The organism is Microbacterium sp. ZW T5_45 (genome assembly GCF_044987415.1).
Taxonomy (GTDB): Bacteria; Actinomycetota; Actinomycetes; order Actinomycetales; family Microbacteriaceae; genus Microbacterium.
In genome coordinates, this window is record NZ_JBJDRJ010000007.1 from 54,813 (window position 1) to 107,958 (window position 53,146).

General features: G+C 67.9%; 66 protein-coding genes and 1 other RNA gene (2 of these 67 only partly in view). 11 read left to right on the top strand and 56 right to left on the bottom strand.

The genetic code is table 11. The features are described from left to right. From ACI3KS_RS05145 to ACI3KS_RS05250, 22 genes are all read right to left on the bottom strand, one after another. Nucleotides 1–472 carry the 5' portion of a hypothetical protein gene (locus ACI3KS_RS05145; RefSeq protein WP_404915894.1) on the bottom strand. Its footprint begins 455 nt before the window's first position, so the window shows 472 of its 927 coding nt (coding positions 1–472); its start codon is at nucleotides 470–472; its stop codon lies off the left edge, out of view. 13 nt (nucleotides 473–485) lie between these two features. Continuing rightward, nucleotides 486–845, bottom strand: coding sequence for a DUF2190 family protein (locus tag ACI3KS_RS05150; protein ID WP_404915896.1), 360 nt, complete (start codon nucleotides 843–845; stop codon nucleotides 486–488). A 2-nt stretch (nucleotides 846–847) separates the two neighbouring features. Continuing rightward, nucleotides 848–2,116, bottom strand: a complete 1,269-nt coding sequence (locus ACI3KS_RS05155) for a head maturation protease, ClpP-related (protein WP_404915898.1) — start codon at nucleotides 2,114–2,116, stop codon at nucleotides 848–850. Then, entirely contained in the window at nucleotides 2,113–3,558 is a 1,446-nt protein-coding gene (locus ACI3KS_RS05160; protein ID WP_404915900.1) for a hypothetical protein, read from the bottom strand. Before ACI3KS_RS05160 ends, ACI3KS_RS05155 begins: the two co-directional genes overlap by 4 nt. Before the next feature lie 14 nt (nucleotides 3,559–3,572). Beyond that, complete coding sequence (locus ACI3KS_RS05165; RefSeq protein WP_404915902.1) at nucleotides 3,573–5,228, bottom strand: hypothetical protein; 1,656 nt, start codon at nucleotides 5,226–5,228, stop codon at nucleotides 3,573–3,575. Further along, entirely contained in the window at nucleotides 5,185–5,814 is a 630-nt protein-coding gene (locus tag ACI3KS_RS05170; RefSeq protein ID WP_404915904.1) for a hypothetical protein, read from the bottom strand. Before ACI3KS_RS05170 ends, ACI3KS_RS05165 begins: the two co-directional genes overlap by 44 nt. Further along, a complete protein-coding gene (locus tag ACI3KS_RS05175) occupies nucleotides 5,807–7,108 on the bottom strand; it encodes a DNA methyltransferase (protein WP_404915906.1) in 1,302 nt (433 codons plus the stop codon). The genes ACI3KS_RS05170 and ACI3KS_RS05175 overlap by 8 nt, the downstream gene beginning before the upstream one ends. 138 nt (nucleotides 7,109–7,246) lie before the next feature. Then, a complete protein-coding gene (locus ACI3KS_RS05180) occupies nucleotides 7,247–7,594 on the bottom strand; it encodes a hypothetical protein (RefSeq protein ID WP_404915908.1) in 348 nt (115 codons plus the stop codon). A 14-nt stretch (nucleotides 7,595–7,608) separates the two neighbouring features. Beyond that, nucleotides 7,609–7,914 carry a hypothetical protein gene (locus ACI3KS_RS05185; RefSeq protein WP_404915910.1) on the bottom strand — a complete coding sequence of 102 codons (306 nt, stop codon included), beginning with the start codon at nucleotides 7,912–7,914 and terminating at the stop codon, nucleotides 7,609–7,611. A 249-nt stretch (nucleotides 7,915–8,163) separates the two neighbouring features. Further along, nucleotides 8,164–8,487, bottom strand: coding sequence for a hypothetical protein (locus ACI3KS_RS05190; protein WP_404915912.1), 324 nt, complete (start codon nucleotides 8,485–8,487; stop codon nucleotides 8,164–8,166). Nucleotides 8,488–8,775: 288 nt separating this feature from the next. After that, nucleotides 8,776–9,024 carry a hypothetical protein gene (locus ACI3KS_RS05195; protein WP_404915914.1) on the bottom strand — a complete coding sequence of 83 codons (249 nt, stop codon included), beginning with the start codon at nucleotides 9,022–9,024 and terminating at the stop codon, nucleotides 8,776–8,778. A 12-nt stretch (nucleotides 9,025–9,036) separates the two neighbouring features. Next, nucleotides 9,037–9,306: a hypothetical protein gene (locus ACI3KS_RS05200; protein WP_404915916.1), complete on the bottom strand. Its 270-nt coding sequence runs from the start codon at nucleotides 9,304–9,306 to the stop codon at nucleotides 9,037–9,039. Nucleotides 9,307–9,451: 145 nt separating this feature from the next. Beyond that, complete coding sequence (locus ACI3KS_RS05205; RefSeq protein ID WP_404915918.1) at nucleotides 9,452–9,826, bottom strand: hypothetical protein; 375 nt, start codon at nucleotides 9,824–9,826, stop codon at nucleotides 9,452–9,454. After that, nucleotides 9,823–10,407 carry a hypothetical protein gene (locus tag ACI3KS_RS05210; RefSeq protein WP_404915920.1) on the bottom strand — a complete coding sequence of 195 codons (585 nt, stop codon included), beginning with the start codon at nucleotides 10,405–10,407 and terminating at the stop codon, nucleotides 9,823–9,825. The genes ACI3KS_RS05205 and ACI3KS_RS05210 overlap by 4 nt, the downstream gene beginning before the upstream one ends. Beyond that, on the bottom strand, nucleotides 10,404–10,691 hold the full coding sequence (locus ACI3KS_RS05215; RefSeq protein WP_404915922.1) for a hypothetical protein: 288 nt from the start codon (nucleotides 10,689–10,691) through the stop codon (nucleotides 10,404–10,406). Before ACI3KS_RS05215 ends, ACI3KS_RS05210 begins: the two co-directional genes overlap by 4 nt. Before the next feature lie 53 nt (nucleotides 10,692–10,744). Continuing rightward, on the bottom strand, nucleotides 10,745–10,918 hold the full coding sequence (locus ACI3KS_RS05220) for a hypothetical protein (protein ID WP_404915924.1): 174 nt from the start codon (nucleotides 10,916–10,918) through the stop codon (nucleotides 10,745–10,747). A 223-nt stretch (nucleotides 10,919–11,141) separates the two neighbouring features. Then, a complete protein-coding gene (locus ACI3KS_RS05225) occupies nucleotides 11,142–11,975 on the bottom strand; it encodes a hypothetical protein (RefSeq protein ID WP_404915926.1) in 834 nt (277 codons plus the stop codon). Next, complete coding sequence (locus ACI3KS_RS05230) at nucleotides 11,972–12,631, bottom strand: hypothetical protein (RefSeq protein ID WP_404915928.1); 660 nt, start codon at nucleotides 12,629–12,631, stop codon at nucleotides 11,972–11,974. The genes ACI3KS_RS05225 and ACI3KS_RS05230 overlap by 4 nt, the downstream gene beginning before the upstream one ends. Next, nucleotides 12,628–12,957 carry a hypothetical protein gene (locus tag ACI3KS_RS05235; RefSeq protein ID WP_404915930.1) on the bottom strand — a complete coding sequence of 110 codons (330 nt, stop codon included), beginning with the start codon at nucleotides 12,955–12,957 and terminating at the stop codon, nucleotides 12,628–12,630. The genes ACI3KS_RS05230 and ACI3KS_RS05235 overlap by 4 nt, the downstream gene beginning before the upstream one ends. Further along, nucleotides 12,954–14,828, bottom strand: coding sequence for a DNA cytosine methyltransferase (locus tag ACI3KS_RS05240; RefSeq protein ID WP_404915932.1), 1,875 nt, complete (start codon nucleotides 14,826–14,828; stop codon nucleotides 12,954–12,956). The genes ACI3KS_RS05235 and ACI3KS_RS05240 overlap by 4 nt, the downstream gene beginning before the upstream one ends. Continuing rightward, nucleotides 14,828–17,512, bottom strand: a complete 2,685-nt coding sequence (locus ACI3KS_RS05245) for a DNA methyltransferase (RefSeq protein ID WP_404915934.1) — start codon at nucleotides 17,510–17,512, stop codon at nucleotides 14,828–14,830. Before ACI3KS_RS05245 ends, ACI3KS_RS05240 begins: the two co-directional genes overlap by 1 nt. 142 nt (nucleotides 17,513–17,654) lie before the next feature. Continuing rightward, nucleotides 17,655–17,960 (bottom strand): hypothetical protein, encoded by a 306-nt coding sequence (locus ACI3KS_RS05250; RefSeq protein WP_404915936.1) that lies wholly within the window; start codon nucleotides 17,958–17,960, stop codon nucleotides 17,655–17,657. Between ACI3KS_RS05250 and ACI3KS_RS05255 the strand changes: the two genes are divergently transcribed. After that, entirely contained in the window at nucleotides 17,949–18,140 is a 192-nt protein-coding gene (locus ACI3KS_RS05255) for a hypothetical protein (RefSeq protein ID WP_404915938.1), read from the top strand. The genes ACI3KS_RS05250 and ACI3KS_RS05255 overlap by 12 nt on opposite strands. A gap of 5 nt (nucleotides 18,141–18,145) precedes the next feature. Here ACI3KS_RS05255 and ACI3KS_RS05260 read toward each other — a convergent pair whose 3' ends face one another. From ACI3KS_RS05260 to ACI3KS_RS05340, 17 genes are all read right to left on the bottom strand, one after another. Continuing rightward, nucleotides 18,146–18,808, bottom strand: coding sequence for a hypothetical protein (locus tag ACI3KS_RS05260; RefSeq protein ID WP_404915940.1), 663 nt, complete (start codon nucleotides 18,806–18,808; stop codon nucleotides 18,146–18,148). Next, the gene (locus ACI3KS_RS05265) at nucleotides 18,805–19,167 is read right to left on the bottom strand and encodes a hypothetical protein (protein WP_404915942.1); all 363 of its coding nucleotides are present in this window, start codon (nucleotides 19,165–19,167) and stop codon (nucleotides 18,805–18,807) included. Before ACI3KS_RS05265 ends, ACI3KS_RS05260 begins: the two co-directional genes overlap by 4 nt. A gap of 16 nt (nucleotides 19,168–19,183) precedes the next feature. Next, nucleotides 19,184–20,437: a DnaB-like helicase N-terminal domain-containing protein gene (locus tag ACI3KS_RS05270; protein ID WP_404915944.1), complete on the bottom strand. Its 1,254-nt coding sequence runs from the start codon at nucleotides 20,435–20,437 to the stop codon at nucleotides 19,184–19,186. Next, nucleotides 20,434–20,754 (bottom strand): hypothetical protein, encoded by a 321-nt coding sequence (locus ACI3KS_RS05275; RefSeq protein ID WP_404915946.1) that lies wholly within the window; start codon nucleotides 20,752–20,754, stop codon nucleotides 20,434–20,436. The genes ACI3KS_RS05270 and ACI3KS_RS05275 overlap by 4 nt, the downstream gene beginning before the upstream one ends. Beyond that, nucleotides 20,751–21,578: a helix-turn-helix domain-containing protein gene (locus ACI3KS_RS05280; RefSeq protein WP_404915948.1), complete on the bottom strand. Its 828-nt coding sequence runs from the start codon at nucleotides 21,576–21,578 to the stop codon at nucleotides 20,751–20,753. The genes ACI3KS_RS05275 and ACI3KS_RS05280 overlap by 4 nt, the downstream gene beginning before the upstream one ends. Continuing rightward, nucleotides 21,575–21,997 (bottom strand): HNH endonuclease, encoded by a 423-nt coding sequence (locus ACI3KS_RS05285; protein WP_404915950.1) that lies wholly within the window; start codon nucleotides 21,995–21,997, stop codon nucleotides 21,575–21,577. The genes ACI3KS_RS05280 and ACI3KS_RS05285 overlap by 4 nt, the downstream gene beginning before the upstream one ends. Before the next feature lie 220 nt (nucleotides 21,998–22,217). Beyond that, nucleotides 22,218–22,697 carry a hypothetical protein gene (locus tag ACI3KS_RS05290; RefSeq protein WP_404915952.1) on the bottom strand — a complete coding sequence of 160 codons (480 nt, stop codon included), beginning with the start codon at nucleotides 22,695–22,697 and terminating at the stop codon, nucleotides 22,218–22,220. Further along, on the bottom strand, nucleotides 22,694–22,984 hold the full coding sequence (locus ACI3KS_RS05295; protein ID WP_404915954.1) for a hypothetical protein: 291 nt from the start codon (nucleotides 22,982–22,984) through the stop codon (nucleotides 22,694–22,696). The genes ACI3KS_RS05290 and ACI3KS_RS05295 overlap by 4 nt, the downstream gene beginning before the upstream one ends. Beyond that, on the bottom strand, nucleotides 22,981–23,889 hold the full coding sequence (bet, locus tag ACI3KS_RS05300) for a phage recombination protein Bet (protein ID WP_404915956.1): 909 nt from the start codon (nucleotides 23,887–23,889) through the stop codon (nucleotides 22,981–22,983). The genes ACI3KS_RS05295 and bet overlap by 4 nt, the downstream gene beginning before the upstream one ends. Beyond that, entirely contained in the window at nucleotides 23,886–24,761 is an 876-nt protein-coding gene (locus ACI3KS_RS05305) for a PD-(D/E)XK nuclease-like domain-containing protein (RefSeq protein ID WP_404915958.1), read from the bottom strand. The genes bet and ACI3KS_RS05305 overlap by 4 nt, the downstream gene beginning before the upstream one ends. Beyond that, entirely contained in the window at nucleotides 24,758–25,066 is a 309-nt protein-coding gene (locus tag ACI3KS_RS05310; protein ID WP_404915960.1) for a hypothetical protein, read from the bottom strand. Before ACI3KS_RS05310 ends, ACI3KS_RS05305 begins: the two co-directional genes overlap by 4 nt. Nucleotides 25,067–25,090: 24 nt before the next feature. Next, entirely contained in the window at nucleotides 25,091–25,675 is a 585-nt protein-coding gene (locus ACI3KS_RS05315) for a hypothetical protein (RefSeq protein WP_404915962.1), read from the bottom strand. Further along, on the bottom strand, nucleotides 25,672–25,839 hold the full coding sequence (locus ACI3KS_RS05320) for a hypothetical protein (RefSeq protein WP_404915965.1): 168 nt from the start codon (nucleotides 25,837–25,839) through the stop codon (nucleotides 25,672–25,674). Before ACI3KS_RS05320 ends, ACI3KS_RS05315 begins: the two co-directional genes overlap by 4 nt. Next, nucleotides 25,836–26,321, bottom strand: a complete 486-nt coding sequence (locus ACI3KS_RS05325) for a hypothetical protein (RefSeq protein ID WP_404915967.1) — start codon at nucleotides 26,319–26,321, stop codon at nucleotides 25,836–25,838. Before ACI3KS_RS05325 ends, ACI3KS_RS05320 begins: the two co-directional genes overlap by 4 nt. A 97-nt stretch (nucleotides 26,322–26,418) precedes the next feature. Further along, nucleotides 26,419–26,568, bottom strand: coding sequence for a hypothetical protein (locus tag ACI3KS_RS05330; RefSeq protein WP_404915969.1), 150 nt, complete (start codon nucleotides 26,566–26,568; stop codon nucleotides 26,419–26,421). A 116-nt stretch (nucleotides 26,569–26,684) separates the two neighbouring features. Next, nucleotides 26,685–26,924, bottom strand: coding sequence for a helix-turn-helix transcriptional regulator (locus ACI3KS_RS05335; RefSeq protein ID WP_404915971.1), 240 nt, complete (start codon nucleotides 26,922–26,924; stop codon nucleotides 26,685–26,687). Further along, entirely contained in the window at nucleotides 26,921–27,172 is a 252-nt protein-coding gene (locus ACI3KS_RS05340) for a helix-turn-helix domain-containing protein (protein ID WP_404915973.1), read from the bottom strand. Before ACI3KS_RS05340 ends, ACI3KS_RS05335 begins: the two co-directional genes overlap by 4 nt. Before the next feature lie 88 nt (nucleotides 27,173–27,260). Here ACI3KS_RS05340 and ACI3KS_RS05345 point away from each other — a divergent pair, with 88 nt between their 5' ends. Genes ACI3KS_RS05345 through ACI3KS_RS05355 form a run of 3 tightly spaced genes read left to right on the top strand, consistent with a single transcriptional unit; the run spans nucleotide 27,261 to nucleotide 29,349 of the window. Beyond that, a complete protein-coding gene (locus tag ACI3KS_RS05345; RefSeq protein ID WP_404915975.1) occupies nucleotides 27,261–27,713 on the top strand; it encodes a hypothetical protein in 453 nt (150 codons plus the stop codon). Beyond that, the gene (locus tag ACI3KS_RS05350; RefSeq protein WP_404915977.1) at nucleotides 27,713–28,174 is read left to right on the top strand and encodes an ImmA/IrrE family metallo-endopeptidase; all 462 of its coding nucleotides are present in this window, start codon (nucleotides 27,713–27,715) and stop codon (nucleotides 28,172–28,174) included. The genes ACI3KS_RS05345 and ACI3KS_RS05350 overlap by 1 nt, the downstream gene beginning before the upstream one ends. Continuing rightward, complete coding sequence (locus tag ACI3KS_RS05355) at nucleotides 28,174–29,349, top strand: tyrosine-type recombinase/integrase (protein ID WP_404915979.1); 1,176 nt, start codon at nucleotides 28,174–28,176, stop codon at nucleotides 29,347–29,349. Before ACI3KS_RS05350 ends, ACI3KS_RS05355 begins: the two co-directional genes overlap by 1 nt. Nucleotides 29,350–29,470: 121 nt before the next feature. On the opposite strand, the gene ssrA is transcribed toward ACI3KS_RS05355, so the two are convergent. Next, nucleotides 29,471–29,840: a transfer-messenger RNA gene (gene ssrA / locus ACI3KS_RS05360) on the bottom strand. Nucleotides 29,841–29,971: 131 nt separating this feature from the next. On the opposite strand from ssrA, the gene ACI3KS_RS05365 reads away from it, so the two are divergent. Next, entirely contained in the window at nucleotides 29,972–30,637 is a 666-nt protein-coding gene (locus tag ACI3KS_RS05365) for an SIMPL domain-containing protein (protein ID WP_404915981.1), read from the top strand. A gap of 54 nt (nucleotides 30,638–30,691) precedes the next feature. On the opposite strand, the gene hflX is transcribed toward ACI3KS_RS05365, so the two are convergent. Continuing rightward, nucleotides 30,692–32,026, bottom strand: a complete 1,335-nt coding sequence (gene hflX / locus ACI3KS_RS05370) for a GTPase HflX (protein ID WP_404916097.1) — start codon at nucleotides 32,024–32,026, stop codon at nucleotides 30,692–30,694. A 244-nt stretch (nucleotides 32,027–32,270) separates the two neighbouring features. On the opposite strand from hflX, the gene ACI3KS_RS05375 reads away from it, so the two are divergent. Then, on the top strand, nucleotides 32,271–32,912 hold the full coding sequence (locus ACI3KS_RS05375; protein WP_404915983.1) for a class I SAM-dependent methyltransferase: 642 nt from the start codon (nucleotides 32,271–32,273) through the stop codon (nucleotides 32,910–32,912). Between the two features lie 6 nt (nucleotides 32,913–32,918). On the opposite strand, the gene ACI3KS_RS05380 is transcribed toward ACI3KS_RS05375, so the two are convergent. Genes ACI3KS_RS05380 through miaB form a run of 6 tightly spaced genes read right to left on the bottom strand, consistent with a single transcriptional unit; the run spans nucleotide 32,919 to nucleotide 37,981 of the window. After that, a complete protein-coding gene (locus ACI3KS_RS05380; RefSeq protein ID WP_404915985.1) occupies nucleotides 32,919–33,578 on the bottom strand; it encodes an HAD family hydrolase in 660 nt (219 codons plus the stop codon). Next, nucleotides 33,578–34,450, bottom strand: coding sequence for a diaminopimelate epimerase (gene dapF, locus ACI3KS_RS05385; protein ID WP_404915987.1), 873 nt, complete (start codon nucleotides 34,448–34,450; stop codon nucleotides 33,578–33,580). Before dapF ends, ACI3KS_RS05380 begins: the two co-directional genes overlap by 1 nt. A 24-nt stretch (nucleotides 34,451–34,474) precedes the next feature. After that, on the bottom strand, nucleotides 34,475–34,939 hold the full coding sequence (locus tag ACI3KS_RS05390; RefSeq protein ID WP_404915989.1) for a GNAT family acetyltransferase: 465 nt from the start codon (nucleotides 34,937–34,939) through the stop codon (nucleotides 34,475–34,477). After that, nucleotides 34,936–35,493, bottom strand: coding sequence for a dihydrofolate reductase family protein (locus ACI3KS_RS05395; protein WP_404915991.1), 558 nt, complete (start codon nucleotides 35,491–35,493; stop codon nucleotides 34,936–34,938). The genes ACI3KS_RS05390 and ACI3KS_RS05395 overlap by 4 nt, the downstream gene beginning before the upstream one ends. 32 nt (nucleotides 35,494–35,525) lie before the next feature. Next, nucleotides 35,526–36,437: a tRNA (adenosine(37)-N6)-dimethylallyltransferase MiaA gene (miaA, locus tag ACI3KS_RS05400; protein WP_404915993.1), complete on the bottom strand. Its 912-nt coding sequence runs from the start codon at nucleotides 36,435–36,437 to the stop codon at nucleotides 35,526–35,528. Continuing rightward, nucleotides 36,434–37,981, bottom strand: a complete 1,548-nt coding sequence (miaB, locus tag ACI3KS_RS05405) for a tRNA (N6-isopentenyl adenosine(37)-C2)-methylthiotransferase MiaB (protein ID WP_404915995.1) — start codon at nucleotides 37,979–37,981, stop codon at nucleotides 36,434–36,436. The genes miaA and miaB overlap by 4 nt, the downstream gene beginning before the upstream one ends. A gap of 180 nt (nucleotides 37,982–38,161) precedes the next feature. Here miaB and ACI3KS_RS05410 point away from each other — a divergent pair, with 180 nt between their 5' ends. The 5 genes from ACI3KS_RS05410 to ACI3KS_RS05430 are packed head-to-tail and all read left to right on the top strand — an operon-like array spanning nucleotide 38,162 to nucleotide 44,399. Further along, nucleotides 38,162–39,427: an efflux RND transporter periplasmic adaptor subunit gene (locus ACI3KS_RS05410; RefSeq protein ID WP_404915997.1), complete on the top strand. Its 1,266-nt coding sequence runs from the start codon at nucleotides 38,162–38,164 to the stop codon at nucleotides 39,425–39,427. Continuing rightward, nucleotides 39,424–40,161 carry an ABC transporter ATP-binding protein gene (locus tag ACI3KS_RS05415; RefSeq protein ID WP_404915999.1) on the top strand — a complete coding sequence of 246 codons (738 nt, stop codon included), beginning with the start codon at nucleotides 39,424–39,426 and terminating at the stop codon, nucleotides 40,159–40,161. Before ACI3KS_RS05410 ends, ACI3KS_RS05415 begins: the two co-directional genes overlap by 4 nt. Then, nucleotides 40,158–41,390 (top strand): ABC transporter permease, encoded by a 1,233-nt coding sequence (locus ACI3KS_RS05420; protein ID WP_404916001.1) that lies wholly within the window; start codon nucleotides 40,158–40,160, stop codon nucleotides 41,388–41,390. The genes ACI3KS_RS05415 and ACI3KS_RS05420 overlap by 4 nt, the downstream gene beginning before the upstream one ends. A gap of 25 nt (nucleotides 41,391–41,415) precedes the next feature. After that, nucleotides 41,416–42,294 (top strand): hypothetical protein, encoded by an 879-nt coding sequence (locus ACI3KS_RS05425; protein WP_404916003.1) that lies wholly within the window; start codon nucleotides 41,416–41,418, stop codon nucleotides 42,292–42,294. Beyond that, complete coding sequence (locus ACI3KS_RS05430) at nucleotides 42,291–44,399, top strand: HlyD family efflux transporter periplasmic adaptor subunit (RefSeq protein ID WP_404916005.1); 2,109 nt, start codon at nucleotides 42,291–42,293, stop codon at nucleotides 44,397–44,399. Before ACI3KS_RS05425 ends, ACI3KS_RS05430 begins: the two co-directional genes overlap by 4 nt. 78 nt (nucleotides 44,400–44,477) lie before the next feature. On the opposite strand, the gene ACI3KS_RS05435 is transcribed toward ACI3KS_RS05430, so the two are convergent. The 9 genes from ACI3KS_RS05435 to ACI3KS_RS05475 form a co-directional block, all read right to left on the bottom strand. Further along, nucleotides 44,478–45,377 (bottom strand): regulatory protein RecX, encoded by a 900-nt coding sequence (locus ACI3KS_RS05435; protein ID WP_404916007.1) that lies wholly within the window; start codon nucleotides 45,375–45,377, stop codon nucleotides 44,478–44,480. A 77-nt stretch (nucleotides 45,378–45,454) separates the two neighbouring features. Continuing rightward, on the bottom strand, nucleotides 45,455–46,498 hold the full coding sequence (gene recA / locus ACI3KS_RS05440) for a recombinase RecA (RefSeq protein ID WP_404916009.1): 1,044 nt from the start codon (nucleotides 46,496–46,498) through the stop codon (nucleotides 45,455–45,457). A gap of 262 nt (nucleotides 46,499–46,760) precedes the next feature. Further along, nucleotides 46,761–46,985: a DUF3046 domain-containing protein gene (locus ACI3KS_RS05445; protein ID WP_404916011.1), complete on the bottom strand. Its 225-nt coding sequence runs from the start codon at nucleotides 46,983–46,985 to the stop codon at nucleotides 46,761–46,763. A gap of 18 nt (nucleotides 46,986–47,003) precedes the next feature. After that, nucleotides 47,004–47,312, bottom strand: coding sequence for a helix-turn-helix domain-containing protein (locus ACI3KS_RS05450; protein WP_404916013.1), 309 nt, complete (start codon nucleotides 47,310–47,312; stop codon nucleotides 47,004–47,006). 141 nt (nucleotides 47,313–47,453) lie between these two features. Beyond that, nucleotides 47,454–47,936, bottom strand: a complete 483-nt coding sequence (locus ACI3KS_RS05455) for a CinA family protein (protein ID WP_404916015.1) — start codon at nucleotides 47,934–47,936, stop codon at nucleotides 47,454–47,456. Then, a complete protein-coding gene (gene pgsA, locus ACI3KS_RS05460; protein ID WP_404916017.1) occupies nucleotides 47,933–48,508 on the bottom strand; it encodes a CDP-diacylglycerol--glycerol-3-phosphate 3-phosphatidyltransferase in 576 nt (191 codons plus the stop codon). Before pgsA ends, ACI3KS_RS05455 begins: the two co-directional genes overlap by 4 nt. Continuing rightward, complete coding sequence (locus tag ACI3KS_RS05465) at nucleotides 48,508–51,240, bottom strand: DNA translocase FtsK (RefSeq protein ID WP_404916019.1); 2,733 nt, start codon at nucleotides 51,238–51,240, stop codon at nucleotides 48,508–48,510. The genes pgsA and ACI3KS_RS05465 overlap by 1 nt, the downstream gene beginning before the upstream one ends. Before the next feature lie 66 nt (nucleotides 51,241–51,306). Beyond that, nucleotides 51,307–51,801, bottom strand: a complete 495-nt coding sequence (locus tag ACI3KS_RS05470) for a GNAT family N-acetyltransferase (protein WP_404916021.1) — start codon at nucleotides 51,799–51,801, stop codon at nucleotides 51,307–51,309. 58 nt (nucleotides 51,802–51,859) lie between these two features. After that, nucleotides 51,860–53,146: the 3' portion of a ribonuclease J gene (locus ACI3KS_RS05475; protein ID WP_404916023.1), read on the bottom strand. It continues 390 nt past the right edge of the window; only the last 1,287 of its 1,677 coding nucleotides appear in the window; its start codon lies off the right edge, out of view; it ends in the stop codon at nucleotides 51,860–51,862.

Consider the following 53,146-nt stretch of genomic DNA (forward strand, 5'->3'; position numbering starts at 1 on the left):
TGGTCCAGCTCGCCGAGGCGGCGTGGGTGCTGGTGACGCGGGACGCGATGACGCCCCACGCCGAGCGGTCCGTGTGGCGCACGATCGTGTTGCCGATCCGACGCAGGCCCTTCTCGACGTACTGACGACCCTCGCGGGTGATCTTCTCGTCGGTGAATACGATGCCCTGACCCCACTTGACGGTGCGGGCCGCGGACGGCACTCCCTCGTCGAGCGTGATCAGCGGGTACTCGCCGCCGGGCTCGATCGCCTCGGGATCCTCGTCGGTGTAGAGGTCCTCGGTCTCGGTCTCGTAGAAGACACCGCCGCCGGTCGCGTCGTAGCGGCCAGACAGGAGGTAGTCCGCGAGGAACTTCTCCTTCGTCAGGTCGGCGAGACGACGTCCGATGAGCGTCTTCGACTTGAGAAGGAGCTGGAGCTCCTCCTTGGTCAGCGCGCCTTCCTTGTGGCGCTGCGGGTAGGTGTAGCCCATGTCCGCCTCCTTCTCAGCTCAGGACCTCGATCACGTCGTTGGCCGCAGCCGCCGACGTGAGTGCGAGGCCCACCGTGTTCGCGGTGGCGGTCGCCACCTTGCCGTCGGCCGCGGTCGCGACCCGATCTCCGGCCGCAATCGCACCGGACGCGATCAGCCGGTGCACCTGACCGTTGAGGTGGTGCACGAGCACCTGCTCGCCAGCCTTCGCGTCGCGTGCGGCGACACCTGCTGCCTTCGTCGAGGCGGCACTGGCGTGCGACACCTGCCGGTCGCCGGTGACCTCGACCACACGACCGGCGGTGACGTCGGCCTCAGCGGTGTAGGTCACGGCCGCGCCGGGGGTGAACTTGGGAACGTAGTCCGCGGACATGCTCAGGCCTCCTCGGTCTCGCCGGTGTACTTCGCGTACAGGGCGTCCTCTGCCGACACTTCGCCGGCAGCGTGCCCGATCTCAGCGACCGGGACGGTGTTGGCCGCGAGCGACGCGAGCACCGCGGTCGCGGAGTCCTCGTCGGCGTCGAGCATGGCCCGGAACTGCGGTGCGGATGCCGCGGTGATGCGGCCCTCCGACAGGGCGTTCTGGATCATCGCGTCGCGGCGATCGTTGATCTGCTGCTCTCGGGCCTCGCGGCCAGCAGCAGCGTCGGCGCGCAGGGTGTCCAGGACCGTGTCCTCGATCAGCTGCGTGCCAGCGGGGATGACAGCGGATGCTGCCGGGGTGTCGGTCTGCTCGCCGAGGGCCTCGTCGACGGCGGCCAGAAGGTCGTCGTCAGAGATCGCGGCATCGGTCACTCCGAGCCGTGCGGACAGGCCAGCCTTCAGGGCGTCGCTCATCGCGAGTGCCTCCTTCTGGGTGGGGTTACCCGGCTCGGACGAGCTCGGGGGCTTGGTGGGCGCCGCAGCGCCGACAGGTCGCAGCGCGAGCCGGGCGCGCGCGGCCGCGTAGCGGTCCTCGACACCGTCGCCCTCGAGAGGGTCGATGTCGGGCTCTTCCGGTGCGCCGGGCGTGAGAGTCTCGCCGGCGTCCTGGATGACTGCGACGCGGTCGGCGAGACCGGCGGTCACGGCCTGCGCGGCGGTGTACCAGGTCTCTGCGGCGAGCAGCTCACCCCACGCGGACTCCCCCGCCTTGTCGCGGTAGATCGAGATGATCGATTCTTCGATGCTGTCCAGCACCTCGGCTGTCTTCCGCAGGTCCGCGGCGTTGCCGTAGTCCCACGTCAGCGGCGAGTGGATCATCATCTGCGTGCCGGGCGACATGACCGTCTCGTCACAGCCGACAGCGAGGAAGGATCCTGCGGATGCCGCGATCCCGTCGACGACTGCGGTGACCGTCGCGGAGTGTGCGCGGAACATGTTCAGGATCGACATCGCCTCGAACACCTCGCCGCCGGGCGAGTTGATGCGGAGCACGATCTGCGAGACGGTGTCGGGCAGCGCGTCGAGCACGTCGCTGACGTCGCTCGCGCTGATCCCCCACCATCCGCCGTACGAGTCGATCGGCCCGTACATTCGGATGGTGGCGACCGTCCCGTCGCCAGCAGGCGCCGGGGTCGTGATCGCGTCGAAGAACTCCGTCTTCGATGTCGGGGGCGTCAGGTTCCCCCAGTACCGGTTGCGACCGGCGTTCTTCGTGGTCATGCGGCCTCCTCGGCTGTGGTGTCGGCGGTGGCGACAGGGCCGTCGCTACCCAGTTGCGCTCCGGCTCTGCGGATGAGCTCTCGCGCTTCAGAGACTGTGAGCGGCTTCTGATCGGTCGCGAGGTAGACCTTCTGCGCGACTTCCGCGGCAGCACGGGCTTCGTCGGCAGTTGGTCCGGAGCCGTCTGTCGTCTCCGTCGAACTCTTCGCTGGCATCCCGTAGCGCGCTCGAAGGTGGTTCTCGAGCTCGGGATCGGGAGTGAACGCGCCACAGTCGATGAGGGCGCGGATGCCCTCCGCGGTGAGCGGCTGGTCCTTCCCGAGCGCCGCCGGCACGATGCGCGGAGCGGGCTCGTCCGGCCCCCAGTTCTGATCGACGAGGTCCTCGACGACGTGCTGCTGGGTGACGTCGGCGAGGTGGTTCATGACCGCGTTGAGCGACCCGGTGAAGAAGTCCGCGAACGTGTCGCCGAGCGCGTACGATCCGGTGGATCGGTCGCCGCCGAGAGTGAGGAAGTTCGCGAGCATGGCGCTCGCGATTCGCTCGTCGTGATACCGGATCGGTCCGTCGAGGTCAGGGAGCTTCCCCGAGACGCCGATGAGCGCGAGGTCGCCACCATGCGGGACGAATACGCCGGATGCCTCACCCGCGCGGAAGTCCTTCGCGACCTTCAGGCCCTCATCCTTCTGAGCCTTCAGCCACTCCTCCGCCTTCGCGGCGTCCTTCGCGATCGCGTCCGGCAGCGGTGCCCCCTTCGACACCGGGATGCCGAGACCGTTCCGTTCGCCGACGAGAGCCTGCATCCGCAGGAAGCGGTCTTTGAGAAGCCAGTTCTTGTACGCCTGCCGCAGCAGCGACTGGCCGAGCCAGTTCGCGCCCTCGCGCTCGTTGACGAACACGACCAGACGGTCGACAGGGATGCGGACGGTCGTGGATCCGAAGACGCCGTGCTGCTCGATCGCGACGAGCCCGCCATCCTTCGCGACGTCGAACTTCGAGATCGTGCGCGGGGGTCGCCAGGCGAGCTTCGCAAGCCGTGCCCGGCCACCCTCGATGCGGTAGACCTGCTCGAACACCGAATGTCCGAACACCAGCTCGAGCAGCGCGAGCCGAAGGAACTCGTCCCACGAGAATCGGCCGCGTTCCCGGTTCGGCCGAGGCGGCGCCTCCTGCCCCTTCACCGGCAGGTTGAGGTCCTGGGCGACGAGCTGTACGACCTCGTCGCGTGCGCCAGCAGGGTCGATTTCCCAACGGGTGGAACGGATCGGAAGTGTTACAGCGCGGAGTACCGACGCGACCTGTGAGTCCTCGCGGCGCATCTGGTCGTAGACCTCGATCGACATCGGCCACATCAGGTCGAGGTTCTTCTCGTGCGCCTCGTCCGCGAGCGACGACCAGGACGACAGAATCCCGCCCTTCACATACCCGATCTCGTCTGCCATGGGCGGGGCTCCTCTCAGAATGCGACCGTCGCGAGGTTCACCTCGTCTGGTGCGGCGTCGCTTCGAGCGACGGTTGCGGCGGCCGGGGGCCTGATCGGATCAGGGACCAGCTCGGGAGTGAGCACCTCGAGCGCGTACAGCGCCTCGGTGAGCGCGACGAGACCGGCGATGTCCACGGGTTCGGACTTCGTGCGGGACCACGCCTTGTTCTCGGCGTAGTCGGTGACGACGCCGCCTTCGACGGCGAGGTCGATGTCGGGCTGCTCGACGATGATCAGGTCGCCGTCGCGGACCCGGTCGCGCATGCGGCCGGTGGCGAGGGCGAAGGATCCGCCGTCGAGCTTGTGGACGGTGAAGCCGCGCTTCTCCAGCTCGTCGATGAACTCGACGGCGGGGCATCCGCGGGCCTGCACGGCGACCTCCCAGCAGCCGGACTCTGTAGCCAGCTCTTCGAGGTAGTCGGGCGCCCACATCATGCCGGTGCGCTTGCGCTGCAGGTAGGCGAACGGCTTCCCGCTCTCGGTGAGCACAGCAGATCCGACCCACGTCGTCGAACGGTTCGCCGACGTGTCGACGGCCCACACGGTGCGAGCACCGCGCGCGATCCTCACGTCAGGGATCGGCGTGTGCCGGTCCCGCCAGTCCTTCGGGCTGATGAACGACTTCACGGCCGACGTCACCCACTGGCACAGCACCTCGGTGCGGTAGGACGCTTCGAGCATGTCGCGGGCGTCCTGGAGACACTGCTCGATCGTGATCTCGCCGTGGCCGATGGACGGGTTCGCCTGGAGGATGCCGTCGATGTCATCGAGCGCGCACCCGTCCGGCGCCGACCACTCGAACAGTGCGGAGGTCGGCGCGGAGAGCTCGCCGTTCGCGTACGCTTCGAGGTCGTCGATGCCGCGAGACAGCCATGCCTCGATGTCGGCGATGAGGTTGTCGCGCTGCTTGCGGAGCACGACCGAGCGCACGTCGCCGGCGTTCGAGATGCCCCAGAGCTGAGAGTTGAAGATCGCCTTCGTCGTCTGGGCGACGGAGTCCCACGCGTCCCACGTCTGCTGCTCGCGCATCTCGTCCATCAGGACGCGTGCGGCGGCCTTCCCACGGCCGCCCTTGCGGGACGCCGCGCGGACCTCGTAATGCGCTCCGTTCGCGAGGTAGATGCCGGGCTGGCCGTTCTTCCGCTGGAGCTTCTGCACCTTCGATGCGAGGGCCGGTACGTGCCCCTCGTTCTCGTCGTCGCACCAGCGCCCGGTGAGGTTCCAGACGTCCTGCGCGGTGTCGAGGTTCTGTGCGGTGCCGAGGACCTTGAACCGGAACGGCGGCAGTCGCTCTTCGAATCGGTCGGAGTCCACGAACAGCCACCATGCAGCGAGCACCGCGGCGAGCATGCTCTTCCCGTTCTGACGGGCGACGAGCACGATCACGCGGCGAAAGCGGAACGTCCCATCGGGATTCAGCTCGAGCGCGTGGATGAGCAGCCACTTCTGCCAGGGGTACAGCGCGACGCCGAGGAACAGCAGCGCGAAGTCGATGACCTCGAACCCCAGGGACGTCTCCGGCGTCAGCGGCCGCAGCGGGCGCGTCCAGAGGCGCGGGACCTCCGAGCCGACCATGGTCGAGAAGTCACGCGCCTCCGCGTCGGCGGTTCTTGAAGTCGTCGAGGTCAACCGGCGCCTCCTTCGATGCGGTGTCCGCATCCGGCTGAGGGGTCGGTGCGGGGACGGACGCGCTCAGCGCGGCGCGGGCGGCGGGCGTCGCGCCGAGCTCGCGGAGCCCGTTCCACAGGTGCGGCAGCAGGTACATCGCCTTCGTCGCTTCGAGCGAGGTGCCGTGCGCGACGGCGTGATCGATCTGCCTGGCCACCTGTCGGCAGGACGCGATGAGCGTCTCGTCGGCGGGCGTCGTGGTGATCTCCTTGAGCGTCGTCTCGAACGCCTCGGTGATCGCGTCCTTCACTCGCGACGGCTCGCCGAGCAGCCGCTGACGCTGCTCCTGGATGCGGAGCACACGGTCAGTCGCCGCGACGTCCCCCTTGATCGCCTTCGCCCACAGCACGCGGTGCAGCGCGTCGAGGCGTTCGAGCTCGAGGATGCGGGCGGCCGTCTGGTCGAGCGCCACGGTCGATGCGGAGATCGCCGCCTGCACGGCCTCGCGGGCCGTGTCGACGTCGCATCCCATCTCGTTCGCGATGTGCTCGTAGTTCAGTCCTGCACGGAACAGGGTGAACGCCCGCGAGCGGTCGATGTCAGCCACGGGCAGCCTCGGCGAAGTCGTGCGGCACGCCGTCGCGGATCGGGGTGATGCCGGTGTGCTCGTGCCAGCGACGGCAGATCACGTCGGCGTAACGCGGGTCGAGCTCGACGAGGAACGCCTTCCGCGCCAGGCGGTGCGCGGCGATGAGCGTCGATCCGGATCCGGCGAAGCCGTCGGCGACCCACGCGCCCGGAGCGCACGAGTTCGTGAGCATCGCTTCGATCAGCTCCACCGGCTTCATCGTCGGGTGCTCGGTCGAGCGCGACGGGCGCTTCACGTCGAACACGGTCGATGACCGGTTGTCGCCGTGCCAACGGCGGCCACCGCGACCGAGACGACCCTCACCGCCGGACAGGAATCCGTACGCGATCGGGTCGTACTCGCGGTCCGGCGCGTCGACCTCACCGAGCGCGATCGGCTCCGACTGGTAGTGGTAGTCCGCGCGGGACAGCACGAACCGGTCCTTCACCCACATCAGGGTCTGACGCCAGCGGATGCCGAGACGTTCCATCGCCAGCTGCAACGGGATACGGAGCACGTCGGCGTGCGCGAGGTAGACCGGTGCTCCAGGCCGGCACATCTCGGCGGCGACCTCCAGGAACGCGACCGACACAGCGATCGCCGCGTCCACGCCATCGTTCTGGATGGTGAGTCCGGTGCCGCCGACGTACTCGACGCCGTACGGCGGATCCGTCCACACGCAGTCCCAGGCCACGCCGTCGGGCATCGCCGCGCGCACCGCGTCCACGTCGCCAGACGAACCGACGAGCAGTCGGTGAGGGCCGAGCATCCACACGTCGCCCGGGCGAGACACCACGGCATCCGTCGACGGCAGCGGCGGCACATCGTCGGGGTCGGTGAGCGACACCGGCTCGGAGAGCTCGGCGAGCAGCGCGTCCAAGTCGCCCCGCTCATAGCCCGTGCCCTCGAGGTCCCCGGCAGCTTCGAGGGCGGCCACGAGGTCGGCGTCATCGTACGCGCCGAGGTCCGCGAGCCGGTTGTCGGCAAGCACGATGCGGTGCGCGGTCTCGTCGTCGACGTCGACCGTCGTCGCCTGCACCTCAGCCCACCCGAGCGACACTGCCGCGAGGTAGGTGTGATTGCCCGCCAGGATCTCGAACGGGCGGCCCGTCACCGACCCAACGTTCACCACGAGAGGCCGGTACTGGCCGTGCACCCGCAGCGAATCGGCGATCGCACGCACGTCACCACGCCGCGGGTTCCGATGGAACAGCGACAGCTCCCCCACCGGGAACACGCGCACCTGAAGCCGCTCCACATCCGTCTCGAACACGATCACGCCCCTTCCGAGGGTCCGACGCAACGCGAGCGCGCGCGATGGGGGTCCGATCCGACCCGGGGAGAGAGGACAGCTCCCCCGGGCTGTCGTCCGCCCCCGTTGGGTTGTTCGGATTTTTCGTGGGGTGGGGGGTCAGGCTCGGATGATGCTGCCGCCTGTGGTGCGGAGGTGGTCGGTGAGGTTGGCCCGGTGGGTGTGGGTGAGGCGTTCGTCGGTGTGTTCGTCGAGGAAGACGGAGTGGTAGTGGGCGGGGCGGTGGTGTCCTTGGGCTGGGTGGAAGTGGATGCTTCCTCCCCCGGGGAAGTCGATGCGGGTGTCGCCGTTGGCGCGGCGGATGCGGGCGTCGTCGATGAGGTGGGGTGGGAGTGCGGTGAACTCGTCGAGGGCGTGCGGGATGGCGGCGGCTGTCGGGGTGACGATGAGGATGCGCTGGCCGTCGAGGGCGTCGAGGGTGATGCCGAGCGCGGCGTACCGGTTCACGGTGTCTCCTGTCGTCAGTGCTTCCACCAGGCGGGCATGGGTTCGCCGAGGCCCTGGTCGTTCGGGGCGCGCTTGCCTCGGCTGCTGTTGCAGGAGAAGTGCGCGTGGCGGAAGTTGTCGGGGTCCTCTTGCAGCTCTGGGTACGTGTCGACGTCCTTCGCGTGGTCGAGGGTGTGGGAGTCGGGGGTCGTGGCTGGTGGGACCGTGTAGTCGATGCCGCCGCGGCAGAGCCAGCAGTCGGACTCGGCGCGCTCGTCGGGGTCGGGGCTGAGCGACTGCGCCTTGCCCTCGTCGAAGAAGTCGTCGCGCAGCTTGTGCATGCGCCGTGTCTCCTTGCGCTTCCCGCCCACCGTGCACCGCCCGTCAGGAAGGAGTGGAGGGGCGCCCATTCGCGAGGCGCCCCTCGATGGTGCAGGTGCTCCTCGGCCCTCGGAGTCAGCGGGCCGTGATGGGAGTCCTTCGCTGCATGGCTGCGGCAGCGTTGACACCAGTCGGGGAACTCGAACGGAGGGGAGGCACACCGGGCTGGGCATCCGGTGGTGATGAGCCTGCGACCCTCCGTCCGAGGATCAACGTGTGATGGTCACCTCGTGTCCAAGGTTCGTGGTGACGTGGTCGCCGTCGATGGTGAGGACGACGCCTTGCAGCTCGTGCCCGGCGTGCAGGTAGGTGAGCACGTCACCGACGCGGATGCGGTCGGCGGCGTCAGCCGACACGGTCGCGGGTGAGGTCGAGTCGATCCAGGCGACCGCGTCGAGGGCGTACCGCTCGAGGCTGGGCCCGTCAGGGTGAGCGACGTCGCGGTAGATGTCCGCGAGCTGGAGGATGCCGGCGCGGTCGCGGTTCTCTCGGAGCCTGTCGACGGCGGCGCGGTTCGTGGCCGTGTAGCTCACGGCGCCGGCCTACCCGTGTCCTCCTCGACGCGGATGTCTGGGCTTGCACGTAGCGTTCATGGCAGCCCTCCGATCGAGTCAGCTTCGTGGAGAGGGTCAGGCCCCGGGTGAGCGTTGGCGCGCTCCCTGGGGCCGTTCATCGCGCGGGCAGCCGATGCTGGGGAACCGGCCGCCCGCGGGGATGGGAATGACAGGAAACGACGGAAGCCCCGACCGGAGTGGTGCGGGGCTTCCTCAGAAACTTGTCTACCTTCAACATAGGTGCGGCAAGTACTTTGTCGTCAATATCTAATTTTCGTCGGCGTGTCGCATGATCTCCGCGGCGAGTTTCTTCCTCAGCCTCCACTTGTGTGTGGGCCAGTTCATGAGCCGTTCCCGGAACCACGCCTGCAGCACTTTCCGTTCAACGACGCGGACCATCTGCCCGTCTCGTTCGACCAGTGACGTGGCCATGCCTTGGGCTTTCCAGTAGCGGATCGTGCGGGGTGAGCGGTGCACGAGCGCTGCTGCTTCCCGGTACGTGAGAAGGTCAGCCATCCGGCGCCCTGCTCATGTGTTCTCCTCTCGGATACCGACATCAGCCGGGGCATCCGGGATGAACGCCCCGTGACTGTCGCCCAGCGCCCGCGCAACGGCCTCACATAGACGTGCCACGGTCTCGGTGACGTTGCTTCCCGAGAAGGCGTTCCCGCGCTCGGCCTGGTAGCGAATATTCCTCGCCGCTTCGAGGTAGTACCTCCGGTCCATCTCCGCCGGATCAACACCCTCGGGGCCGTAGGGCATCGAAGGTACGCCGACGACGACGACGTGCTTAGCCATTGCTCTGTCTCCGAATCTCGTGTGTTGCGAAGCACGCACCCATGTGGGTGCGCGTGCTCTCCTCGTCGGCAAGCGGGCATCCGCAGACGCCGCACGATGCCGGATACTCAGCGCCCATCGCGACCACCAACCTCGACATCTCTGGTCATGGCTGCTCCTTCTCGTGGTTGGTGGACTCGGCCAGGTCGAGGATCTGCTGCTTCGTCACGGCGACCGTGATCGGTGGATCGATGCGCCTGTCTTGGGTCGAGTAATGGTCGACTTCGACCCGGTCCAAGGTGCGGGCGCGGACCGGGTTGTGGATCGTCTCAAGGCGGAACACCTCAACCTCACGCGCGGCGTCACAGATCGCAGGGACGAGGTAGGTGACGACGAGCGCATGCAGCATGTCGTGGTCGTTGAACGGCGGCTCCTCGTCGAAGTTGTCCCACCACCAGTCGTCGAGTGCGTCGCCATCCCCGAATCCCCACTTGCTGAGAAGGCCCTCGGCGTCGAGCGTGAACGTCGGTTGGGTGCTCATGATGTCGCCACCAGACGACCGACCGGCTCGAGGTGGCACCCGGGCTCGCATCCCATCGGCGTGCAGGTCTGCCCTTTCGGGTGTCCCCACGGTGCGGCGAGGTAGTCGCCGATCACGTCGAACTCCGTCTTCCGAAGGCCGAGCGCCCCGCGGTACGGGATCGGCTGGTCGAGTGCACGCGGGTCCGCGAGCACCATGTGGTGAGCACCGGCTTCACCCCACGGTGAGCACAGGTCGTACGTCGGCGTGACCGGGAGCGGGCTGTTGAGCTTGTGGCAACCTCCGCCGTGCTCAGGCCCGTGGTGCACGTCCACGAGGTCGACGACGCCGATGATCTCACCGCGGTGCGAATGCCAGGGCCCGCTCTTGAGGACGTCGGTGTTCGACGCGTTGAACGCAGTAGCGGCCGCGGTGAGCGGTGCGGACTGTCCGGAGAACGCTGCGAGGTCGACCTGCTGAGCTGCGTGGATGAGCACGGGCCCGCGGTAGTCGCCCGCGATGTTCCGGACGCGGTTCTCGACGTCCTTGCCGCCGTGGATGATCGCCCACGCCCACGGCTGGCGTACGGTCAGGATCCTCATCGCCGTTCTCCTTCCTGCTCTACAGGCAGCGCGTCACCCGCTGGGCGGCGACGAATCGCGCGCACTGTGCGGCTGTAGTAGCCGCCCTGACGGCGGATGTACTTCACCCGCCGCTGGATCGTGGCCAGGTCTTGCCCCTCGAATTCCTCGTTGCCCTGCGCGTACGAGATCCCGTACTCCCAGTCCGGCTCCTCGGATACGACGGACCCGATAACCACGAGCGTCTCCAACGTCGTTGCAGCATCGTCGAGAGTCGCAGCGACGTTCGGACTATCGAAGTCCATCCGCTGACTCTCAGCGATCTGCCGAAGTCGCTCCACCAAGTTCTCTACATCGGTCATCGCTTCTCTCCTTCCGTGACACCCCGAGCAGCCAGCGCTGCGACGTTCCGATCCCGCACCGCGGCCATGAAGCGGTCGTGCGCGGCCTGTGCCCGGGCATCAGCGATGGTCCCGGCCACGATCAGGGCAGGCACACCGATCGCGAGCACCCAACCGATCACGATGCTCATTGCTCTCCCCCTGTACCCCGAGCAGCACGCACGAGCTCGCCTACCTCGCAGTCGGGGCACCACTTCCCACGCCGGGTGCGGATGCCGCGATACCCACAGATGTTGCATGTCGCGTTCGCCTTGCGGCGGAAGCGGTGCGCCCACAGGATCAACCGACGCATCGGCGTCGGCTCCCAGTCGTACGGGTCACCGATTCGGAAGCCGAGCTTGATGAGCAGGCGCTTCATCGCACGCCACCGATCACTCGGAGGGCGATTCGGGCGATGCCGCTGTACAGGGCATCCCACCAGGGATCACCGAACGACGAGTAGCGGCGCATCAGCTGCATGCCGGCGAGCCGCGAGACTCCGTCCTTCACGGCGATCACCTCCGCGTCGGACGGTTCGCCCAGCGGCTCAGGAATCGGCACACGCTCCGACGAACCAACGTCGCTCGAACCGTAGTGCGGCGGAAGGTGACCGGCGGTGAGCACACACGCCTCGCCGTCTGTGGCCTGCCCGCACTTCGGCCGGAAGCGGTCCCGGACTACACCGAGCACGTTCGACCAAGTGTCCGCCCATCCGTTGCGCTCGTAGTAGGCGTCGAAATCCGACGTTGGGGCGCCGAGCGCCTGCCATAGATCGGCGGCGAGGTACACGGGTGGTCGGCTCGGCTCCGGTGCCTCGGTGCGCCGGAAGCCAGCCGTGAGGACCGCGTCGGCGCGGTGCATGTACAGGGCTTCCCACGTCGGCTCTGGGATGTTCTCACCGCACGAGCAGCGCATCGGCTCCCCCGTCTTCGCTGTGGACCAGTCCGGCTCGTGCTCCATCTGCGCCGCGAGTGCTTCCCGCTCTACGGCGGTGCTCCAGGTCGTCGGCTGTCCGCCGCGGTGTTCGGCGTCCGCTGCGAGGATCTTCTTCGCGAGGATGACCCAGTCGTCCCAGGAGCCTTCGACGAGCGCGCCGTAGCCGTTGCGAGGCGATACCCCAACCCACCAGTTGTCGAGTGACTGGCTCGCTTCGACAGCCAGTCGTCGCCCGCCTGCGATGTACGCGCGGGGATCCGTTTCAGTGGTCATCGGTTCTCTCCTTCGTTCTGGCGGTACTCCTGACCGCACGTCTTGCACTTCCCGACCTGGACGGGCTTCGGAGACCCGTTCGGGCCGTCTACCCACGTGACCCACACCGACCGTGGTTCCCCGCAGGTGGTGCAGTCGCGGGCGTGCTGCGGCATCCCCTTGTGCGACGGGAGCAGCCACCGCTGCTGGCGGCGGATCTCAGCGAACATGTCCTGCTCGAAGGAGTCGAGAACCCGGTGCTCCCACACCTCGCCGGCGGCGTGCAGCAGCGTCCCGACGATCACGTTCGCGGCGTCGTACGCACCCCGTGGTGTCGACGGGCACTTCGACGGGATGGTGGTGTCGGCGCCGAGCCATTCGGACACCGCGGTCGCGTAGTCGGCGAGCAGCGACCACAGGTACGTGGCATCCCCCGCCGCCCGCGGGTTGCTGCCGATCATCACCGGGGCGGAGTCGTAGTAGCCGCCGCCGGTGATCTGGGGGCGGTCGAACTGCGACCCGCCACGCGACACCGGGATGTGCGGTGTCGCGGCGGCGATGTCGAGGCTCAACGCGGTCGACAGCAGCCCTGGGACCAGGCCGAGGTGCGCCTCGAGCTGGTGGGTCCACTGGACGCGTGCAGTCTCCGGGTCGAGCACGAAGGTGATGTCGGTCATGAGTCCTCCCCGTGGCATCGGCAGTGGTAGCGCTTCGCGCAGATGAACGGCGTCTTGCAGCACGACGCACGGCAGTCGGACTTCTGCGGTTCCCGGGCGGCCGGCACGTTCGCGAAGACGAGCTCGCGCGGCATCTGCACGATCCGTGGCCCCGAGTCGAGGGACGTGCGGATCTCCGGTGGGCGGGTGGCCTTGTAGCAGGTCAGACAGCGTCCCTTCCCGCCGCGGGTGAGCGTGCCTGGGTAGTCCGCGAGCTTCGCCGACGTGGGGCGTGTGGGGCGGCCGCAATCGACGCAGTCGATGATCTCGTGCACGTGCGCGGTCATGCGGCGGCCAGCCATTCGAATCCGGCGTCCTCGAGCGTGATATCGCCGAGCGCGACGCGGGACATGTAGCCGAGGTAGCAGGCGACGTTCGCGGCGACCGCGTTCCCGGCGTGCAGCGTGTTCACGGAGCTGTTGCCCTTGAAGACGTAGTCGCGGGGGAACCGCTGCGCGTTCGCGTGCTCACGCCACTGCAGCATCCGGAACCAGTAGTCGCTGACGTCGACGGCGTCGATCTGCTCAGGGGTCGCATCGATCCGCGGCCGCTTCGTCGGGGTGACGAGAGCGTGGTTCCCTCCTGACGCGGTGATCGTGTGCAGCGGAGCATCGAGCGGGGTGTTCAGGTGTCCCTGGTCGCCCTTCTGCGTGTACTGCCGTGAGATGAATCCGTGGTGGCCGCCAGCTGCTGCCATGGTCGCTGTCGGCTGCTCGTCGGTCGCATAGGGGCGCGCGTTCTTCCGCAGCGTGATCCCGACCGGAGGCGTGACGAGATTGTGGTGCCCGCCGCCCGCGGTGATCGTGCCGAGCGGCGCCGTAGCGGGGTCGCTGTTGCGGTGCTCGGAGCCCTTCACCGCGCCGTACTGATGCGAGATGAACGGCTCCGGTGCGACGAGACCGTGGATGCCTCGATCGCTGGCGGTGCGCGTCGGCATCGGCGCATCCACACCGGTCACCCGAGACGCGTCCGGGCCGTTGTAGTCGCGGCGCTGCACCATGTACGGTGTGACGACCGCTTCGCCGAGCTTCGTCGACCGCGTCGGCATCGCCGAGGCTGCCGGGTCGAAGGCGCGGCCGTCGTCGCCGCCGTGGTTCACCGTGGTGAGGTACGGGTGCACGATCGCGTCGCCGGGCCCGGAGGTCCTCGCCATGAGCGGATCCGCCGCCGGCCAGACCCGGTGGTAGGCGTTCGGGTCGCCGGAGCGGGGATGCCGCGGCGACGTCGCGTCATAGGTGTGGCCGGTGTGGGAGACGACCTCCGGCTCGCCGCCGAACATGAGCGCGCCGACGCGGATGCGCCGCATGGTGGCCGCTGCGAGGGGGCGCTTCCGGTCACCGATGCGCGTGCCGAGGTCCGACAGATCGAGAGCGTCGAGCGCGGGCATCACGTACGGCTCGATGACCGGATGCCCCGGCACCGGGCACGCATAGACGTACTGGGCGCGGTACTTCCCGATCTTCCGGCCGGGCTTCTTCCACGACTGGATGAGGCGGACGTCGCCGCCGCAGTCCGAGCAGTGCCCGAAGGGTCGCGGTGAGATGTCCGGGAACGGGATGCCGTGCAAGTAGAAGACGAAGTAGATTCGGTCCCGCCACTGCGGCGCCGGCGCGTTCTTCTCGGACCAGATGTGCGCGGCCGACACCGACAGGATCTGGTGGTCGTAGCCGAGGGCAGTGAAGCCCGCGAGCCACACCTCGAACATCTCCCAGTCGGCGACCTCGACGACGTTCTCGACGATCACGATCGGGTACCGCTTCGCCTCGGCCATGCCGAGCACGGTCATCATCGTGGCGCGCGACCGCTCCCCCGCCGCATCCGGAACGTAGTCGTCGAACATGTCGAGCATCTCGCGGTGGCGGTGCTTCTTCCGGCCGCCGGCGGGCGAATGCCAGGTGCACTCCGGTGATGCCTGGTAGATGTGCGCGCGTGGTCGGCGGCGCGGATCCTGCACGAGCAGGTCGGTGAGCAGGTGGTCGGTGTCGCGGTGGTTCGCGGAGTGCGTGTCGATCGCCTTCTCGTCGTGGTTCGCGGCTTGCACGACGCGGATGCCCGCCTCCACGAGACCTTGCGATTCGCCGCCGGCGCCGCAGTAGTCCACCACGGCGGTGATCTCGGACGCATCGCCGAGACGGCCCATCATCGGTACTGCGAGCATCAGGCAGCGCTCCCTTCGAGGTCGAGCAGGTCGAACAGCGTCGGCGTCGCCTTCGCGATGTCGTGGCGGGTGAGGTAGACGACGGAGTCCGCGACCGAAGTCGGGTTGAGCTCGGAACCGAACCCGCGGCGGTCCAGCTTCACGGCTTCGAGGACCGTGGAGCCGAGACCAGAGAACGGGTCGCCGACGAGCTCGCCCGGGTTCGAGAACATCGTGATCAGGCGGCGCGGGATGTCGAGCGGGAACGGGCAGATGTGCGCTTCGACCTCGCGGCGGCGCTGCTCGCTGTTGAGCGTGTCGATGCGGAGGACGTCGGTCCACACGTCCGGCCGCCAGGATCCAGGCACGAGCGACGCGAACGTACCCGGTAGGGCGTTCTTCGCGGCGAAACGGTCAGCGAGCTCGACGTGCGCGTCGTAGTCGTAGACCGTGTGCTCGGACTGGGCGGTGAACAGCTTCGCGCGGACGCCGACCTCGAGCGCGGCGAGCTCGTCGCCAGTGAGCAGCCTGTCGCCGCCGGTCCGCCACTCCGCGGCGGCGTCGATCTGCCAGCGTCCGACGGAGTACTCGGGGCATGGCTGCTCGCTGGAGCACGGGCCCCACTGCGACCGCGGAACCTTGCGCTTCAGCAGCGGCTGGTGGGTGGCGCAGACCTTCGCGATCGGCTCGTCGGCGTAGCCCTTCTTCCTGTCCGTCTGCGGCTTGTGGAACAGCAGGACGTACTCCGGGGCGCCGACGCCCATCTTCGAGTGGTCGAGCAGCATCTCGGAGAACGAGAGCCGGTAGGTCTGGTTGTTCTCGCGGACGACGTCGGTGGTGACGGTGATCATGCCGGAGTAGTCGAAGCCGTGGCTCCGGTAGTGGGCGATCGCTTCCGCGTGCATGGTGTCAGAGGTGTAGACGCCGGCGCCGGTCTGGGAGCCGGGGACCGGGAAGTCCTTCACATGCACGGCGAGGATCCGGCCCGGCATGAGTGCGCGGTAGAGCGACGGGGTGAGGTAGTCCATCTGCCACCAGAACTGGGCGTTGTCGTCGACGTGGCCGAAGTCGGCGTAGTTCGGCGAGTACTCGTACTTCCCGCCGAACGGGATCGACGTGACGATCAGGCCGAACGAGTCGCGGTCGACGTGGTCACGCCACTCGACGACCGAGTCGTTCAGTGCGATCGTCCAGCCGTTGCCGCTGTGCGTCTCACGCTCGACGCCCATCGCCCGGGTGAGGGCCGCGCTGATCGCGGTCGCCGACAGGCCGAACTCGCGGAGGACCTCGGACATGGTGTCGGTGAGCTTGTCGTCCTCGCTCCACTTCGCCTCGAGGTCGTCGCGCACTGCGCTCTCCGTCTCGGCGTAGATCAGGTGCACCGTGCAGGGTCGCGTCTGACCGAACCGGTGCGTGCGGTGCACAGCCTGGATCGTCTCCTCGTACTTGTGCGTGATCCCCACGAACACGGCCGTCGACGCCTGCTGAAGGTTGAGGCCGCGGCCGAGCATGATCGGCTTCCCGACGAGCGCGTACGTGCGGCCTTCGAGCCACTCCCGCAGCTGGTGCTCGACCTCGTCGTCGGACTGCGCGCCGCGCACTGTGGAGAAGCTGATGCCCTGCTCGCGGAGTTCTCGCTCGAGCTCGTCCTGCTCGTCGTTGAGGTGGCACCAGAGGATGATCTGCTCCCCCACCTCGCGGGCGGCCAGGTGCTCTTCGACACGCTGCATGGCGCGGCTGACGCGCGGGCCGAGGGTGCGACGCTTCTCCCGCGCGGCGTCAACAGTTGACATACCGCCGGCCCGGACGAGGACGCCCTGCCCGTCCTTCTCGACATGGTCGGACAGGATGTCGACCTCGACCTGGTCCCAGATCACCTCGAGCGGCGGGAGCGCGTAGCCGTCGTCGGAGTGCCCGAGGTCGGAGGGCCGCTGCAGGAAGCATGCCCACGTGTTGAGCCACAGCCAGAACTCGCGCCGCTTGTGCGGGTAGAGGTGCAGCTGGTTCGCCTTCGAGCTGTCGCGCTTGAAGAACCGGGTGAGCGCCTGGCCGGTGTCCATGATGCCGAGGAACCCGGCGTAGTGGATGAGCTCCTTGTGCCTGTTCGGGGATGGCGTCGCGGTGGCGACGAACCGGTACCGGATGTCGGCGAACAGGGGCAGGAACGTCTGGTAGGTGTCGGAGCCGTACGAGCGGAGGATCGCGGCTTCGTCGAGGGACACGGCGTCGAAGAGGTTCACGTCGAGCTTCCCGTCGCGCACGCTCTCGTAGTTCGTGACGTAGATCCCCGACCAGGTGAGGTCGACCTCGGAGGTGCGGCGCACGAACCGGACCTCGATGCCGAGCAGCTCGCGGGCGTCGCGGATGATGTCGAAGCGGACGCCGAGCGGGGCGACGAGCAGTCCCCGGCCGTTAACGGATCCCGAGAGGCGGTGCGTGGTGCACAGGCGCAGGACCTCCAGCTGCATGACGGACTTCCCGAGCCCGTAGCGGGCGAAGATCGCGCGCCGGCCACCGCTCACGGCCCACTTCACGATGTCGCGCTGGTGCGGCTTGAAGTCGGGGTGCTCGGGCTGGAAGATCGACGACAGGTCGGCGTCGTCGACGTCGAATCCGAAGGACCGGTCGAACGCGACCTTCTCCTTCAGGAAGTCGTCGTACGGGCGGCCGTCGTTGCCGGTGTTCAGGGTGAGCAGTGCGCTCATGATCGGTTCTCCTGGTCTGCTCGGTGCGCTGCCTGGCAGTCGCTGCAGGTGACGCGTTTCCACGCGTCGGTGGTCTTCTTCGTTCGGTGGCCGCAGTATGCGCGGCCGGTCTCGGCGCTCGTGGCGTGGACGTCTTCTGCGCTCATGCGGCGGCCGTCGATTCGCGGTCCTTGAATCCGGCCTTCATGCGGGAAGCATCCGCGCGCCACGAGCCGTCGCCGTGGGTGCCGTCGAAGATGAGCGGCAGCCCCTCGGCGGTCAGCGACCTCGGGTCGGCGCAGACACCACCTCGACGGTGCTGGTCGAACAGGGTCACGCCCTCGAAGGTCTGGTGGCATCCGGAGCAATGCCCCGTGCGGTTGCCGCGCTGCTTCCACGACTTCCCGCACGCGGCGTGCACGGTGAGCGCCGGGCCTGCGCCGGTAGAGTTCGGTCCATGACCGAGCACCACTGGATCGTCCGCGTTCACGGCCGCGACCACCACGTCTCCGACGCCGAGTACCGAGACATCCGCGCTGGCATCGACAGGCTGCGCGCTCCCATGCAGCTCGTCTGGGAGCTCTCCGGCGAGGACGTGCGCTTCCCCGTCGGTGGGCAGGGCATCGAGTTCCTCCGCGTTGACGCCTGACGCGCTCACAGCAGACCCGCCTCTCGGAGCTTCGCCTCAGCGAGCGTGACGCGCTGGAACGTAGCTGCGTCACCCCCGTGGTCTGGGTGCGTGCGCCGCTGAGCACCACGCAATACTCGTGCGACGGAGGAACTGCGCTCACGCGGGATGTGCCCGCCCCTCCACTGGTCACCGACCAGCGTTTCCAGGAAGTCCAGCGCGGCATCCGCCGTCGCGAACCCCGCCGGCGCCGCGGTCGCTTCGATCGCGAGGAACCCGCGGTACTGCTCGCCCCGCTTCGTCACCCCGTACCGGTCGACCTTGCGGAGCGCCTCGAGGGCGAGGGCGATCGCACGGAGGTTGTCCTGCCACGTCGTGAACGTGTCGCACGGGTAGGACAGGTGCCCATGCTTCGACTCGAGCGAGAAGATCACGCCCGGATGCTCAGCGACCGCATGCGCCCGTGGCTTCCCGTCGAGCCTCCACAGGTCACCGGCGGGGATCGCGATCAGCAGCTCGGCCGACATCCTCTGTGAGCGGGTGTCGCACAGGTGCCAGATCTCTCGGTCGAGAAGGTCGAGCGTGTCCGACAGTCCGGCCTTGAACAGCGACCGACTGCGGTTGCGGGTGAGCTCGCCGGGCCACTGCCGGATCGGCGCGACCGTCATCGTGTCAGGCCAGGCGCTCATGCTGCACGCCCCTCAGCCGTCGATGCGGCGTGGCACGGGCACTCGCACGGCACCTCAGTGTCGAGCTCGTCGCTCCACGCCATGTCCTGCCACGAAACCGGGTGCTTCCCTGCGGCGCAGTCCGGCGACATGCGCCCGATCAGGTCGACCGCGACCGGCTCGACGTCGCGCACGGCCTGCGCAGCCGCGAGCAGCGCCTCCCCGGCCGCTTCGACGAGCTCCGCGGCGAGCAGGATCGCCTGCTCCGGCGACATCTCGGTGCGCTTCTTCTTCCGCATGCGGAGCACGACCGTGGACTCGTCCGTCCAGTCCGCCGCCGCGACGAAGCGCGTGATGCTGATGTTCTCTTCGATAGCCATATCCCCAGTCCTTCTCTCAGTAGCTCGGTTCCCACGGCCACTGCTGCCCGTGGATCAGTCGTCTCGGCCATTCGCGTCGGTCGCGGTCGCCGCGCCAGCGGACCATGCTGAAAGTCCCGACCCGGCCCTCCTGGACCTTGTCGCGGCGCAGCCCTAGGCCGAACTCCGGCCAGCCCAGGAGCGTCGAGGATCCGCGGGGGCGGAGGCCGCGTTCCCCCGCGCTGTCGCGCTCGAGGCCCGCGTGGACCTCGATGAGCATCGCGAGGTCCCGCTCCCGGATGGAGTCGAGGGCGTTCAGCACCGGCTTCGCGTCCTCCTCCTTGTTCAGCGACCCGGACGTCATCCGGTACAGCGGGCCGAGAAGCAGCACGTCCGGGCGGGCCTCGTCGATCCACCGGTGAATCTGCGCGAGGTCATGCGGCTTCGTGATGTCCATCACCGGCACGCAGTGCACGGCGAGGAAGCTCCGCGGATCCCGGGCCCCGAACATCTGCGAGCGCTCCGTCAGCGACCGTGCGGCACGCCGCCACTGCCGTTCGCTGTTCTCCGCATCGATGACGAGCACGTTCACCGGCTCGATCGGGGTGAACTGGAACGGGTGGATGCCGGCGGCAGACAGGATCGCGATCTGCCGGAGGAACGTCGACTTCCCGACGCCCTCCGCGGCGGACAGCATGAGCCGGTCCTGCCGCTCGAGCAGACCAGGGATGACCCAGTCGTAGGCGTCCTCGTCCTCGGGGACGTCGAGCACCTCGCGCAGCCACCGGACGGACTTCGCACCGGTCGCGGCCTGGTCCTGGAGCTTGCGGAGGTCCTCGACGGCGCGAGCGATCGCGACGCCCGGTTCGACGGCATCCTGCTGCAGCCGCTTCCCGACGTCGATGACACCACGGCCGATCGCCGCGTCGGCGACGATCCCCGCGTAGTAGCCCGCGTTCGCCGCCGTCGGGACGATCGAGGTCAGCGCGTGGAGGTAGTCCACGCCGCCGGCCTGGTGCAACAGCCCGGTGCGCAGCAGCTCGTCCGTGACCGAGACGACGTCGACGGGAGCGTCGGTGCCCGAGAGCGTCCGGATCGCGGCGAAGATGACCTCGTGCTTCGGGAGGTTGAAGCTCGCGGCGTCCACGAGCTCCAGGCACTCCTTCAGCGCCTTCGCGGACAGCATCATCCCGCCGAGCACCGACTGCTCCGCGAACACGGCCTGGTCGATCACGGGCACGGACTCGCCGTACGGATCCTCGGGAGGCTGCTCGTCGATGTAGTCGCTCATGCGGACAGCTCCTTCCGGGATGCGCTGATGCGCTGGAACGCGGCGAGCGCCGGACCGTCGGTCTCGATGTCGTTGCCGAACTCGTCCTGGCGTGAGCCGAGACCGGCGAGCAGGATCCGCTCGACGCCGGCGCGGACGTGCGCGGGCTTCAGGTACTCGGTGGAGTCGCGGAAGTGAAGCCGGGCGGCTTCGAGCGACATCGTGAAGTCGAGGTCACCGACGAGCACGTGCCAGGCGATGATCGTCTCTTCCTCGACACGGCGGTTGTCGATGAGCTGGATGTTGGCGAGCAATGTCGCTGTCTCGTCGATGGTCATCGCGTCACCCCTGCCTCAGCGAGACGGCGCCCCATCTCCATGACGGAGTTCGCGCGTGCCGTCGGCGACTGCGCCTGGTGGCGGGACGCGTCACGTTTCGCCTGGAGCACGAGCGTGGAGAACTTCTCCCGCAGCGTCGGCATCGATCGGATGTTCGCCGCCCAGAACTCGTGCGAAGTTGACCATCGGATCATCCACTCGATCTGCTCAACCGAGTACCCGTCGAGGCGAATCAGCCGCTCGCACGCGGCCCGCCAGGTTTGACCGACCTTCCCGACCTTGTGCCCGTTCGCCACAACGAGCTCGGCGAGCAGAGCGCACAGCTCGTCGACCTTCGACTCGGCGCGCGCCGGGAGGGCGTCGCGTGCGACGTCCGATGTCTCTTCTTCTACGGGTTCTTCTTCTATAGAGAGGAGTGATTGCACGCCTGTGCCGGTTGGTCGGTCGTCAGGTGCCGGTTGGTCACCGGACCTACCGGCACCGGATGCCGGTTCGTCAGCCTCCGCGAACTCCGTGTCCGCGAGCGGCCCGTGCGGGAGCAGACGGTACCCATCCGTCAGAGCACCATGTCGCCCGGCGCCGGATCCTCGTCGCCTGCGGCGAATCACCTCGATCACGCCGCGGTCGATCAGCTTCTGCAGCGTGTCGCGGACCTTCCGCTCCGAGCACCGCGCCTCACGTGCAAGCGTCGCCTGCGAGGGGCGGATGCCGCCCGGGCCCGTGTGCGAGGCGAGAGCCGTGTAGACGGCGATCTCGTACCCGTCGATCGACTCGTCCCGAATCATCCAGTTCGGCACGGCCGCGAATCCCTCTGGCCTGCTCAATGTCCTGCTCCGTTCTTCACTCGTACGGCCAGTCCGCTGCTCGTCATGAGCCAGCAGCTGCCGTCCTGTCTTGTCACTCGCACGTCGGCGGGGATCGCGATCCCGATCGCCGAGACGAGGTACCCCTGTTCGCGGGCCTTCGCCCTGTTGCTCTCCACCCAGCCGTGGCATCCGGTCGTCCCGGTGCCGCAGAGGATGAGGCAGTTGCTGATGTCGCCGACCGCCGGGTCCGACGTGCCACCGTTGGCGCGGGGCTTCCTGTGATGCGCAGACCACCCGATGCCGCGGTCCTCGAACCGGAGCGGGCGCCGGCAGCGGAAGCACCGTCCCCGCTCCCGATCGAAGAACGCGACCCGGACCACCACCGCGGTGAAGTCCCCGACGCCCATCAGAGACGCGCCGTCCGGTACCAGTCCCACGACAGATTCCCGACGTGCTTGCACCCGGGGCACTCGACGATGCGGCCGAGCCGCTGAGCGACGATGGTTTCCCAGCGTGCGAAGCACTCGAGACACTTCGTGGTGCTCATCCCGCAGCAGATCGCCGTCAGCCCCCATGCAGCGGGGCCGCCGCACTCGGCACACGGGACGTCGAAGTCCAGCGCTTCAAGAACGACCCGGTCCTCGTCGACTTGCGGTCTCACTGCCCACTCCCGTTCCGGTAGGTGAGCTCGACTTGCTTACCGATCGACTGCAGGCGAGTGGTGAAGTCCGACAGGAGGTTGCCCACACGGCGGGCCTTCTCGAACACCACGACCGCACGGTCGTACGCCTCACGCTCAGCGACCGTCGCGAGCCGCACCCGAGACGGCTGCTCCCGCACTGGATACCCCGCCATGGCGAGCACCGCGGTGGCTTTCGCGTCCCCGAACTCGCCCGACGCCTTCCGTTTGATCTCCTCCGCCGTCGCGATGATCGCGACCATCCGCGCCGCCCACCGGGACGCATCATCAAGGTCACGGATCACCGAGTCCGGCGTCCGGATCATCGAACCGTCGAGCGGGTGCGCGATCAGCCGCGCTTCCTCGGTGAACGCTTCGAGCGTCTCGACGTCGATGAGCGTCCCGTCATCCCAGACGAGGACGTCGCCCTGACGGACGATCTGCCGCTGCCCGCTCATCCGAACACCCCGACCTCGACGACGTCGATCTGCTCACCGATCACGGCCTCGTGGACGATCTCCGCGCCACCGTCCGTCCGGGTGATGACGTGCAGCGCCTTCGCGGACCGGCTGCCGACGACCTTCAGCACGACGACGAGCTGCCCGCCGAGACGGACCCGGTCACCGGGCATGACGTCGCGGACGTCGATCCGCCCGGGGACGGGGCCGAGCGCAGCGCCCGGCACCCGCCGCCAGTCGATCCCGAGGATCGCGCCGTACTGATTCCGCACGAGAGGGACGCTCATGCCTGCTCACCAGCCTCTGCCGCGATATCGGCCTCGCAGTTGGTGCAGATGCCGCCGTCCTCGGCGACGCACTCGACGCCGCAGTTTGAGCACGTAAAGCCCAGATCCTGACTCGCCTGGACCTCCGGCTCGGCGGCGACGGCATCCGTCGGCTCATCCTCGACGACCTCCGCCTCTTCGACGACCTCGGCCGCGTGATGCACGGCGGCCCGCGCCCGGTCGGCGAGCGTCGGGATGCCGCGGCGGCGACGAGGTGCCGCATCGTCCTGCGCATCGCCGTCGGCGGACTCCAGCACCTGCGTGTCCATCTCGTCATCCGTGTAGATGCCAGAGAGGTCCTGCGGGAATGCCTTGCGGAGCGCCAGCGCCTCAGCGCACTTCGCGAGCTGCCCCGGCCCCCGGTCCTTCCACATGGCCGTGAGCTCACCGTTGCGCTTCGTCTGCGCGTACTCGTCCCACGTCGCGATGCCGACCATCGGGCGGTCCCAGTCGTGGCGGTACACCTTCACGCGCGCAGCGAGCGGGTGCTCCCCATGCAGGGCCTTCACGAACGCTGGCACCCACTCACCCGCCGGGGTCAGCCACTCGGCCTCGTCCTGGCCGGCGTACTGCTTCGACCGTTCCGCGATCACACGGAAACCGTCGATCGCCGTCTGCACCGACCACTCAAGGCCGTCCGACCCGAACCGGCCGATGCAGTAGATCTGGCGTGCAAGCGGGTCCAGGCCCGTCCGCTCGCAGATGTGCATGAACTTCGCGATCACGGGCCGCGGCGCGAGAACCTTCGCGCCCTTGTGCTCCCCGTACTGGTGGATGAACACCAGCCCGGCCGCCTCGACGACCGCCTTCTCTTCGTCGGTCCAGTCGCTCGCCGCCGTCGACGTCGGCATCAGTGCTGTGCTCACAGCAGGTCCTCCTCGAGCGCGTTCATCTGCCGCTCGTACCAAGCCGGCACGGGCAGGTCACGGATCTCTCCGCCGTCTTCGTCATCGCCGGGCCAGACGCCCTGCTCGGTGCACCACGCGAACAGATCGATCGCGGCGCGCATCTTCGCTTCCCCGCCGAGCTGCCACACGGGATTCGCGAGCTTCACGACGCGCACCTCGTACGGGGCGTCCTTCTCGACGAAGATCAGGTGCATCGGCGATGCCTTCTCACCGGTCACGAGCTCGACGAGCCGCCGATACACGACTGCCGACAGGTCGTAGCCGAAGTCGACGACGCTCGTCGTGATCCTCCGGGTGCGCACGTCGGCCGCCGACTTCAGGTCGATGAGTGTCGTTCCCGCGAGCCGGTCGATCCGCCCACGCAGGGGCACGCCGCTCTCAGGGTCCTCGGCGAACAGCGAGACCTCTGTGAAGCCCGGCTGCTCCAGCAGCGTGCGCGCCTTCGCGTTCGTCAAGACGGCGTCCGACGCGCGAACCACCTCGGCGAACGTCGCGGGCTTCAGCGGCACCTTGCCCTCCGAACGGGCGTTCGCGACGAACTCCTTCGCGCCCTTCGTCGAGACGGCACCGTTGGAAGAGAGAAGCGAGAACGGGATCTCCACGATCGGGAGACCGACGCCGAGGACCCGGGCGTGCACCGCATGCCCCACATCGAACTCCGTGCGCGGCCGGTTCTCCGTCCTCGACAGACGGAAGTACTTCGGCGACCGCAGAAGCGCCTTCATCCCGGACGCCGAGAGCGCAGGATGCGCGTGATACTCGTCCTCCGGCATGGCCGTCTCGAACCGCCCCGAGATCACCTCGGGGCGGTCCAGCGAGATCGCGCTCACGCATCCACCTCGGGCAGATCGAGCTGGTCCACGCCCGTGCGCTCCTTGAGGGCCGCGTCCCGGAGCTTCACCGCGGCCGCGATCGACTTCTCGTCGTGCAGCGGCTCGATGCTGAACGCCTTCACGACGGGGTACGTCTCCCCCGCCAGCGCCTTCGACACGACCTCGTCGAGCGTGTACGTCACGATCGCGACGATCGGCTGCGCGTCCTGCGCGTGATCGATGAGCTGCTGCTCCAGGCCGTAGAACCCGTTCCGCTCCTCCGGAGGCACACCCCGCGCGAAACTCGTCGGCTTGATTTCCATCGTTCCCATTCCCGTCTCGGCCGCTCAGGCGACCGACTCCACAGGCCACGCGACGTTCGCGTGCGCCTTCTCCTGCTTCACCGAATAGGGCATCCGCAGCCCCACCCGGTGCGCGCCGGCAGCCGCGAGCGCGACCGCATCAGCGACGTTGTGATCGGGCACGTGCACGCCCGGGAGCATCTGGACCACGGCAGCCGTGACCATCCGCTTCCTCTGCGGACCCTTCGTGCCCCGAGGGATCGTCCCGACGCCCGACAGCGCTTGCCGCGAGATCGGCGACACGAGCGCCACCGGCCCCCGCGCCATGAGCTGATCGATGAGCATCCACCGCAGCCCCGCCCGTTCATCCGCCAGCGGCGTGTACTTCGCGCTCATCGCCGGGCCCTCGACGACCGACAGCGTCAGCCGCGGCGGGACGATAGCGAGGATCTCGCGGAGCATCACCCGGATCCGGCGGCGCAGCGTCTCGACCGTCTCGACCTCGGCGGCGACCGTCCGGCCGCGCCACGTCTCCCACACCGGGTCTGCGGCATCCGGGCCATCACCGAAGCGGACGAGCGCGCAGCCGGAGATCGTCAGCGACGAGTCCACGCCGAGCACGACGCTCACCAGGTCACCGCCACTCCGACGACGGCCACACCGACCGCGAGCACCATCAGCACCCCGACCACCGTCGCGACCGGGAACCGGGACGGCACCAACGGGGGAAGCTTCACCGGCGCCGTGACCGCCGGGATCGACTCCGCGGGCGCCGGAGCATCCGACACGCTCACGACGCGTCCTCGGGCCAGATGCGCCGTGCAGCCTGAATCCCAGCATCATCCTTGGAGATGTTCGTGAGCGTCTTCACCGACTGGAAGTAGTCGCCGTTGACGAACCATGGCTGAGCCGAGTTCGGGAACTTCAGCAGCCACACCTCGCCTTCCTTCGCGTCATGCCAGGGCTTCACCTCCGGGTGCGCATCGAAGTACGCCCACGCCGCTTTGAACAGGCCTCTCAGGTAACCCTGCGGCTCGAAACCATGGGCGTCTTCCCGCGATGCCGTGAGGTGGATCCCGCTCCGCTCATCGATGACACGCACCCGACCGTCAGCCGAGGGGTAGACCACGAAGTCGGGGCTATGCGGGTCACGCCACCGCCCCCGGCGTGCGTCCTCCCGAGCCTGGAAGTACTCCTCGGCATCCATCACCTCGACCGGGCCGAGGTATCCGTTCGTGTGGTTGAAGTGCAACGCACCCGCCGTGTCAACCTTCACCAGCCGGCCGCTCCGTGCACGCCATTCGGGCGCGCCAAATACTGCTGTCATTTCACCCATCCCTAGGTTTCGTGTGAGTCGAAAAGTTCAGGCCGCGTCAACGACGCCAGAAGGCCCGAGTGAAGGCGCCGATCGCCCAGAAGTAGGTGCCGGCGAAGATCGTCACGAGCAGCAACAGACCGTCACGCTCGCGGGTCGTCACCAACCACAGGACCAGCGACAGAAGAGTGAGGATCAGAGACGCCATGCCGATCACGACACGCGCCGACCCGATCCGGTCAGGTCGAGGCTGCTCCCCAGCAGAGCCCCGACCCGCCGATGCCCCATCCCCAGAGGGCGCCCCGGGGTTCCCATCCCCGGAAGTCATGACTGCTCCCGCGTCGTGTGCACGGATGCCTCGACCCAGGCACGAACGTCGGACTCTGCGTAGACGACGACCTTGCCGTTCTCGCCGGTCGGCTTGCGGTACTTCGGTCCGAGGCCGCGCTTGCGCAGCTCCTGAAGGTTCGCCACGGTGATCCCCGGCACGAGCTCGCAGACCTGGGCCGGCGAGAGGTACCGATGCTCGACAGCGGGACGCCGCAGCGCGGTGACGTTGCTCACGCCGGCACCGCCACAGCCTCCGTGCGCTCCACGACGACGACTTCCCCGAAGGCCAGATCGAACGCCTGAGCGATGCCGACGACGGTGCGGAGATTCGGCTCGTCACCAGCCTTGAGACGGGTGAGCGTCTGCCGAGAAACCCCGATGGTGCGTGCAAAAGCCTCGTCACTCCGGATGCCGGAGTTGTCCTTGAGCCGGTCGAGGAGCCCGGGACGGATCTTCACCGTCGTACCAGTTGTTTCGGTCATGCACCGATCGTTACATGGGTGCACCAACGTGTCAACATCGTGAAACGATTGGCTTGCAAGTGGAACAAATGTGGTGCACACTTGCACCATGACGACCCCCTATGAGTGGCTCAAGATGATCGGCGCCACGGAATCCCTGCGCGACATCGCGAGCAAGACCGGAGTCAGCCACGCCACGCTGAGCAGGCAGATCAACGACGGCGGTTTCCTGATCGACACGACCATCCGACTCGCGCGCGCGTACGGGGTCTCCCCCGTAGGTGCGCTCGTCGCCAACGGCCACCTCACCGCCGAAGAAGCAGGTGTCGATCACGTCGAGTCCGCGCTCGAGGCCGCGACCGATGCACAGCTCGTCGATCAGATCGCGAAGCGTCTCGGCGTGACGGACTTCGGCACGGTGTTCGATCTGCCTGTCACCGAGGCGGTGGCGAACGTCAGACCGCTGCGGAAGCGCAATGTCCCTGCCCCCGAGCAGACTCCACTCCGCGGGGTCGCGAAGAAGAAGTCTCGCGACCGTGGAGGGGACGACGGGCAGGGCTGATGAACGACACCAGGCTGAAGCGCATCTACGACATGATCGACGCGCTGGGGGTGAGGATCGAGTACTGCGAGCTGCCCGAGGACATCGACGGCGAGTACATCCACGATGAGAAGCTCATCCGGATCCAGTTCGATCTGTCGACGCGGGTCTACCGGAGCACGCTCGCGCACGAGTGCTGCCATGCAGTGTTCGGAGACGTGACGTCGATGTTCGGTCCGATGAACGCGAAGCAGGAACGTCGCGCCGACGAGTGGGCTGCGCTGCGGATGATCGGGCTCGACGACTACCGGGCACAGGAGACGCGGCACGACGGCAACGTCGAGGCCATGGCGATCGCGCTGAACGTGACCGCCGACATGGTCGAGGTGTTCCGCGGCCTCCTTCTCCGCACCCCGGATGCCGTCTACGTCGACCCGCGCATGGGCGCCGGCCAGTTCGCACACCGGATCGAGGTCGCCTGATGGCAGACATCGACGACTACATGACGAAAGCCGGGAAGCGGTACATGGTCCGCTACCGGAAACCGGACAAGTCGCAGACGAAGAAGCGAGGCTTCCGGACGAAGAAGGAAGCCGAGCTGTTCCTCGCGAAGATCACCACGGCGAAGGCCGAGGGTGACTACATCGACCCGGCGCGCGGCCGCACGACCGTGAGCGACATCTCGACAGCGTGGCTGCGAAAGAAGAGCGCGCTGAAGCCTTCGTCGTTCAAGTCGATCGATACGGCCTGGCGGGTGCACGTTGAGCCGAAGTGGGGTTCCAGATCGGTATCGACCATCGAGCCGACCGAGGTGGAGAACTGGATTCAGGACATGGTCGAGGGCGTGGCCGTGTCCGCGCGCGAGCGAGTGACGAAGAAGGCCGGCGCTCCCCTCTCGGCGACCGTGATCCTGCGAGCCATGGGAGTGCTCGGCGGCATCCTCGATGACGCGATGCGGGACAGACGGATCGGGAAGAACCCGGCACGACGCGTCACGAACCTCCCGCGAAAGGTCTCGAAGAAGGATCGCCGGTATCTCACGGACGCTGAGGTCGCGCGGCTCGCCGGTGCCGTGAAGGACCCGCAGCTCGCCGTGCTCGTTCTCGTGCTGGCGTACTGCGGCATCCGCTGGGGCGAAGCTATCGGCCTCCGCGTGAAGCACGTGAACTTCCTCCGTCATCGGCTCCACATTCGGGAGAACGCGGTTCAGGTAAACGCCGACATCCACGTCGGGGAGCCGAAGTCGTGGGAACGTCGCACGGTCCCATTCCCCGCGTTCCTCACGAAGGCGCTCGAGAAGCTCACGGAGGACAAGGGCCCGAACGATCTCGTGTTCGCGAGCGCGACTGGTTCGCACATCCTCCGTCCGCGCACGTCGGAGACATCCGGATCCTGGTTCGTCGCAGCGCAGCGCGCCGCGGACATCCCACTCCTCACGATTCACGACCTGCGCCACACGGCAGCCTCACTCGCGATCAGCGCCGGAGCGAACGTCAAGGTCGTGCAGAAGATGCTGGGGCACAAGTCCGCGGCCATGACACTGGACACGTACGCAGACCTGTTCGACGACGACCTCGACAGCGTCGCCGAGCTGATGAACACCCGCGGCAAGGACACCGCGACAGCGGCGCTCAAGTTGATCGGCATGTCCGCCTGATTCAGAGTGTGCCCAAAGTGTGCCCACGGTCCAGTTATCCACAGGCCCAGTGGGCATAGAAAAACCCCCGTGTTCCCATACAGGAGTAGGGAACACGGGGGTTGATCTTGCGACAGCGACCTGGTGGAGCTGGGGGGAATCGAACCCCCGTCCAACGCTGAGTCTCCACGCCTTCTCCGGGCGCAGTCTGTGAAGACGTTCTGCTCGGCTCCGACCTTTGTCACAGACACCTAAGTCGACGAGCCCAGCCTGGCAAGAGTCCCACGTGACGTCCAGACGCCGTCACGCAGCAAGATTCCTAGATGACGCCAGGATCCGTGTCGGAATCACACACGGCCTGACGGACTATCGGGCTCGCTTAGGCAGCGAGGGCGAAGTCGTTGCGCTTGGCTTCGGCAACTATTTTTTTGCAGAGAGCGTTAACGAGATAACTCTGCATCCTCGGCCCGCTTCTCGTGGATTCACAGGCGCTGTCGAAACCGATCAGCCCCGTGGTCCTTCTCTCGAAGGAGCCGCTGTCACAGTGTGGAATTACCAGATCGGATGCCGCAGCACCCGAGCATCTCAGACTACAACGGATCCGCACCGTCCGCCATTCCCGCCCCTCGCGTAGAGTCGCCACATGAGCGATGTCACCGTCACCGTCCGCGGCGAGCACGAGGCGCGCATCGCGCCGGAGCGCGCCACCATCCGCGTCAGCGTCCGCACCGATGGCCCCGACCGCACCGCAGTCGTCGAGCGCGCACTCGAGCTCGCCGATCCGCTTCGTTCCGGCCTGGTCGAGCGCAAAGCGGCGTCCACCCTCATCGAGTGGACCAGCAAGAACCTTTCGGTCCGAGCAGAACGCCCGTGGAGCAACGACGGCAGGCGGCTCGCTCCCGTGTACTACGCGAGCGTCGATTTCACGGCGACGTTCTCCTCAGCATCCGAACTGTCGCTCTGGGTCACCGACGTCTCCGCCTGGGAGGGCGTCGAGATCGGCTGGGTGAACTGGCACCTCACCCCGGAGACCAACGCGCGTGTCGAACGAGAGGTGGCCGCCGAGGCTGTGCGCGTCGCCGTCAACCGGGCGGAGGCCTACGCGACGGCTCTCGGTCGCAGCGCCGTCGTCCCCGTCGAGATCGCCGACGTCGGGCTCATCTCCGCCGGTGCACCCGCTCCCCCGACTCCGAGCATGAAATCGCGCGCGATGTCGTTCGACATGGTGCAGGAGTCGGGGTCTATGTCGTACGAGCCCGATGAGATCGTGATCGCTGCGACGGTCGAGGCGCGCTTCATCGCTTCGTGATGCCCGCGGCGCGGCCGCGCGAACGAGGCCGCACCGCGGGGTCACCCTGTGAAGTCACGCAGCCGAGTCGAAGTCCGCGAGCTCGGCCGCGAGCCGCTCCGACACACGCGCATGCACGGCGGTGCCCGCCTCACGGTGCTCGACCGAGAGCAGCATCCCCGTCTCGTGGATCGCCGCGACGAGATCGCCCCGGTCGTAAGGGATCACGACGTTCACCTCGACGGCAGGCTTCGGAAGCGCCTCTTCGACCGCAGCACGCAACTCGGCGATTCCCTCACCGGATCGCGACGAGACGAAATGCGCCGATGGGACAAGGCCGCGCAGAACGAGCCGTTCGCCGTCATCGATGAGATCGGCCTTGTTGAAGACCACGATCTCCGGCAGATCCCGCACGCCGACATCGCCCATCACGTCGCGCACGGTCTGCAGCTGTCCGGCCGGGTCCGGATGGGATCCGTCGACCACGTGGAGCACGACGTCGGCATCACCGACCTCTTCCAGCGTCGAACGGAACGCCTCGACCAGCTGATGCGGCAGATTGCGCACGAACCCGACGGTGTCGGTCAGCGTGAACACCCGACCATCGGACGTCTCGGTGCGTCGCACGGTGGCGTCGAGCGTTGCGAACAGGGCGTTCTCGACGAGTACGCCCGCGCTCGTGAGAGCGTTCAACAGACTCGACTTGCCGGCGTTCGTGTACCCGGCGATCGCGACGGAGGGGATCGTGTTGCGCTTGCGCTCGGCACGCTTCGCCTCACGCGCGGGACCGAAGTCGCGGATCTGCTTGCGCAGCAGCGCCATCTTCGTGCGGATACGGCGTCGGTCGAGCTCGATCTTCGTCTCACCCGGTCCGCGCGAACCCATACCTGCACCGCCGGCGCCGACCTGACCGCCGGCCTGACGGCTCATCGAGTCACCCCATCCGCGCAGTCGCGGGAGGAGGTACTCGAGCTGGGCGAGCTCGACCTGGGCCTTGCCCTCTCGACTCTTCGCGTGCTGGCTGAAGATGTCGAGGATCACTGTGGTCCGGTCGATGACCTTGACCTTGACGACGTCCTCAAGGGCACGCCGCTGGCTGGGAGCGAGCTCCGTATCGGCGATGACCGTGTCGGCGCCGGTCGCAGCGACGATGTCTTTGAGCTCCTGCGCCTTGCCTCGTCCGATGTACGTCGCCGCATCCGGGTGCGGTCGCCGCTGCAGCACGCCGTCGAGGACGACGGCACCCGCGGTCTCCGCGAGCGCTGCGAGCTCGCGGAGCGAGTTCTCGGCATCCTCCTGCGATCCCTGCGGATACACGCCGACGAGCACGACGTTCTCGAGCCTCAGCTGGCGGTACTCGACCTCGGTGACATCCTCGAGCTCGGTCGAGAGTCCGCCGACACGGCGCAGTGCGTGCCGGTCCTCGAGATCCCATTGATCGCCGTCCGCCCTGCTATGCGCTGCGGTGGATTCATCCTGCAGCGCCTGTGCCGCCCCGAATACGCGGACCTCGGTCCGGCGGTCCGCATTCGCGAGAACGCGGTCGACTGCGTCGTCGTCTGTGGGGGGTGTGGTGATTTCCGTCATCCGTTCCTTTGTCTCTGGTCGAGTCGGAGCCTTAACCTTAGCCCGCACTCTCCGGTACGCTCCCGGTATGGGGTCCGACCACTACTTCTCTGCGACCCCGGCAAGCCCCGAGAACCTGCGGACGATCAGAGTGTCGCTCGCGGGCCGCGATCTCGAGTTGACCACCGCAGGTGGCATCTTCAGCCCGGACCGTCTCGATGCCGGAACCGCAGTCCTCCTCGCCAACACGCCTCCGGTGCCACCGGGAGGCGACCTTCTCGACCTCGGCAGCGGATGGGGTCCCATCACGCTGTCGATGGCGCTGAGTTCGCCCCACGCGACCGTCTGGGCCGTGGATGTCAACGAGCGTGCTCTCGATCTCGTGCGCCGCAACGCGGCTTCCCTGGGTCTCACTAATGTCAACGCGGTTCTGCCCGACGATGTTCCCGATGGCGTCACGTTCCGCACGATCCGTTCGAATCCGCCCATCCGGGTCGGCAAGAACGAGCTGCACGGCCTCCTCGAGCGGTGGATCCCGCGCCTCGACGAGCGCAGTGACGCATGGCTGGTGGTGCAGCGCAACCTCGGTGCGGACTCGCTGCAGCGGTGGATCGGCTCGACCTTCCACCCGGGCTACAGCGTGCACCGCACCGCGACGGGCAAGGGATATCGGGTGTTGAAGGTGCGCAAGCACGGCAGCCCGCCGACCGAGCCCATCTCGCTCGCCTGAGAGCGATCAGTCCCGTGGGCTCAACATCCCTGCGAGCGAACGCATATCGGTGAACACGCTGGTCCCCTCGCCCTCCAGCCATTCCGACGGAGTGAGACCGCCCGCATAGCCGAAAGCCCGCATTCCGGCCGCACGGGCCGCGGCGATGCCGAATCGGCTGTCCTCGATCACGACACATCGTGACGGTTCGACGCCGAGACTCCGCGCAGCGTGCAGGAAGAGATCGGGAGCGGGCTTGCCCTCGGGTACATCGTCGGCGCTGAAGATCCGACCCTCGAAGCGTGTCAGCAGTCCGGTGAGGCCGAGATTGCGTCGGATCTTCGCATGGGAACCGCTGGATGCCACGCAGATCGGCAGCACGATCGCGTCGAGTGCCTCGATGATGCCGTCGACGGCCTGCAGCTCCCGGTCGAAGACCTCGGTGTACCAGGGCAGGTAGGGCTCTTCCCAGTCGTCGGCGAGGTGATGCCCCAGATGCGCCTCGACCTCGGCACGGAAGTGCGCGGACGAACGCCCGACGAACCGATGCAGGATCTCATCGTGCGTGAGGCTCCAGCCGAGTTCCGCGAGCACGCGACGATCGAGCTCGATCGAGAGGCGTTCACTGTCGACGAGAACACCGTCGCAGTCGAAGATCACGAGTTCGACGGCATCCTCATCGGACATCAGATCAGGTCGACCTCGCCGTGGAAGACCAGCGTGGCCGGACCCGAGAGCGCGACATGCTCGCCGTCCTCAGCGGGGAACATGCGCACGCCGAGCGTGCCGCCCGGCACCTCGACACGCCAGTTGTTGGGTGCCTTCTCCCCCGCCCAGTACCTCACCGCGAGGGCGGTTGCCGCGACACCCGTGCCGCAGCTGAGGGTCTCGCCGACACCACGCTCCGACACCCGCATGCTCACGTGTCCGACGCCGTCACGCACGAGCGGCTCGCCGGGGACGACGAACTCCACGTTCGCCCCGGCAGGAAGGGCCGGCTCCAGCCGCGGCGTACGGTGCAGATCCAGCGAGGACAGCTCACTCTCCGAGGCGAGCGCCACCACGACGTGCGGGTTCCCCACGTCGATGCCCAGGCCCGGACGCGTGACCTCGAGACCGTCCGCGGTGACCAGCGGATCGGCGCCGGTCAGCTTCCAGAGCCCGAGATCGACCTGGTACCCGGTCTCGCTGCGGGTCACGTCGCGCACGCCGGCGCGAGTACCGATCGGGAGGGTCGATCCCGGCTCGATCACAGCCAGACCGGAACGGACCAGATAGTGGGCGAAGACCCGGATGCCGTTGCCGCACATCTCGGCGATCGAGCCGTCCGCATTCCGATAGTCCATGAACCACTCGGCGTCGGGTTCCTCAGCGAGGGCGGCAGCACCGTCAGGGAGGGACGCCGAACGCACGACGCGCAGGATGCCGTCTCCGCCGATGCCGAAGTGGCGATCGCACAGCGCGGCGACCTGCTCGGCCGAGAGCTCGAGCTCTCCGTCGGGATCGGCGATGATGACGAAGTCGTTGCCGGTGCCGTGTCCCTTGGTGAATGCGACCATGCTCTCCAGTCTAGGGAAGCGTCGCTATGCGTCGGCGATGAGACGCTTGCCGGTGTTCGAGACGTCGAAGCGCTCATAGCCGAGCGCATCGTAGAAACCGAGGACCTTCTCGTTGCCCCCGCGCACCATCAACTGCACCTTGGGGCACCCCATCCCGAGCAGCAGCCGCTCCGCCTCGGTCACCAGCGCGCGGGCGACGCCCTGTCGGCGGTGTGACTCGGCGACGGCGAGGTAGTACAGCCATCCGCGATGCCCGTCGTAGCCGGCCATGACGCTGCCGACGATGCCGCCGTCGCCCGTGGCCACCTTCGCCTCCGCGTCGGGTCCCGCTTCGGTCTCCGCCACGAGGAAGAGCTCCGGCTGCACCTCGAGCTTGCGTCGGATGTCAGCCCGAGGGTCGTTCCACGGACGGGTCAGGCCCGCCTGCTCCCAGAGCCGCACGACCGGCTCGATGTCATCGTTCCGGAACGGTCGCAGCATCCACGTCATTCCGTCGACTCTACGGGCTCTCCCTTTTCACCGGAGACCACGCGATACCGTCCGCAGAGGAACGCGCGATTGCGGGCGACCTCGAGCAGTTCGAGATCGAGAGCGCGCGGCAGCAGCGGCGCCCCCGACCCCAGCGTCACCGGTGCGAACTGCACCCAAACCTCGTCGAGCAGTCCGGCGTCCGCGAACTGTCCGGCGAGGTCACCGCCTCCCACGACCCAGAGATCCGCGCCCGCTGCGGCGCGCGTCATCTGCTCGTGCACCGCACGCACGTCGTCGTGGGTGAGCCGCACGTCGGCGCCGTCCGGCAGCACCAGATCGCGATGCGTGAACACCCACGTCGGCTGCGCATAGCCCCAGCGCCCCTCCTCGTGGCGCATCACCCACTCGTAGGTCGATGCGCCCATCGCGAGAGCGCCGACGCGCGTCTCGAACGCCTGGTATGCCATCGGCCCGTTCTCGTCGATGTCCTGGGACAGCAGCCAGTCGAGCGAATGGTCGTCGGTCGCGATGAAACCATCGAGGCTGGAAGCCGTGTAGAAGATCGTCGTCATGCTGGCATGCTCTCAGGGGCCACCGACATCGATCAGTCCGCGAGCAACCGCTCAGCGTCGACGGGAGCGGAGTGCCATTCCAGGCCCGGGTAGCGCTTGAACCACGACACCTGCCTGCGGGCGTATCGACGGGTGAGCGCCTGGGTCTCGGCGATGGCCTCGGCCTCGCTCGATCGGCCGTCGAGCTGCGCCAGCGCCTGCGCGTAGCCGATCGCGCGACGCGCCGTGACACCGCTTTCGAGTCCGTGCTCACGAAGCGCCCTGACCTCGTCCACGAGGCCGGCGGCCCACATCCGCACCACCCGCGCATCGAGACGTTCCACCAGCTCGGGTCTGTCCACGTGCACGCCGATGAGACGGGTGCGCGGGTACCAGAGCTGCGGCGTCTCGGGAAGAACCGCCCCGTGGGTCGCGCTGCCCTGCTCGATGACTTCGAGAGCACGGACGATGCGACGTCCGTTGTGCGGGTCGACCCTGGCGGCGGTCTCAGGATCGGCGGCCCGAAGCCGACCGAGCAATGCCGCGGCCCCGTGCGCCTCGAGCTCTGCCTCGAGTCTCGCCCTGATCTCGGCATCCCTCGGCGGGAACCGGAAGTCGAACACGACGCTCGAGACGTACAGACCAGACCCGCCGACGAGGATCGCATCACCCCCACGTGCGTGGATGCCCGAGATGGTCTCGCGCGCCAGCGGCTGGTACCAGGCGACCGCAGCCTCCTCGGCGACCTCGCGCACGTCGAAGAGATGGTGCGGGATGCCGCGACGCTCGGAGGGCGAGAGCTTCGCCGTGCCGATGTCCATCCCGCGATACAGCTGCATCGCGTCGACGTTGACGATCTCGGCGGGGTTGCCTCGCTCGCGCAGACGCTCGGCGAGATCGAGGGCGAGGTCGCTCTTGCCCGTGCCCGTCGCACCGACGACCGCCCACAGGCGAGGTCGGGTCACACTCCCACGCGCAGGGTCGGCAGACCCAGCGAGACCGCCCGTGGTGTGCCGTCCGATGCCGGCGTCGGCACCGCGCACGACTCGGCCTGCGAACGATCCCAGGCGTCGCCCCCGCGCGTCCGCCGGATGCGCAGCGGCGCACCGGTCGGGTCGTCCGCGAGCAGGTGGAACGGAGCTGCGTGCGTGATCCTCACCGTCACCGCATCGCCCGGGCGCGGATGCTCGGAACCGGCGGTGACCTCGAAGTGCACGAGACGGTTGTCCTTCGCGCGTCCCGTGAGACGGTGGGTCTCGGCATCCTTCTTGCCCTCGCCGACCGACACGATGAGCTCGACCTCTCGGCCGACCTGCTTCTGGTTCTCCTCCAGCGAGATCCGCTCCTGCAGGGCGATGAGACGGTTGTACCGGTCCTGGACGATCTCCTTGGGGATCTGATCCTCCATCGTCGCCGCCGGAGTTCCCTCGCGGATCGAGTACTGGAACGTGAAGGCACCGGAGAACCGGGACAGCTCGACCACACGCAGGGTGTCCTGGAAGTCCTCCTCGGTCTCGCCGGGGAAGCCCACGATGATGTCCGTGGTGATCGCGGCGTTCGGGATGCGCGCGCGCACCTTCTCGATGATGCCGAGGAAGCGTTCGCTGCGGTACGAGCGTCGCATCGCTTTGAGGATGCGGTCGCTTCCCGACTGCAGAGGCATGTGCAGCTGCGGCATCACGTTGGGCGTCTCGGCCATCGCGTCGATGACATCGTCCGTGAAGGCCGCCGGATGGGGGCTGGTGAAGCGGACGCGCTCGAGACCCTCGATCTCACCGGTCGCACGCAGGAGCTTGCCGAACGCGAGACGATCGCCGAACTCGACGCCGTAGGAGTTCACGTTCTGGCCGAGCAGCGTGACCTCGATCGCGCCGTCCTCCACGAGCAGCCGGATCTCGTTGAGGATATCGCCGGGGCGACGGTCCTTCTCCTTGCCCCGCAGGCTCGGGACGATGCAGAACGTGCAGGTGTTGTTGCAGCCCACAGAGATCGACACCCACCCGCTGTGTGCGGAGTCGCGCTTGGTCGGCAGCGTCGAGGGGAAGACCTCGAGGGACTCGAGGATCTCGAGCTCGGCATCGCCGTTGTGGCGCGCCCGCTCGAGAAGGCCGGGGAGCGAGCCCATGTTGTGGGTGCCGAAGACGACGTCGACCCACGGTGCCTTGTCCAACACGGCCTGCTTGTCCATCTGCGCGAGACATCCGCCCACCGCGATCTGCATGCCGTCCTTGCGGCGCTTGACCGCGGCGAGCTGGCCCAGCGTGCCGTAGAGCTTCCCCGCGGCGTTGTCGCGGACCGCGCAGGTGTTGATGATCACGACGTCGGCCTCGTCGCCGATGTCGGCTCGCACGTAGCCGGCACTCTCGAGGGAGCCGGAGAGGCGCTCGGAGTCGTGGACGTTCATCTGGCACCCGAAGGTGCGGACCTCGTACGTACGCTGACGCCCATCGAGGTCCACTGCTGCCGACGACGCGGAGATGATCGTCGGTTCACTGCGCGGAGTAGTCATGATCCCTCGATTCTACGTTCGCCGTCCGTCCGATCCGCTCAGGCGTCTCCACAGAGTTCATAAGCAGATCATCATCTCCCCTTACGAATCGCATCATCGCGATCCCTAGCGTCGACCACGTTGACCTGCCGCGCCTCCGGGCGCCCTCCACCCGCACACCCGACAGGAGACGACGCCGCAATGAGCGCTCGAACCTTTCTCGCACGCTTCCGGCGGCGCACCAAGATCATCACCGCTGCCGCCGCCCTGACCGTCGCAGCAGTGGCGATCTGGGTGTTCGCCTTTCTGCTCCCCTCGCAGGACACGGCCGGCGAGACCATCACCCAGACCACCACCGCGAGCCTGCGGACCCTCGAGAAGACAGTGGACGCCAGCGGAACCGTGACACCCGCTGTGCAGGAGGACATCGCGTTCGCCGTCTCCGGCACGGTCACCGCGGTCAATGTCACCGCCGGCCAGACGGTCGCCGCGGGCGATGTGCTCGCAACCGTCGACACGCTCCAGCTCGAAGCCGACCTGCTCGACGCGAAGGCCACCCTCGCGGAGGCGCAGGCGACCCTGGCGGATGCCGAGGACGCCGATTCCTCGGATGCTCGCATCAACGCCGCATCCGCCGCCGTCGACGTCGCACAGTCGAGCGTGGACGCGGCGAACACCGCGATGTCGGACGCCATGCTCGTCGCCCCCGCCGGCGGCCTCATCACCAGCGTCGGCGTCGCCGTCGGCGACAGAGTGAGCGGATCGTCGTCCGCGTCGAGCTCGAGTCCCGCCTCATCGACCGGATCCTCCGGCGGAGCGGCCACTCCCGGCTCCACGTCGAGCAGCTCCGGGTCCTCGTCGAGCACGACGAGCAGCAGCGCTTTCACCCTGGTGAGCACCACATCATGGAGCCTGGACGTCTCGGTCGGCGAGACGGATGTCGCGAACGTGCAGGTCGGCCAGCAGGTCGAGCTCACCGACGACGACGGCAACGAGTACTTCGGCACAGTCTCCGAGGTGGGTCTGCTACCCAGCACGTCGAGCGGTTCCGCTCAGTACCCCGCGACGATCACCATCACGGGCGATGGCGAGGGCCTCTTCGACGGGATATCCCTCACCGGCTCGATCGTCTACGAGCGCCGCACGGACGTTCTCGCCGTGCCGTCGGCGGCGGTGACGACGACCGACGGAACGAGCACGGTCACCGTCGTGGACGCGGACGGCGCGCAGTCCGAGGTGACCGTCGAGGTCGGCGAGTCGAGCGGTCAGTACACCGAGATCCTCTCCGGCATAGCCGAAGGCGACGAGATCGTGGTGGCGAGCTTCACTCCGGGCGAAGGCAACACCGGAACCGGAGGCTTCCCCGGTGGGGACAGCACCGGAGGCTTCCCCGGCGGCGACAGCACCGGAGGCTTCCCCGGCGGCGGAACGGGTCAGATGCCCGGCGGACAGGGAGGCGCCGAATGAGCGGCATCCTCGTCGACGATGATCCCCGAGCCGGCCGTCCCTCCGACGGGGACGCGGTCATCGAGCTGATCGATGCGCGCAAGACCTACCGCACCGGCGACATCGAGTTCGAGGCGCTGCGCGGCATCGACCTCCGCGTCGACGAGGGCGAGTACCTCGCGATCATGGGGCCCTCCGGCTCGGGGAAGTCCACGCTGATGAACATCCTGGGGTGCCTCGACGTGCTCACCTCCGGCTCCTATCGACTCGGCGGCGAGGATGTCGCAGAACTGACCGAGACGACCCTCGCGCGGGTGCGCAACCGAAGGATCGGGTTCGTCTTCCAGCAGTTCCACCTGCTTCCCTCCCTGTCGGCTCTGCGCAACGTCGAGCTGCCGCTCGTCTACGCGGGCATCGGGAAGGAGGAGCGCCGGGATCGCGCGGAGGCGGCCCTGCGGCGCGTGGGCCTCGGCGAGCGGCTCGCGAATCGACCCAGCGAACTCTCCGGAGGGCAGCAGCAGCGCGTCGCCGTGGCGCGGGCGCTCGTCGGCGACCCGACCATGATCCTCGCCGATGAGCCGACCGGAAACCTCGACTCGCAGTCCACCGCGGACGTCCTCGGACTCCTCGACGAGTTGAACGATTCGGGGCGCACCATCGTCCTCATCACGCACGAGCTCGAGGTCGCGGAGCGCTCCGGACGCGTCGCGCTCGTCCGCGACGGCATGATCCACGATGACGAGGTGACGGCATGAACTGGTCGGAGACGCTCGCCACCGCGTGGCACGCCATCCGTTCGCACACCCTGCGCTCCCTGCTGACGGTTCTCGGCATCCTCGTCGGAGTCGCCGCGGTCGTCGTGACCGTCGGCCTCGGCCTCGGCACGCAGAAGGACGTGAGCGAGGAGATCAGCTCCCTCGGCAGCAATCTCCTGATCGTCTCCCCCGGCTCCAGCACGGACTCCAGCGGCGTGCGAGGCGGATTCGGCACGTCGACCACGCTGACCGCGTCCGACGCCGAGGCCTTGGATTCCGAGATCGCGGCCCCCGACGTGCAGAGCGTCGCGCCGGAGAAGACGTCGTCGCTGTCGCTCGTGGCGAACGACACGAACTGGACGACGACCGTCACCGCGACGACGACCTCATGGCCCGAGGTCCGTTCCCGTGAGCCGGCCGTCGGCGAGTTCTTCAGCGAGGAGGACTATTCGACCAGTGCGAGCGTCGTGGTTCTCGGCTCCGAGACCGCCGACGAACTGTTCGGCACGACGAACGTCGTCGGACAGTCCGTGACGATCGACGGATCGAGCTTCGAGATCATCGGCGTCCTCGAATCCGCAGGGTCGAGTTCGTCGACGAACCTCGACGACGCCGCGATCATCCCGCTGACGACCGCCGCGAGCACCGTGATGGGAGGCACCACAGCGTCGGCCGTGAACACCATCTACGTGAAGTCCGCGTCCGACGAGGTGCTGTCGGCCGCTTATCAGGAGGTCGAGTCGATCCTGCTGAACGTTCACGGCATCACCGACGCCGACAGCGCCGACTTCACGCTCGAGAGCCAGGATGCTCTCGTCAGCACCGCCACCTCGATCTACCAGACGCTCACCGTGCTGCTCGCCGGGGTCGCCGCGCTGTCGCTGCTGGTCGGTGGCATCGGAGTGATGAACATCATGCTCGTCTCCGTCACCGAACGCACTCGGGAGATCGGACTGCGCAAGGCGCTCGGAGCCCCACCGGGAGCGATCCGCAACCAGTTCCTCCTCGAGGCCGCGGTGCTCGGCCTCGGCGGAGGTCTGGTCGGCGCGGTCCTGGGCATCGTCGTCGCCTGGCTGCTGCCGGGCATCATCGGCAGCTCGGTCGTCGTCTCGGTGCCCATCGTGTTCGTGGCACTCGGGGTCGCGGTCGCCATCAGCCTCACTTTCGGGGTCTACCCCGCCACGCGAGCCGCACGGCTCGTTCCCATCGATGCTCTCCGCAGCGAATGACACCTCCTTCGAAAGGACACCGTTCATGACACTCTCCACATCCTCCCGACTGCGATCCCTCGTGCTCGCCTCCTCGCTGCTCCTCACCGGAGGGATGCTGCTCGCCGGCTGCGCAGCCGCGAACGCAGACCCGGAGCCCACCTCGACCGAGCAGTCCACGACGGATGCCGCACAGACTCCGAGGACGCCATCGGGGGTCAGCGGCCTCATCGCCTCCGCAGAGGACGGGCTGTTGCAGGTGCAGAGTTCCGACGCGCAGACCGCGGTCCGCTACACCGACGAGACGACCGTGACCAAGAGCGTCACGATCGACACCTCGACGATCACGGTCGGCTCGTGCGTGACCGCGATCACCGACGAGGACGGCACGACGGCCAGGTCGATCACGGTCACGGATGCTGCCGACGACGGCACGTGCTCGCTCGGCGGTGGCGGCGGCTTCCCCGGAGGAGACAGCGCGGGTATGCCGACCGACGGCGAGCGACCCGAGGCGATGCCGACCGATATGCCCAGCGGCGCGCCCGACGGCTCCGCTGACGCCGAGGGCTTCCCCGGCGGAGAAGGAGGCGGCTTCGGCGGATTCACGAGCGGAACGGTGACGGCCGTGGCCGATGGCGTCCTCACGGTCGAATCCACGGGCTTCGGAGACGACGCCGAGACCACGACGACCGACATCACCGTCACCGCGGATACGACGGCGACCGGGACGGTGGCAGCGACGACCGCCGACATCGCCACGGGACTCTGCGTGACGGCCGCGGGCGAGGCGGACGACGCGGGCGGATATGACGCGACGTCGCTGTCGCTGTCGGATGCCGACGAGAACGGCGAGTGCAGCACGGGATTCGGCGGGTTCCCGGGCGGCGGCGCTCCGGGCGTCATGGATCAGGGAGGCGACGAATGAGTGACGACGACCTGTTCGACGACCTGAAACATCACGACGTGAATCAGGGCGAGCCGGATCCGGAAGCGCGCGCTCCCTTGTCGCGTCGCCTCGGCGTCGGCGCGCGTGCCGTGTTCGGTTCGCGCCGCAACCGTGTGATCGCAGGTGCCGCCGCTACGGCGGTCGTCCTGGCCTCCGTATCGGGTGCCGTGTACGCGGCGACGCAGAGCGACTCCGGAAACTACCGGACGGCGGAGGCCGAGGTCGCCGACGTGTCGGAGACCCTCGCGCTCAGCGGACAGCTCGCATCGAGCAGTTCAGTCGACGCCGCTTTCCAGGTGGCCGGAACCGTCTCCGAGGTGCAGGTCGTCCTGGGCGACACCGTCGAGGCCGGCCAACAGCTCGCCACGCTCGACGGCACAGACCTCGACGACGCCGTGACGTCGGCCGAGGACGCGGTCGCCAGCGCCGAGCAGACGCTCGAGGACGCCCTCGACGCCCAGGCATCGGGAACGGCGAGCATCTCCAGCACGTCGGACACCTCCGGCACGTCGTCGGCACCGTCCAGCGGATCGACCGGGTCCGCGGGGACGTCGTCGACCTCCGGCTCGTCCGAGACTCCGAGCACGTCGCAGAACGGGTCGGGTGGGAGTGGGGCGGATGGTTCCGCGACAGCGGATGCCGCTCGCGCGGTCTCCGAGGCGCAGCAGACGCTGCTCGCGCAGTACGACGCGACGACGGCCGCCGGCGACGCGTCGACGACCGCCTTCGTACAGGCGCAGGAGATCTGCGCGCCCTTCCTCTCCGCGACGCTCACCGTGAGCGACTCCGATGGTGAGGGCTCGGCACCGGATGCCACGGACACCTCCCCGGAGGAGGGCAGCGTCGACGGCACGACCCCGGCGGACGGGAGCACCGGAGACACGAACGCCGAGGGAACGGGCACGGACGACACCTCGTCGGACGGCACCGATCAGGCCGCCGCCCTGCAGGCGGCACTGGAGAGCGCACAGGGGCGGTTGAGCGAGTGCCAGGCCGCGGTGTCCGCGACACAGGATGCGCAGACCGCGACTGCGTCGGCGAACACCGCACTGACGGATGCCGCGACAGCGCTGAACGAGAAGGTCGCAGCGCTCCAGGTGCTTCTGACCGCGGATTCAGGCGCCGGAAGTGCTGCCTCGACGTCGCAGACCTCCGGGAGCGCGTCGAGCTCCGCAGCGGATTCGGCGGCGTCATCGACGGCGCCCGACACGACCGCGAGCAGCGGCTCCGGCACCACGACATCCTCGCCGTCGGGAGCATCGTCGACCATCGGAGCCGAAGCCTCCGGCGTCGCCGGCGCGCCCGGCACCGTCACAGCGGAGCAGATCCTCGCGGATCAGGCCGCGATCGACCTCGCAGAGGCGCAGCTCGCGATCGCGCAGCAGAACGTCACCTTCGCGTCGCTGACCACGCCGATCAGTGGCACGGTGGTCCAGGTGTCCCTCGCCGCCGGCGACAGCGTGTCCGCCGCATCCGATTCCGCCGTGATCACCGTGCAGAGCGACGGCGGCTACGTCGTCGAGACGACGGTCTCGCTCAGCAAGATCGCGAAGGTCGCAACCGGGCAGACCGCTGAGGTCTCTCTGCCCGCGTTCGACTCGACCTACACCGGCGAGGTGTCGTCGATCGGGGTGCTGAACGTCTCCGAGACGTCCACGCCCTCGTACACGGTCACCGTCGCCGTGGACGCCGACGACTCTCCCCGGATCGGGGCGACGGCGAACCTGGAGGTCGATCTGTCGGACGCGTCAGGAGTGCTGACCGTCCCCACATCGGCGATCACCCGATCCGGCTCCTCAGCGACGGTCACGGTCCTTCAGGACGGCACTGCACAGCAGGTCTCCGTGTCGCTGGGTGCGGTCGGCTCGGAACGGACGGAGATCCTCGATGGTCTCGAGGAGGGTGATGTCGTCGTCCTCGCGGACCTCGATCAGGTGATCACGAGCGACGACGAGACCAGCACGGGTCTCACGGGTCTCGGTGGCTCCACCGACAGCTCCTTCCCCGGTGGAGACTTCTCCGGCGGTTTCCCTTCGGGAGGATTCCCCTCCGGCGGTGACGCGCCGACCTTCCCCGCGGGATGAGCTCGGCCACACCATCGATGTCGACCGTCCTCACCTCGGAGCGCTCTCCCTGTCGAGAGCGCTCCGAGGCGAAGACCGTCATTCGAAACGGACGCCGGATGACGGGCGAGCGGAGTAGTTCTCCGCGACGACGGCTCTGAGAACCGACGACACCACGCCACCGGGATACCCCCGACGTGCGAGTTGCCCGGACAGCCGCCGCTTCGCGGTCTCGGCATCGAAGCGTCCGAGAGAGCGCATCTTGCTCCGCGCGAACTCGAGGGCGCGTTCGTAATCGTCGTCGGGCACGTCTTCCAGAGCGGCATCGATCGTCTCTCGAGGGATGCCTCGCTGCGCCATCAACCGGGCGAGCGCCGTGCGTCCCTGCCCCTTTCGCTCGACACCCGATGTCACCAGCAGACTCGCCAGAGTCGCGTCGTCGAGGTAGCCGCGACGGCAGAAGTCATCGATCACATCGTCGATGCCCTCGCCCGGGAGGCGGTGACCCTCGAGATCGAAACCTCGCAGGATCGCTCGCGCCTCCGACTCCGACAGCGACCTGCTGCGGAGCTTGCGCACCAGCAGCGCCTCCGCGGCCTGACGCACCGTCTCGACATCGAGCACGTTCTCCGCAGAGGACTGCTCATCACCGGGCCCCTTCAGCGCACGCAGTCTCACCGGTCGACGCCCGGGCGCTCCGCCTGCCGGGTGATCTCGTCCGACGGCGTCTGCCGCGGACCGACCCGAGCGCGTCGTCCCGGTCGGTGCAGCCCACGTGGATCTCCACCCGCCGTCGGCTGCCTTGCGCTCTGCGGGGAGCGAGGCGTCGGAGACCACAGCCGGCGAGGACGGGGCCCCTACGGCATCGTCCTCTACGGCGTCGTCCTCTGGGGGGTTATCCCCTACGGCATCGTCGCTGAACGCGTCCGCGCGCGTCGCGGGCTGCTTCGCTGCTCCGAAGAGCGGGATGATCGGGGCGACATGATCGGACTCTTGCACTGTTCCACTCCTCCGGGAGATGACAGCGGCCGTCCGCGAGAGAGCGAGCTCTCACGGACGGCCGCGATGGATCATTGTCAGGCCGGGCGGCGCTCGGCGAGCTCGTCGGCCGGAGCGTCACTGGCCCCGGCGATGCCGAGCTTCTGCTTGATCTGCGTCTCGATCGCGAGCGCGATGTCGGGGTTCTTGATCAGGAAGTTGCGGGCGTTCTCCTTGCCCTGTCCGAGCTGGTCACCGTCGTACGTGTACCAGGATCCGGACTTCTTGACGATGCCGTGGTCGACTCCGAAGTCGATCAGGCTGCCCTCGCGGGAGATGCCGATGCCGTAGAGGATGTCGAACTCGGCCTGCTTGAACGGCGGAGCCATCTTGTTCTTGACGACCTTGACGCGGGTGCGGTTTCCCACGGCCTCGGTGCCGTCCTTGAGCGTCTCGATGCGACGGATGTCCAGTCGCACGGAGGCGTAGAACTTGAGAGCCTTACCACCGGCGGTCGTCTCGGGCGAGCCGAAGAAGACGCCGATCTTCTCACGCAACTGGTTGATGAAGATCGCCGTGGTCTTGGTCTGGTTCAAGCCACCCGTGAGCTTTCGGAGCGCCTGCGACATCAGTCGCGCCTGAAGACCGACGTGCGAATCGCCCATCTCGCCTTCGATCTCGGCACGGGGCACGAGTGCTGCGACCGAGTCGATCACGACGAGGTCGATCGCCCCCGAACGGATCAGCATGTCGGCGATCTCGAGCGCCTGCTCACCCGTGTCGGGCTGCGACACGAGCAGCTGGTCGATGTCGACACCCAGCTTCGCCGCGTAGTCGGGGTCGAGCGCGTGCTCGGCGTCGACGAAGGCGGCGATGCCGCCGGCACGCTGGACGTTCGCGATGGCGTGGAGCGTGAGAGTCGTCTTACCCGACGACTCCGGACCGTAGATCTCGATGATGCGACCCCGCGGCAGTCCGCCGACGCCGAGAGCGACGTCGAGGGCGATGGAACCGGTGGGGATGACCTCGACCGGTGCACGCTCGTCGCTGCCCAGTCGCATGACCGAGCCCTTCCCGAACTGGCGGTCGATCTGGGCGAGGGCCGACTCGAGGGCCTTCTCGCGGTCTGCGGTTGAGGGCATGATGTGTTCCTTCTGCTCGCGTGATGCCGCCTGTAGGCTGTCGCGGCCTCCCCCGGTTGGGGTGACTCTCCGACAAGGCGTATGACTCGGTGGCCATGTCTTCACCGTAGGCGGGGCCTCCGACATTGCATCGGAGATCCCGGAAACGGTGAAGAAGCACGTCTCCGAACCAGTTGTGCAGAACACTACGCCTCATCGAACACATCTTCGACATTGGCGATGCAACGGCGTGTCGCAGTCACGCACGACTCGAACACCGGGTTCAGCCTCGACGGGGCTCCAACCGGCCTGCTCCGTGGCGTCGCTCGAGCGGCACGTCCGCCGCCGCGCACAGCGCGAGCCAGATCTCTCGCGGCGGGACCCCGTCGTCAAGCGCCTGCGACGCCGTCCTCCCGGACAGCGTCGCGAGCACGAGGTCGTTCACGAGGGACGACGCACGTCCATCGAACTCCGCGTCGACGGCGCGCAGGAACTCACTACGGCGCATGAGAACCGGAAGACCCGGTCAGCGCAACGAGAGCTGCGGCTCGATCGACGCGACCAGCTCGTCAGGAACGACGTCCGGGAAGACCTGGAGGCCCTCGAGAACCGAGATGCGGTCGCCGACCTCGCGCATGATGGTCGAGATCGGCACGTCGAGAGCGTCCGCGACGGACGCGAGGATCTCGCTCGACGCCTCTTTCTGACCACGCTCGACCTCGCTGAGATAGCCGAGTGCGACCGATGCCTTACTGGCGACCTGGCGCAGAGTGCGCCCCTTCTGGAGACGGAAGTCCCTCAGCACGTCGCCGATCTCCTGTCGTACGAGAATCATCGGAACCTCCTCCCAATCCGGATCGTCGAGCCACGGCCCGACGGGAACGCCAGTCTAATACGACCAACTGCCACAGAATCTACCTTTTCACTCTGTGCTTTGAATGTGAGCACATCCATATCAACCCGCTCCCGGCTCCGGCTATTCCGCGAGCACCGAGAGCAGCGTGCCGAGGGCGGCCGCCGCAGCGTGTCGGCGCACGTCCGCGCGGTCGCCGGCGAAGAGGAACGCACGCGAGACGATCCGATCGGGCGTCGCGACGCCCACGTGGACGGTGCCGACCGGCTGTCCGTCCGGCGAGTCCGGCCCGGCGATCCCGGTGGTCGACAGTCCGACGTCAGCGGCGCGTCCGTCCACTGCCACTGCTGCGCGCACTCCCCCGGCCATCTGCGCGGCGACCTCGGGGTGCACGGGCCCGAATTCCTCGAGAAGCCCGGCGTCGACGCCTAGCAGAGTGTGCTTGACGGGCGTGGCGTATGCGACGACCCCGCCGAGGAGAACCGCAGAGGCGCCGGGAACCGAGACGAACTCCGCGCAGACTGCACCTCCGGTGAGCGACTCGGCGATGCCGAGCGTCCAGTCGCGCTGCACGAGCAGCTCGCGGACGTCCGACGCGGTGGTCATGCCCGAGTTCGGGATCCGCGAACCTGCGCGACGATGTAGTCGACGCCGCTCACGACCGTGAGGACGAGGACCGCCACCATCAGGACTGCAGTGACGATCGTCCACGCGGGGAGGCCGATGACGACGTGCAGCGGAAGCAGAGCCCACGACAGCGCGACGCCCTGCACTGCGGTCTTGAGCTTGCCCATCCACGCGGCGGCGACGACATGCTCGTTCACGATCATGAGACGATGCACGGTGATCCCCCACTCGCGCACGAGGATCACCGCGACGATCCACCACTGCACTTCACCGAGGATCGCGAGACCGATGAAACCCGCGCCGGTGAGGAGCTTGTCTGCTATCGGGTCCCACAGCTTGCCGAAGTCGCTGACGATGTCGAACCGTCGAGCGAGGTAGCCGTCGACCCAGTCCGTCGATATCGCGACGATGAACAGGGCGGCGGCCGCCCAGCGGATGCCGAGACCGTCGTCGCCGTACGTGCCGCCGACGAGCAACAGCACGAAGAAGATCACTGCCAGCGGGATCCGCGCCACGGTGATCGCGTTGGGGAGCTGCCGGGGAATGCCCATCAGTCGCGCCCCGTCAGGCCCCAGGCGTCGTCATCGCCCTCGGCCTCGACGACCGGGAGCCCGTCGAACTGCGCCTCGATGGGGTCGCGCTCGGCGACGGCATCCACCTGCATCGCCGACGGCGCCGGCGAAGCGGCAGGCGATGCCTGCGGAACGTCCTCACCGCGCAGCTTCGCCAGCACCTGAGGGAGCTGCTCCGCCGTGGCCAGCACGTCCCGCGCCTTGGACCCCTCGGACGGACCGACGATCTCGCGGGACTCGAGCAGATCCATGAGGCGGCCGGCCTTCGCGAAGCCGACCCGGAGCTTGCGCTGCAGCATCGAGGTCGAGCCGAACTGCGACGACACGATGAGTTCGGCCGCCGCGAGCAGCAACTCGAGATCGTCGCCGATGTCCTCGTCGACCTCTTTCTTCTTCGCCGGATCCATCGCCTCCTGCACGTCGGAGCGGTATTCCGGCCGGGCCTGACGGGTCACGTGCTTGACGACGGCCTCGATCTCCTTCTCGTCGACCCATGCACCCTGCAGCCGGAACGGCTTCGACGTGCCCATCGGCGAGAAGAGCGCATCGCCCTGGCCGATGAGCTTGTCAGCTCCCGGTGAGTCCAGGATGACGCGACTGTCGGTGACGCTCGTCACGGCGAACGCGAGTCGCGAGGGCACGTTGGCCTTGATCAGGCCCGTGACCACGTCGACGCTGGGACGCTGCGTCGCGAGGACCAGGTGGATGCCGGATGCGCGAGCGAGCTGCGTGATGCGGACGATCGAGTCCTCGACGTCTCGCGGCGCCACCATCATGAGGTCGGCGAGCTCATCGACCACGACGAGGAGGTACGGATAGGGCTTCAGCACCCGCTCGCTGCCGACGGGGACCTGCACCTCGCCGGCGCGGACGGCACGGTTGAAGTCGTCGATGTGACGGAATCCGAACGACGCGAGGTCGTCGTATCGCATGTCCATCTCCTTCACGACCCACTGCAGCGCCTCCGCCGCCTTCTTGGGGTTGGTGATGATGGGAGTGATCAGGTGCGGCACGCCGGCGTAGCTGGTGAGCTCGACACGCTTCGGATCGATGAGCACCATGCGCACGTCGGCCGGACGCGCCCGCATCAGCAGGCTGGTGATCATCGAGTTGACGAAGCTGGACTTACCCGACCCCGTGGATCCTGCGACGAGCAGGTGGGGCATCTTCGCGAGGTTCGCCGTGACGAAGTTGCCCCCGACATCCTTGCCCACGCCGATCGTCAGCGGATGCGTGTTCTTCTGCGCTGCAGGCGATCGCAGGACGTCGCCGAGGGCGACCGTCTCGCGATCGGTGTTGGGGATCTCGATGCCGATCGCGCTCTTGCCGGGGATCGGCGAGAGGATTCGCACATCATTGGAGGCGACCGCGTAGGCGAAGTTGTTGCTCAGTTGCAGGATCTTCTCGACCTTGACGCCGTGCCCGACCTCGACCTCGTACTGCGTCACCGTCGGGCCGCGCGAGAATCCGGTCACCTTGGCATCGACGTTGAACTGCGACAGCACGCTCGTGATCTGCTCGACGATGCGGTCGTTCGCCTCGGAACGGGCTACCGAGGGCGGACCGTCGGCGAGGATCCCCGGTGACGGGAGGATGTAGGGAACGACCGGCGCCTGCGGGCCGCCGTCTCCTGGGCCATCAGTGCCGAAGCCGTCGAGTCCCGGCAACTCGGGTATCTCGCCGGTGTCGGAGTCGCCGAGCAGCGCGGTCGACTGCTGCTCGGCGAGGGAATCCGCGACAGAACGGACCTCGGAGAGAACCTCCGTGGCCGCCTCGTAGGGATCGACGACGGTGATGGCCTTGTCGTAGGCCGGGGTCGGCTCGCTCGTGGTGAGCAGCGCCGTGATGTCGTCGGAGTCGAGACCGCCGTCGTCGGGATCCTCCTCGCGCCCGGTCTTGTTGCGTCGCCACCAGGGCAGCACATCCGGGTCGTCGCTCTTGTCCTCCTCGGCGATCGACTCGGTCGGCGCGGCGGACTTCTCCGTGCGCTCGGCGTCGAACATCCACGCGTACAGGTCGCCCAGACGCTGGCCGATGCGGTTCGGCGGCGTCTTGGTGAGGATGAGCAGGCTGAGACCTGCGACGAGTCCGAGCACGATGTACGCTGGCACGGCGGTCAGGTAGCTGAGGGGTTGACCGAGCATCCATCCGAAGAGACCGCCGGCCGCGCTCAGCGCGACCATGCCCTCCTTGGGCTGCGGCAGGCCGCCTGCGACATGGCAGAATCCCGCCATCGCGATCGCGAACAGACCGAACCCGATCCCGATGCGGCCGTTGTCGTGGACCGAGGACGGATGCCGGAACAGCCATCCCGCGAGCAGGAGCAGGAGGACCGGCATCACGAAGGCGACTCGCCCGACCAGCAGACCGACCGAGTAGGCGCTGATGTTCGTGGCGATCTCATTGCCGATGAAGAACCACTCGTCCACCGCACCTGCGATGGCGAGCAGCACGAGCAGGAAGGGGAATCCGTCGCGCCGGTCGTCCTTCTCGAGGGTCTCCGGCCCGAAGGCGCGGAAGAGACCGCCCACAGCGTGCGAGAGCCCGTTCCAGGCACGGACGCCCACGGACGGCCGGTCGCGCTCGTCGATGTACTTCTTCGGCGCGGCCGGTGCCTTCGGAGCCGCCTGTCGCTTCGGAGCCGTCTGCCCCTTCGGGCGCGACGTCGTGCTCTGCGACGCACGCTCGGACTTCGTGGTGCTCCTGACCATGCGTCTCACGTTACGACCCGCAGCCGACATTGCCGCGTAATGACGCGGCTTTTGCGTGGATCCCGGCTAGCCGAGACGACGCACCATCGTGTCTCGGCCGACGTCCGAGCCGACGACGACGAATCCCTCCGAACGGTACAGGGTCCGAGCGAAGTTGTCTTGCTCGACGCTGAGACTCACCCGACGATGACCGCGCACGCGTGCTTCGTCGAGGAGGCCTCTCAGCAGCGTGCGGCCGACGCCGCGTGCCCGCCAGAGCGGATGCACCCCGATGATGAGCTCGGGCACAGCCGTCTCGATGAAGCCGAAGCCCGGCTCGTCCTGGGACAGCATCCGGAACCAGGCCGCGCCGACCGGACGCCCGTCGGAATCCATCGCGACGACGCCGGCGTCCGCCGGACGCATCCAGCCGGCGACGTAGCGCCGGTGTTCGAGGGACGAGAGGATCTCGTGTCTCGGTCGCGCCGCACCCGCACGCCAGTTCGCGGCTTCGACGACCATGTCGCCGAGGAAGCCGCCGTCCCCCTGCGCCGCTGCTCTGAGCACGAAATCGTCCGACATGCGCCGAGCGTACGCCCGTGTCGTTACGGATGCATGACGACGGACGGACTCACGGGACTCAAGCCTCGATCACGAGCGGCACGATCATCGGACGACGACGGAGCTTCTGGTTGACCCAGCGCCCGATCGTGCGGCGAACGACCTGAGACAGCGCATGCGTGTCGCGGACGCCGTTGCCCGAGGCTTCCTTCAGCGCCGCCACGATCTTCGGAACCACGTCGTCGAACACGGCGTCGTCCTCGGCGATGCCACGGGCGTGGATCTCGGGACCCGAGATGATCCGACCCGTCGCGGCGTCGACGACGACGATGATCGAGACGAAGCCCTCCTCGCCGAGGATGCGACGGTCCTTGAGATCGGCATCCGTGATCCCGCCGACCGTGGAGCCGTCCACGTAGACGAAGCCGATGTCGAGCTGCCCGGCGATGCTCGTGTCACCGTCCTTGAGATCGATCACGGTGCCGTTGGATGCGATGAGGGTGCGCTCCGCCGCGATTCCCGTGTCCTGCGCGAGCTTCGCGTTCGCGGTGAGGTGACGGTACTCACCGTGCACCGGCAGGACGTTCTTCGGCTTGAGGATGTTGTAGCAGTAGATCAATTCGCCCGCCGCCGCGTGCCCGGAGACGTGCACGCGCGCGTTCGCCTTGTGCACCACGTGCGCGCCGAGCTTGGTGAGTCCATCGATCACGCGGTACACCGCGTTCTCGTTGCCGGGGATCAGGCTCGACGCGAGGATGACCGTGTCGCCCTCGCTGATCTCGATCGCGTGATCCATGTTGGCCATGCGGCTGAGCACGGCCATCGGCTCGCCCTGCGACCCCGTCGACATATAGACGACCTGCTCATCGGGCAGGTCGCGGGCCTTCTTGAAATCGATGAGCACGCCTGCGGGCACCTTGAGATATCCGAGCTGCTCGGCGATCGTCATGTTGCGCACCATGCTGCGGCCGAGGAACGCCACCCGGCGCCCGTGGGCCGCCGCGGCGTCGATGACCTGCTGCACCCGGTGCACGTGGCTGGAGAAACTCGCCACGATGACCCGACGAGGGGCTTTTCCGATCACCTGATCCAGCACGGGGCCGATCGAGCGCTCGGTCGGGGTGAATCCCGGCACGTCCGCGTTGGTCGAGTCGACGAGGAACAGGTCGACGCCCTCCTCGCCGAGGCGGGCGAACGCGCGCAGGTCGGTGATGCGGCCGTCGAGCGGCAACTGGTCCATCTTGAAGTCACCGGTCGCCAGCACGAGGCCGGCGGGGGTGCGGATCGCGACCGCGAGAGCGTCGGGGATGGAGTGGTTCACCGCGACGAACTCGAGGTCGAACGGGCCGACCTGCTCGCGCTGTCC

What these genes read in the sequence shown, in the direction of transcription:
- ACI3KS_RS05355 (WP_404915979.1), top strand. Translation starts at nt 28,174, where the DNA reads ATGGCAGACATCGACGACTACATGACGAAAGCCGGGAAGCGGTACATG.
- ACI3KS_RS05230 (WP_404915928.1), bottom strand. Translation starts at nt 12,631, where the DNA reads ATGACCGACATCACCTTCGTGCTCGACCCGGAGACTGCACGCGTCCAG.
- ACI3KS_RS05205 (WP_404915918.1), bottom strand. Translation starts at nt 9,826, where the DNA reads ATGAGCACCCAACCGACGTTCACGCTCGACGCCGAGGGCCTTCTCAGC.
- ACI3KS_RS05375 (WP_404915983.1), top strand. Translation starts at nt 32,271, where the DNA reads ATGGGGTCCGACCACTACTTCTCTGCGACCCCGGCAAGCCCCGAGAAC.
- ACI3KS_RS05455 (WP_404916015.1), bottom strand. Translation starts at nt 47,936, where the DNA reads ATGACCACCGCGTCGGACGTCCGCGAGCTGCTCGTGCAGCGCGACTGG.
- ACI3KS_RS05220 (WP_404915924.1), bottom strand. Translation starts at nt 10,918, where the DNA reads ATGAGCATCGTGATCGGTTGGGTGCTCGCGATCGGTGTGCCTGCCCTG.
- ACI3KS_RS05465 (WP_404916019.1), bottom strand. Translation starts at nt 51,240, where the DNA reads ATGGTCAGGAGCACCACGAAGTCCGAGCGTGCGTCGCAGAGCACGACG.
- ACI3KS_RS05340 (WP_404915973.1), bottom strand. Translation starts at nt 27,172, where the DNA reads ATGACCGAAACAACTGGTACGACGGTGAAGATCCGTCCCGGGCTCCTC.
- ACI3KS_RS05420 (WP_404916001.1), top strand. Translation starts at nt 40,158, where the DNA reads ATGAACTGGTCGGAGACGCTCGCCACCGCGTGGCACGCCATCCGTTCG.
- ACI3KS_RS05155 (WP_404915898.1), bottom strand. Translation starts at nt 2,116, where the DNA reads ATGACCACGAAGAACGCCGGTCGCAACCGGTACTGGGGGAACCTGACG.
- ACI3KS_RS05240 (WP_404915932.1), bottom strand. Translation starts at nt 14,828, where the DNA reads ATGCTCGCAGTACCGATGATGGGCCGTCTCGGCGATGCGTCCGAGATC.
- ACI3KS_RS05430 (WP_404916005.1), top strand. Translation starts at nt 42,291, where the DNA reads ATGAGTGACGACGACCTGTTCGACGACCTGAAACATCACGACGTGAAT.
- ACI3KS_RS05270 (WP_404915944.1), bottom strand. Translation starts at nt 20,437, where the DNA reads ATGAGCGACTACATCGACGAGCAGCCTCCCGAGGATCCGTACGGCGAG.
- ACI3KS_RS05445 (WP_404916011.1), bottom strand. Translation starts at nt 46,985, where the DNA reads ATGCGCCGTAGTGAGTTCCTGCGCGCCGTCGACGCGGAGTTCGATGGA.
- ACI3KS_RS05275 (WP_404915946.1), bottom strand. Translation starts at nt 20,754, where the DNA reads ATGACCATCGACGAGACAGCGACATTGCTCGCCAACATCCAGCTCATC.
- ACI3KS_RS05310 (WP_404915960.1), bottom strand. Translation starts at nt 25,066, where the DNA reads ATGGAAATCAAGCCGACGAGTTTCGCGCGGGGTGTGCCTCCGGAGGAG.
- ACI3KS_RS05410 (WP_404915997.1), top strand. Translation starts at nt 38,162, where the DNA reads ATGAGCGCTCGAACCTTTCTCGCACGCTTCCGGCGGCGCACCAAGATC.
- ACI3KS_RS05150 (WP_404915896.1), bottom strand. Translation starts at nt 845, where the DNA reads ATGTCCGCGGACTACGTTCCCAAGTTCACCCCCGGCGCGGCCGTGACC.
- ACI3KS_RS05380 (WP_404915985.1), bottom strand. Translation starts at nt 33,578, where the DNA reads ATGTCCGATGAGGATGCCGTCGAACTCGTGATCTTCGACTGCGACGGT.
- dapF (WP_404915987.1), bottom strand. Translation starts at nt 34,450, where the DNA reads ATGGTCGCATTCACCAAGGGACACGGCACCGGCAACGACTTCGTCATC.
- miaB (WP_404915995.1), bottom strand. Translation starts at nt 37,981, where the DNA reads ATGACTACTCCGCGCAGTGAACCGACGATCATCTCCGCGTCGTCGGCA.
- ACI3KS_RS05450 (WP_404916013.1), bottom strand. Translation starts at nt 47,312, where the DNA reads ATGATTCTCGTACGACAGGAGATCGGCGACGTGCTGAGGGACTTCCGT.
- ACI3KS_RS05395 (WP_404915991.1), bottom strand. Translation starts at nt 35,493, where the DNA reads ATGACGACGATCTTCTACACGGCTTCCAGCCTCGATGGTTTCATCGCG.
- ACI3KS_RS05210 (WP_404915920.1), bottom strand. Translation starts at nt 10,407, where the DNA reads ATGAGGATCCTGACCGTACGCCAGCCGTGGGCGTGGGCGATCATCCAC.
- ACI3KS_RS05195 (WP_404915914.1), bottom strand. Translation starts at nt 9,024, where the DNA reads ATGGCTGACCTTCTCACGTACCGGGAAGCAGCAGCGCTCGTGCACCGC.
- ACI3KS_RS05390 (WP_404915989.1), bottom strand. Translation starts at nt 34,939, where the DNA reads ATGACGTGGATGCTGCGACCGTTCCGGAACGATGACATCGAGCCGGTC.
- ACI3KS_RS05330 (WP_404915969.1), bottom strand. Translation starts at nt 26,568, where the DNA reads ATGGCGTCTCTGATCCTCACTCTTCTGTCGCTGGTCCTGTGGTTGGTG.
- recA (WP_404916009.1), bottom strand. Translation starts at nt 46,498, where the DNA reads ATGCCCTCAACCGCAGACCGCGAGAAGGCCCTCGAGTCGGCCCTCGCC.
- ACI3KS_RS05295 (WP_404915954.1), bottom strand. Translation starts at nt 22,984, where the DNA reads ATGAGCGTCCCTCTCGTGCGGAATCAGTACGGCGCGATCCTCGGGATC.
- ACI3KS_RS05215 (WP_404915922.1), bottom strand. Translation starts at nt 10,691, where the DNA reads ATGGACTTCGATAGTCCGAACGTCGCTGCGACTCTCGACGATGCTGCA.
- ACI3KS_RS05345 (WP_404915975.1), top strand. Translation starts at nt 27,261, where the DNA reads ATGACGACCCCCTATGAGTGGCTCAAGATGATCGGCGCCACGGAATCC.
- ACI3KS_RS05235 (WP_404915930.1), bottom strand. Translation starts at nt 12,957, where the DNA reads ATGACCGCGCACGTGCACGAGATCATCGACTGCGTCGATTGCGGCCGC.
- ACI3KS_RS05350 (WP_404915977.1), top strand. Translation starts at nt 27,713, where the DNA reads ATGAACGACACCAGGCTGAAGCGCATCTACGACATGATCGACGCGCTG.
- ACI3KS_RS05260 (WP_404915940.1), bottom strand. Translation starts at nt 18,808, where the DNA reads ATGAGCGCCTGGCCTGACACGATGACGGTCGCGCCGATCCGGCAGTGG.
- ACI3KS_RS05185 (WP_404915910.1), bottom strand. Translation starts at nt 7,914, where the DNA reads ATGCACAAGCTGCGCGACGACTTCTTCGACGAGGGCAAGGCGCAGTCG.
- ACI3KS_RS05160 (WP_404915900.1), bottom strand. Translation starts at nt 3,558, where the DNA reads ATGGCAGACGAGATCGGGTATGTGAAGGGCGGGATTCTGTCGTCCTGG.
- ACI3KS_RS05290 (WP_404915952.1), bottom strand. Translation starts at nt 22,697, where the DNA reads ATGAGCGGGCAGCGGCAGATCGTCCGTCAGGGCGACGTCCTCGTCTGG.
- ACI3KS_RS05365 (WP_404915981.1), top strand. Translation starts at nt 29,972, where the DNA reads ATGAGCGATGTCACCGTCACCGTCCGCGGCGAGCACGAGGCGCGCATC.
- ACI3KS_RS05200 (WP_404915916.1), bottom strand. Translation starts at nt 9,306, where the DNA reads ATGGCTAAGCACGTCGTCGTCGTCGGCGTACCTTCGATGCCCTACGGC.
- pgsA (WP_404916017.1), bottom strand. Translation starts at nt 48,508, where the DNA reads ATGGGCATTCCCCGGCAGCTCCCCAACGCGATCACCGTGGCGCGGATC.
- ACI3KS_RS05225 (WP_404915926.1), bottom strand. Translation starts at nt 11,975, where the DNA reads ATGACCACTGAAACGGATCCCCGCGCGTACATCGCAGGCGGGCGACGA.
- ACI3KS_RS05245 (WP_404915934.1), bottom strand. Translation starts at nt 17,512, where the DNA reads ATGAGCGCACTGCTCACCCTGAACACCGGCAACGACGGCCGCCCGTAC.
- ACI3KS_RS05255 (WP_404915938.1), top strand. Translation starts at nt 17,949, where the DNA reads ATGACCGAGCACCACTGGATCGTCCGCGTTCACGGCCGCGACCACCAC.
- ACI3KS_RS05425 (WP_404916003.1), top strand. Translation starts at nt 41,416, where the DNA reads ATGACACTCTCCACATCCTCCCGACTGCGATCCCTCGTGCTCGCCTCC.
- ACI3KS_RS05415 (WP_404915999.1), top strand. Translation starts at nt 39,424, where the DNA reads ATGAGCGGCATCCTCGTCGACGATGATCCCCGAGCCGGCCGTCCCTCC.
- ACI3KS_RS05265 (WP_404915942.1), bottom strand. Translation starts at nt 19,167, where the DNA reads ATGGCTATCGAAGAGAACATCAGCATCACGCGCTTCGTCGCGGCGGCG.
- ACI3KS_RS05470 (WP_404916021.1), bottom strand. Translation starts at nt 51,801, where the DNA reads ATGTCGGACGATTTCGTGCTCAGAGCAGCGGCGCAGGGGGACGGCGGC.